This is a genomic window from Aequorivita marina, from assembly GCF_031631895.2.
GTDB classification, from domain to species: Bacteria; Bacteroidota; Bacteroidia; order Flavobacteriales; family Flavobacteriaceae; genus Aequorivita; species Aequorivita marina.
Genome location: NZ_JAVMBW020000002.1, coordinates 230,687 through 288,357, shown reverse-complemented (window position 1 = coordinate 288,357; position 57,671 = coordinate 230,687). Strand labels below are relative to the sequence as shown.

Genomic DNA, 57,671 nt, shown 5'->3' with positions numbered 1-57,671 from the left:
GTTCATTGCTATTCCTAACGGAATCATTCCTGCAAGTAGAAAAATAACCTGCCAATTTACGCGGTGATAGACATCGTTTAAATTTAAGCACCTTGTAAGTAGTAGTAAACACACTCCGGTAATTGCACTTATTAAAATGCTTAAAATTCCGCTAGCAGCTAGTCCAACCACCAAGAGAAGGATTCCGAAGGAAAGCCCTCTTTTTACAGTATTTACAGAGGGTTTGGTTTTATGTTCTTTTAGAATAGCAACGTTTTCCATTTCGTAGAGTTGGCTGATTTTGTTTTTTGGAATCTCTACAAGCAACCTATCTCCGGGTTTTAATGTAATTTCATTAATGTCTTTTCGAACCAAGCGTTCTTTTGTATTCCTTATATTTCTCCTCTTCTTAATAGCAATAGGAAACGCATTTTGAAATGTTTGTTTACGGAGTTGTTTTAAAGTTTTGCCAATCAAGATTGAACTGGGAAGAATTAGGATTTCAAAAAATTGCCAAACTTCAGACTTTTTTTCATCGACTTCCTTCGGCTCGTTAATTTCAGTGCCACTGCTATCTTGCTCTTTATGTACACTTAGGTCTGTGGCTTCCTTTAATCTAGAAATATTTTTAAGATCGCACATTAACACTAACTTATCCTTTTCTTTTAAGGTTATATATCTTCCAGGAGCATTCGTTACTTGTTTATTTCGGTTAAGTTTTATGATCGAAATTTCAGGATTTAGAAATAAAAATGTGTCTTCTATTTTTTTATCAATCAATTCAGAACCTTTATTAATTGTAACTGTGGTAATGTAGTTTTCCAGCTGATAGGCCTCTTGTAAATCTTCTTCTTTGGTGTCTTTTGGAAGCCAGCTAGACAATAATGTCATAACTATTATACCTACAATCAGAAATACGATTCCGAAAGCTGAAAATTCAAAAAAGTTGAATCTTTCTGCTCCCAGATCAAGAGCTACTGAGTTCACAATTAGGTTGGTTGAAGTACCCATTAAGGTACAGCTACCACCCAAAATACCAGCAAAGGAGATGGGTAATAATAATTTTGTTTGGGGAAGATTAAAGCGCCGAGATAATTCGGCAATAATTTTTATAAAAACAATAACGACGGCTGTAGTGTTTATAAATGCCGAAATACCGCCGGTAATAAACATAAATATAGGCAGTAATAAAAAGAGTGGAAGTATATGAAGGTTTTTTAAGAAGCGGGCCAGGGCAGCAATAACACCGTTGTCTTCTAGAGCCAAAGCGATAATCATTAAGGAAAGTACCGTAATGGTCGCAATGTTTGAAAACCCTGATATTGCTTCTTCTGGCTTAACCAAGCCTGTTAGTGCCAGTGTGGCAATAAGAAGCATTGCTATTTTATCTACCGAAAAAATTTCGAAGGCAAATAAAATAATAGTAATAAACAGAATAGAAAAAACGAGTATTATTTCTGTTGTCATTAGGACTATTGGTTATTTTATAAAGATAACCGCAGAAATAATACCCGTTATTAAAAATTTCTTAAAATATTAAAGGTTTTAATATTTTAAACATTTTTCTTTAGCCGAGATATTTTTTTAATATGTGGCTTTTAGAAGTTTGACGCAATCTGCGAATAGCTTTTTCACGAATTTGTCTTACGCGTTCACGGCTCAAATCAAAAGTATCTCCAATTTCCTGTAGCGTCATCGGTGGTTGTCCACAAAGGCCAAAATTAAGCTTAACAACATCTGCCTCACGTGGGGCCAATGTATCTAAGGCTCTATTGATCTCAATGCGCAAAGATTCATGCAATAAGCTTTTGTCTGGAGTTGGGCTTTCGCCAGAGCTCAACACATCATAAAGGTTATTGTCGTTTTCACCTTCTTGGAACGGCGCGTCCATAGAAAGACTTCGGGTTGAGTTCTTTAAAGAACTTTTTACTTTAGATTCACTAAAGTCCAACTCGTTGGCAATTTCGGCAGCCGTTGGTACTCTTTCGTACTTTTGCTCTAGGTGAATGGATGCTTTTTTAATTTTATTGATATCACCAATCTTGTTCAATGGAAGCCTTACAACTCGCGATTGCTCCGCGATAGCTTGTAAAATGGCCTGTCTAATCCACCAAACGGCGTAAGAAATAAATTTAAAACCTCTAGTTTCATCAAATCGCTTTGCAGCTTTTACCAAACCAACATTTCCCTCATTAATAAGGTCAGGAAGGCTCAAACCTTGATTCTGATACTGCTTTGCTACAGAAATCACAAATCGCAAGTTAGCACGACTCAGTTTATTGAGTGCTGCTTGATCCCCCTCACGAATTCGCTGGGCCAATTCCACTTCCTCTTCGGCAGTTATCAAGTCTATCTTGCTAACATCCTGTAAATAACTGTTTAAAGATTTGGTTTCCCTATTGGTTACCTGCTTCGTGATTTTAAGTTGTCTCATATATTCTTACATTTTTTTAATAACATGGCATAGTATGACATTTTATGCTAATTTCCAAATACTTAACACAAGTTGTTAATTTTTGGGGCGCTTTTCTATTTTTCCCACCATTATATGGAGAACATAAAAATCATACCTTAGCTTTACAAAAGTTTATTATAAACAATTTATTTTAGTATAACTATGAAAATTCAAAAATATTTCTCAATTCTGCTATTTTCGATGATAACGCTCGGTTTGTATGCACAAAAACCAACCGAAGTGCCAAAACCAAGTGAAGAGCCAATTGATTTATCAAACCCCGCAGACGTCATTATATATATTGTGTTACCGGTTTGCGCAATTTTACTTTTTCTAATTTATTGGAGAAGGAAAAACAAATCGAAAAAATAATAACCCTAATAAACTGCTTTTTGTATCGGCATTGAGATGCTAAAACCGGTTTGGTGTAGTTGTTGCTATATATTTTGAAAGTTAAAGTTATGTTGAGAAAGTTTCTTTTAATTGGTTTGATTGTACTTTCTGGAAAGGCGTTTGCACAAATTGAATTTCCAGATAATAACTCGGTGCGTTTTGATTCGCCTAATTCAACTGTTGATCCTAACAGTGGTTTTGACATTCCTCCTGTTAAAGCACCTTCCATATCGAATACGAAAAACCCCAATACGCCTAATAATTCCGATTTAGGAAAAGAAGCGGAAAAACAGATTGATATGCAAAATGGTGATGGGCTCATTGAATACACGGGCACCAACAAGGCGCCAAAATATTTTACCAAAGACAAGGAGGCTAAGCCAGAGTATGGAAAAGACCAATACCTGGGCGATTTTAAAACCAAGGCAAAATTCACAACTATAATGTATCGTGATCATGAGTATGTTGATGGCGACATGATTAGGGTATGGGTAAATGGAGAAATTCAAGTTCCCCGCGCTAGACTAGAAGGCAGTTTTAAAGGCTTTAACCTAAAACTTCAGGACGGTTTTAACAAAGTTGATTTTGAAGCCTTAAACCAAGGAACTTCAGGCCCCAATACCGCACAGGTTAATATCTATGATGAAATAGGGGAGCTTTTAGCCTCTTATGAATGGAACTTACTAATAGGTAACAAAGCAACTACAATAATTGTGAAACAATAGCTTTAGCGTTAAATATATCCTAATAACTTAATATTTAATGGTTTTGTGTGTTTTTTTTAAGAAACGTGCTGTAATTTTATGTAAAATTCAGTTTTATGAACGTTTCCCAACAAATTCTTCAAATTCTTAAAAATGTTGGTGTAACCCAAATCTGGGGTGTAACCGGCGATGCACTTAATACATTTACTGATGCCCTACGCGATGATGAAAACATCCGGTGGAATGCGGTACGGCATGAGGAAAACGCTGCCTTTGCCGCAGGAGCGGAAGCGCAAATGACTGGTAACCTCGCGGTATGTGCGGGAACGGTTGGTCCAGGAACACTTCACCTTATTAATGGCCTCTACAATGCAAAAAAAGAACGTGTCCCCGTGCTTGCCATTAGCGGGCAAGTGGCTCGGGTAAATATGGGCACCAATTATTTCCAGGAAGTAGGATTAACCAAAATATTTGACGATGTCTGTGCCTATCAAGCTGTAATTCGCTCTGCGGAAGAAGCGCCGCGTGTGGTGTTAAAAGCAATTCAGATTGCCTTGGAGCAACGTAGTGTGGTGCGCGTTGAAATTCCTGTTGATATTGCGGTTGAAGAAGCTTCGGGAGCCCATTATAAGCATCCAGTTTTTAAAGGTAATGCCGTCTTGGTTCCTTCAGACGAAGATGTTGACAAGATTGCCAAGGCGATTAATGATGCCGATAAAATTACCATTCTTGCGGGTGCAGGTTGTTATGATAGTAGGGAAGAGGTGTTGGCACTTTCAGAAAAAATAAAGGCGCCCATTGTCCACACGCTTCGGTCATCAGACATTATCCATAACGACGACAAAAATGTGGTAGGATTAACGGGTCTAATTGGAAATCCTTCGGGATATCATGCCGTTATGAATGCCGACTTATTATTGATGCTTGGTACTGACTTTCCGTATAGCAACTTCCTTCCAAATAATACTACAATTGTTCAAATAGATAAACGTATTGAAAATATTGGGAATCGTGTGAATGTAGCTATTGGAGTGCAAGGCGATTGTTTAGCAACACTACAGAAATTGGAACCGAAAATTCTTCCGAAGAAAAATGCTGAATTCTTAAACAATTTAGTTGAAAACTTTAAGAAATGGCAAGCACGGAAAAGAGATGACAATAGCTTGAAAATTGATGAAGAACCTTTACATCCACAACTTTTTATGAGTGCGATAGACAGAAAGGCCGCAGCGGATGCCTGTTTTACCGTAGATGTTGGTGAAAGTGCCATTTGGGTAGCGCATCACTTAACACTTAGCGGACAGCGACGGCTACTGGGGTCCTTTAATCACGGCTCTATGGCAGTTGGTTTTCCGGCGGCCATGGGTATCCAGTCCGTAAACCCCGGTAGAGAGGTTTGGGCTTTGGTGGGCGATGGGGCTTTTGGAATGTGCATGAACGATTTTATTACCGCCGTACGCTATAATTGGACAATAAAAATATTGGTATATAACAATAGTCAACTGGGTTTTGTAAAGATTGAAATGGAAGAAGCGGGATATGCAATGGCAGATGAAGCACTGGAACTTCAAAACCCAAATTTTGCCGAATATGCAAAACTATGCGGTGGTGACGGGGTGCGTGTTGAGCATGCCCAAGATATTGAAGCTGCTATAGAAAAAGCAATTGCTTCGCCTAAACCCTTTATAATTGATGCTGTAACCAACCCTGGAGAACTTTCGCTACCACCAAATATAACTTTGCAAGAGGCTTGGGGCTTTGGAAAATCAAAAGTGAAAGAGATTCTACTTGCCGTAACTGGAGAAAAAGAGCAAGAGCAAAATTTAATGGATGAGATCAAGGCATTTTTTCACAATCCGAAATAGAAAAACATAAAAGCGAACAAAATTATTTATCATGAAAGAAGCAATACGATTTACGTTCATTATATTGGTAGTAGTTCTAATTATAGTGGGCACCGTTATGTGGCCAGTTTACGGTTTTTCAATAATTGGAATTTCGATATTTGGAATAGGTATTTACGATCTCTTTCAAAAAGAACACGCTATTTTGCGAAATTTCCCAGTATTAGGTCACATGCGCTTTTTACTTGAATTGATTGCGCCCGAACTCCACCAATACTTTATAGAGTCTGACACAGACGGAGTGCCCATAGATAGAAATCACCGAACTTATGTTTATACCCGAGCTAAACTGGGAAAGGAAACCCACCCATTTGGAACGGAACTGGATGTAGAGGCCGACAATTATAAATGGATGAAACACAGCATTTATCCAGCCCCAATATTAAAGGATGCACCCAGAGAAGTGGTTGGTGGTACTAATTGCCAGCAACCGTACAGTGCGAGCATCTTCAATATTTCTGCCATGAGTTTTGGCGCCTTGAGTAAAAATGCCGTCATGGCGCTAAACCTAGGTGCTAAAGCAGGCGGTTTTTTTCATGATACCGGTGAAGGCGGAATTTCAGATTATCATTTAAAAGGTGGAGATTTGGTTTACGAAGTGGGAACCGGGTATTTTGGTTGTCGCACGGAAGACGGAAATTTTTCACCAGAGAAATTTATGGAAAAGGCAGCTATTCCGGCGGTAAAAATGATTGAGATAAAGATATCGCAAGGTGCCAAACCAGGGCATGGTGGTGTTCTCCCAGCAGCTAAAAACAATGCCGAAATTGCACGAATAAGGGGTGTGAAGCCGCATACCGATGTAATTTCACCTCCGGGACATACTGCGTTTCAAGATGCAGAAGGGCTCTTGCGTTTTATTGAACATATGCGCGAACTTAGCAATGGCAAACCCATTGGTTTTAAGCTCTGTATAGGTAGTAAGCAAGAGTTTATTGATATTTGCGAAAAGATGGTTGAAACTGGGATCAAGCCAGATTTTATAACTGTTGATGGAGCAGAGGGAGGTACTGGAGCAGCCCCCATAGACTTTACAAATTACGTTGGAATGCCCTGGGAGAAAGCATTGGTTTTTGTTGTTGATACCTTAAATGGGTACAACCTAAAAAAGGATATAAAGGTTATAACCGCAACAAAAATTATTACTGCATTTGATATTTTAAAAGCCCTATGCCTTGGAGCGGATATTTGCAATTCGGCTCGAGGTATGATGTTTGCCTTAGGCTGTATTCAAGCCTTGCGATGCGATACAAATGAATGTCCAACTGGGGTTACTACAAACAATCCTAGTTTAATGCGTGGCCTTGTTGTTTCGGAGAAATGGGAGCGTGTTAAAAATTATCATCAAAAAACCATTGAAGAATTTTTGGAACTTTTTGCTGCAACCGGATGTAGAAAACTTGCGGAGTTAAATAGAAACTATATCTTTAAGCAGGTGGAAGGGAAAACAATGTGTTATGAAGACATTTACCCAAGTATTCCTGCAGGAGAATTTCTTAAGAAGGAAAATTAAATTATAAACGTAAACAAACCAGTTAGCCATGAAAAAAGTAATGATTACATTAGATTATAGTCCTAATTCTGAAAAAGTGGTAAAAAAGGGGTATGAGCTCGCAACTTTAATGCAGGCCGAAGTAAGCCTATTTCACGTGTTGGCTGAAGTACGATATTACGGAATGCAGTACGAACCCTTTATGGGCTATGAGGGATATGCGTTTCCGGTAGATTATAAAATTCAGGAAGATATGGTAAAAATTGCGAAAGACTATCTTCAAAAAACCGCTGAACATCTTGGTGGAAATAATATTACCACGCATCTGGCCGAAGGCGATACAGCCCAAAAGATTCTAGAATATGCCGAAGAATGGGATGCCGACCTAATTGTAATGGGTACGCATAGTCACAGTACCTTAGAAAAAATATTTATGGGTACAGTTGCCTCCAGCGTTTTAGAAAAAACTGAAATACCTATTTATATGGTTCCTACCGGCAATTAAAACTATATTTTTATTTAGTGTTGCTTGGCGTATCTTCTATTCGTGGATTATCTGCTTCTAGATTTTCATTGTCTTCACCGCCTTGGCTAAAAAGTTGATTTTCCTCATCGCGATATCCAGTTTTAGATTTTTTGGCGTGTTGGCGTCCAGGAACATCCAAGTTTTTCCCTGTAAAATCTACCTTCTTTTTTCGGTCGTGTAATTGTTGATCGTCCCCACCATCGCCATGAATATTCTTTTGTTTAAGAATATCCTTGTCGTGCTTGGTTAAATCAGGATTGTAAGTTGGATTTTCTTCTTTGTTACTAGAAGATTTTGTCGTTTTATCTTGTGTGTCTTGTTTTAATTTTTTCATAATAACTTCTTTTTTTTAAGATAAATAAAACTGTCCATAAACTGTCCTAAAACTTTATTAAGGGTATTAAAAAGTTTTTAAAAAAAGAGTGTTGTTAAATGGCAATGTAGCCCCGTTTAAGTTCTTTACATTTGCCCGAAAGTCAATTTAAATAAAAGGATGTAATGGTCGATAGTATCTGGATTAAGGTGAAAAAGGAGCTGACTCACTTTCTAGTGGATTTTGGTCCAAATGTAATTTATGCACTTGTAGCTTTAGTACTTGGAATATTTTTGATTAAAATAATTATGCGCATTCTGCGTGGTATTCTCAAGAAATCACACGTTGAGCCATCCTTAGACACCTTTATTCAAAGTTTGGGTATTTTTATACTCTACGCATTACTTATTTTTGTTGTGGGCATCCTTCTTGGGATAGAAGCTTCTTCTTTTATGGCCATGTTTGGTGCAGCTGCACTCGCCATTGGATTCGCATTACAGGGCAGTTTGTCAAATTTTGCAGGTGGAGTCCTTATTCTTGCATTTAAACCTTTTAAGGTGAATGATTTGGTAGAGATTAATAACAAGCTAGGTTTTGTTCAAAAAATTGACATTTTATACACCCAGATAAAAACCTACGATGGCAGAATCATTACCATGCCCAATGGGAAAGTGGCAAATGATGACGTTGATAACCGTACAATGGAACCCTACCGCAGGGTTGAAATAGATCTTAATTTTTCCTTTGAAGAAGATTTTGACACTTTACGGGAAATTATTACTAATGCCTTGGAGGCGCATCCAAAGCTGGTTAAGACAAAGACTATCGATGTTTGGTTGGTTGAAATGGGAGACTTTGCTATGAAAGTATCAGCTAGATGCTGGTCAAAGTCTGAGGAATATTGGGACGTGTATTTTGATCAAATGGAAGCGGTAAAAAAAGCATTGGATAAAAATGATATTCACCTTGCTATTCCTAAACGAGCAATTTATCAAGAAGGACTTGCTCTGGAAAAGAAAGAAAATCCAGAAATTTCAGCTTAAAATTTGCATAAAATAGCTTTTGGAACTTTCTAGTTTAAGCCGGATAAACTGTATCTTTACGGCTTGAAAACTACACTTTAATTACAGTTATGGCACTAACCAACAATGATATAATGAAAAAACTTCGCGTAGCTCATAAATTACGCGATGACGATATTGTGAAAATTTGTGCCCTTGTGGACTTTGCAGTATCTAAAAGTGAACTGGGAGCCATATTCAGAAATGAAAACCATGAGAAATATATGGAGTGTGGCGATCAATTTCTTCGGAATTTCTTAAACGGGCTTGTTATTCACCTAAGAGGACCAATGCCAGAAAAGAAAAAACCGAAACCAAAACCGAAGCCTACCAAGAAATATAATCCGAATCCTAGAAAATAATAGATTCTCACTAGCAGCTTTCTGAAACTTGCTATAGCTGCTATTTTCGGTAGGATCTTGGAACTCTTTTCCATTATAAGGTCTATAAAGTTTCATTTAATTCCTGCAGATTTTAAGTACAGGATTCCCGATAAAAATTTAACATAGCATTAACCGCTAATGAAATATTAAATTATTGTAATATTGATGCTTTCAATATATCTTTGCATCTGTTTAGCGTTGAGCTTACTAGTGCTCTTGTCTATTACAGAATATTAAAAATAATTAATACATGATAAAATTAGGATGGATACAGTGAAAAAATCCGAAACAAATAAATTGAAAAGAACCCATCTTTACTATAAATATACTGGGTTTTATACTTTTGTGGGTCAAACACTTAAAAAGTCAATAGTTCCATTGCTGCTCATTGTGGCTGCTTTGGTTGTTGTTGACTTATACGTAGTGGATTTTAGTAATTTATTCACCTATATAACCGAAACCTACGCCCCGATTAATATTCTGTTGGTTTTCCTTTTATCTGAATCATTTTTGGGATTAGTTCCGCCGGAAATCTTTATTGCGTGGAGTAACAAAATGCCAGAACCTTTGGTTTACCTATCTGTTTTGGCCACCTTATCTTATATTGGTGGTATCGTTTCTTACTTTATTGGAAGATGGATATTTACAATTCCAAAAGTATTTGCATATATGGAAGGCAAAATGAAGAAACACCTTAAGCAAATTCGCAAATGGGGTGGCTTCTTGATAGTTGTAGGTGCACTCCTGCCAATTCCTTTTTCTATGACGAGTATGGCAGCTGGAATGATTCATTACAAATTTAGAAACTACTTATTATTTGGCTTGCTTCGCTTTGTACGATTTTACTTGTACGCCGTTGCCATTTTCAGTTTACTGTAGTACTTTTGATGTATCATAGCAATATTGTTATGAGGCTATATGCTTTTACGCATCAAAATACCATTCACCTTTCATGAAGAAAACAGAACCCTATGCTGCATTACGATTTAGGGAGTTCAATATCTTTCTTATGGTGCGCTTTGCAATGGTTTTTGCGTGGACCATGCAGTTTGTAGTGATAGAATGGGAGGTTTATAGCATCACTAAAAACCCACTTTCATTAGGTATAATTGGTTTAATGGAAGTTATACCAGCAGTCTCTATGGCTCTTTTTGCTGGTCATATTGTAGATCAGCGTGAAAAGCGATCGCTTTTATTTACGTGTATTTTGGGCTTTTCCGTTGTAAGCTTGGGCTTATTTCTTTTAACTTGGCCTAGAGTAGTGGACGGCATCGCCACAAACTCCATACTTTATACTATTTACTTTCTGGTTTTTTTAGGAGGAATTGTGCGTGCCTTTTTAGGCCCAACGATATTTTCGTTATTCTCTTTATTAGTCCCTAAGCGAATATACCCTAATGCAGCAACTTGGAGCAGTTCCGTCTGGCAGATGGGTGCAGTTGTGGGCCCTGCCGCTGGAGGTTTTCTTATTCATTGGATTGGCGTGCATTGGTCTATGTGTTTTGTGTTTGCATTTTCGTTAATGGCATTGATTCTGTTACTTCAAATACCGAAAAAACCAATTCTAAACCCAAATATTGGAGAACCAGTTTTAAAGAGCCTAAAGGAAGGGATTAAATTTGTTAAAAACACCAAGGTAATATTGGGGGCGCTTACCTTAGATATGTTTGCCGTACTTTTTGGCGGGGCGGTTGCACTATTGCCCATTTTTGCCCAAGATATATTGAAGGTAGGCCCTGAAGGCTTTGGGGTTTTACGTGCCGCGCCAGCAGTAGGAGCCCTGATTATTATGTTTACATCGGCCTATTTTCCGCTCAACAAGAATGCCGGCTATAAATTACTTACTGCCATTTTCGGATTTGGCGTTTGTATTATCGTCTTTGGTGTTTCAACTTGGTTTTGGGTTTCGGTAATTGCACTCTTCTTAAGTGGCGTTACAGATGGTATTTCGGTAATTATCCGTCAAACTATTTTACAGTTGCGCACCCCAGACCACATGCGAGGGCGAGTAGCTTCAGTAAACTCAATGTTCGTTGGATCCTCTAATGAGTTGGGAGCCTTTGAAAGCGGACTCACCGCCAAATTGATGGGGACGGTTACGGCAGTGGTTTTTGGAGGAGGAATGACTATACTTACCGTACTTGGAACCGGCGCTTTTTTCCCCCACCTGCGTAAATTAGATCTCCGGAAAGATCTTGAAAAACACGAGGAGGAGGTATAAAGCTACTATATTAACAGCATCCGCTTTTTGGCTCACAGCAAGAATCAGATTCAATATCAGCCAGATTTAGTTTTGGCTTTTCTTGTTTATCTCCTGGCTTTACGGCGTAAACTGTGATACTGAAAATTCCTGTGCCGCCATTATTAAAGGCTTGTGCTTCTGATTCTGAAAGGTATTTTTCAAGAATGTCGGCTGGAATGCTTATGGGCTTTTCTTTTTGAATTTTCACGCCTTGAAAACCAATTTCCGTGATAGAATTTAAGTATTCAGATCGCTGTATAGCTCCCGCAACACAACCCGCATACATTTCGGCATCATTTTTTAAAGCTTCAGGAAGGTCGCCCACTAAAACAATGTCAGAAATACTGAAATGCCCTCCTGGTTTTAATACACGGTAAATTTCGCTAATAACTTTTTGCTTGTTGGGAACAAGGTTTAGTACACAATTACTAACGATTACATCGGCCACATCGTTATTTATAGGCATGTTATCAATATCGCCTTCTCTAAACTCAACGTTGTTATACCCTAATTTTTCTGCATTGTTTCGGGCTTTTTCAATCATAATGGGCGTAAAGTCTATTCCTATTACTTTCCCTTCAACCCCAGTTTCATGACGTGCAACAAAGCAATCATTTCCTGCGCCCGAACCTAAATCAATTACAGTATCTCCTTTTTCAATTTTGGCGAAAGCAGTTGGCAGGCCACACCCCAGGCCCAAATCAGCATCTTCAATATATCCCTCTGTTTCAGAATAATCGTCCATCATTATATTGTACACTTTGTTTGAAGGTGTAGTAGCTCCGCAGCAAGAAGAAGCATTTTCTGCTTTGCCTTGTTCCGCTATTTTTGCATAACGCTGTTTTACGATGTCTTTTAACTCTTGTTCTTTATTCATGACTTCTGTTTTTTAACTGTATTATTTCATGTTTTTTAGCAACAATCCTGTTCTATAGTATCCTGATCTAAAAATTGAAAGAGCACCTGCTTCATTTTCCTCCAATTTGTTTTGTCAATACAATAGCAGACGCTTGTACCAGAAATATCTCCTTTTATAAGCCCTAAGCGCTTTAACTCCTTTAGATGTTGTGAAATAGTAGCTTGGGCAAGACCAATTTCATTTACTAAATCGCCACAAACACATGAGTTTATTTTAAACAAATGTTGTAAAATTGCTACTCTGGCCGGGTGGCCTAATACTTTTGCAAGTACTGCTATTTCGTTTTGTGTATCGCTAAATATTTCTGTTTTGGCTAATCCCATTTCCTGTTGATTGTTGTATTGCAATATTACGATTAATCAATTTCTTGAGAAAGAAAAACATCACTTTTTTGGTTAGCGTCAAATATTTTATTGTTTAGCGTTTCTGAATTTACGCTTTCTGGCCTTTTTAATAAGGCTGAACCTTAGGTCATCATAAAATAGACTAAGCAACAGCACTAAAGCTCCTATAATCAAGGTGTTAATTTCTAATTTTAGGCTGGCATAGCAGAATCCTCCTACTATTCCGCCCAAAAAGAAGAAGGAAATTATAAACCCTCTTAGTTTGATTTTAGCTTTATTCTCCTTTTTATCGGGATATGAATTTGGAAAAAACAAATGACTGATTTCAATACCCAAATCAGTGAAAAGTCCAGTTAAGTGGGTAGTTCGAACAATTTCATCAGATATTTTGGTCACAAAAGAGTTTTGCATGCCCATAGCAAACAGTAATAGGCAGGCTAGTGCGTTTGGGTATTGCATTTGGGTAAGTTGTGCCATAGTTGCCGCACCCATTAATATTACAGCTTCTGCTATGGTAGGAATGGCAAAAACATTCATTTTTTTACTTTCCCGAAATTTTTCAATAATAAAACTGGAGGAAAAGGAACCCAAAAGAAAGGATATGATATAAACCAAATACACGGTGCCTTTCCAAAACTCAAATTGCTCAACATCAAACATAAACTGCGCAAAATGACCCGTTACATTGGTGGTAAGTTGTTGAATGGCTAAAAACCCAGTGACGTTTACCAATCCGGCCACAAAAGATAGGACCGTCGCAATTTGCAGATTGTGCTTTAATGTCCGGCTTTTGCCTTGATGCCTAAACATTTTATGACTATTTACTTTTTGTAGGAATGCTTACAACCTTTCTGGATGCCTAGAATATGCAAATTTAAGCTTTTGCGAATGAAGAAGAACCCATACTAAGGTAACAATATGATGTAGCGAACAAGCTTATTCATTTTCCATGCTATTATCTTGCTTTTCGAAACATCAGAAGTAAAACTTAAAATCTATAGGTAGCATTAACACAGGTGTCAGTCTAGCAAATTATTGTTTAGTTCTGATTCCTGTGACTTCCAAGTGTTGCCATAGTTTTATCATAGCTTCAATAAGTCATGATTCTGAATTAAATATCTTTTAACAACACACTAAGTCCACTCCATTCGCTGGAGCCTGATTGCGTTCAGGATTGCCAAAAATGCAACTCCAACATCTGCAAAAACGGCTTCCCACATGGTTGCAATTCCGCCTGCACCTAAAATAAGAACAGCCAATTTTATCCCAAAAGCCAAGGCTATATTCTGCCAAACGATACGCCTAGTAGAACGGCCAATTTTTATGGCACGTGAAACTTTAGAGGGATGGTCTGTTTGGATAATCACATCGGCAGTTTCAATGGCAACATCACTTCCTAAGCCGCCCATAGCCATGCCGACATCACTGGCAGCTATAACAGGAGCATCGTTTATTCCGTCTCCAACAAAAGCGACTTTCGTGTTCGAACCACTTTTTAACTTTTCAACTTCATTTAATTTGTCTTCGGGTAAAAGACCACCTATCGCCTTATCTAGGTTTAATTGGGCGCCTACTTGTTCGGTAATAGAAGCTTTATCACCAGAAAGCATAACAATATTGTTTATTCCTGTTTTCCGAAGCGCTTCAACCGCATGATGAGCATCGTCCTTTAATTCGTCGGCAATAACTACAAAGCCTTTAAAAACTCCGTCTATCGCTAGCATCACAATAGATTCAACTATTGCTTCAGTTTCACTGGGAGTTACGATGCCATTTGCAGTCATTAAAGATTTGTTTCCGGCCAATACTGTTTTACCTTTTATGCTTCCTTTTAAGCCTTTTCCCGCAATTTCGCTAACTTCAGATGCTTGATAAGGAGCTTCATCAATTTGATATTCCATGATGGCTCGTGCAATTGGATGTGTAGATTGGGCTTCCAATGCCATGAGGTATTGCATCATTTCTTTTTCTGAAATAGCATAGGTTTTAATCTCTTTAATTTTAAAAACTCCTTTCGTTAGAGTTCCGGTTTTGTCCATAACAATCGTATTAACTTTGGTGATGGCGTCAAGAAAGGAAGCTCCTTTAAAGAGAATTCCGTTCCGCGAGGCAGCTCCAAGACCACCGAAATATCCCAATGGAATAGAAATTACTAAGGCACAAGGGCAGGAAATTACCAGAAATATTAAAGCTCTATACAGCCAATCTTGGAATACGTATTCAGCTACAAAAAAGTAGGGCAGTAGGGTAACGCTAATGGCGAGAAAAACTACAATCGGGGTATAAACCCTGGCGAACTTTCGAATGAAAAGCTCAGTCTTTGATTTTCTTTTGGTAGCATTTTCAACCAAGTGTAATATTCTAGATATAGAACTGTCTGTAAATACTTTAGTTGTTTTTACTTCAATTACTTCTTCAAGGTTTATACTACCAGCAAAAACAGGAGAGCCTCTTCTAACTGTATCGGGTTTACTTTCCCCGGTAAGGGCTGCTGTATTTAATGAAGCTTTGTTGGAAAGCAATTCGCCATCCAATGGAATTTTTTCCCCTACGCGCACTTGAATCCGTTCTCCTACCGCCACATCTTCGGGGTCAGTTACAACGAATTTATTATCGCGAAATACCTTGGCATTATTTGGACGAACATCCAATAAAGCTTTAATATTGCCTCGTGCTTTTTTAACTGCTGAATGTTGAAATAACTCACCAACGGTGTAAAATAGCATAACCGTTACGCCTTCTTCGTAATGACCAATGGCAAATGCTCCCACGGTAGCAATTGTCATTAGAAAAAACTCCGTAAAAACATCGCCTTTTATAATATTATTCCAACTTTGTTTTATCACCGGATAACCTACAGGAATATATGCGATTATATACCAAGCTAACCGAAATCCGTCTTGAAAGAAATTAGTTTTAAAATAATCCATTGCAATTCCAGCTACCAGCATAGCGAAACTGATAATTGCAGGTAGATATATTTTAAATTTGGATTTTGTACTTTTAATGCTGTTATCAGTATCCGTGCCACAGCAACTGCTAGTATTACAACAGCTATCCTCAGCATTTAAATTGCCAAGACTTACTTCTTCTTTTGTCATTGTATTTTTTTAATCATCCGCTTTAATCTAAAAACTAATCTTCGGTGGTATTGATTCCATTTTTTGAGTGCTTCATCTCTAGGAATGCTAACTTCTATTAAAAGTTTAGGAGCAATTTCCAATGCGCTTTCTCTTTCTTAAAGTATCAAGATTCTAAGATTCGTTTTAAGCTTCAGTCATAGCGGAATTTTTATAAAGTGCAAGGTATTTAAAATGTACGTGCAACAGAAGTGCATTATTCCACGCATTTGTCGCACAGGCCTTTAACTACCAGATTGGCATCTTCGGCAGTAAAACCTTCGGGAAGATTGATTTGGGGTATTTTATGATCGGTAAGGCAAATGGTTTCATCGCATTGATTGCAATAGAAGTGGAGGTGTAGATCTCTTTCCATTTCGCAATTGCAGTCTTCTTCGCATAAAGCATATTTTTTGGTGCCCGTACCGTCATCAATCTGATGGACAATTCCTTTTTCTTCAAAGGTTTTTAAAGTTCTGTAAAGCGTTGTCCTGTCAGATTTTGCAAAGTGGTTTTCTACATCTGTCAAGGCTTTCGCGGCATCGTGTTCTAATAAAAATTGATATACAAGCTTGCGCATGGCGGTGGGCCTAACATTTCTTTTTTGGAGTAAGGGTTCTATTTGCAACATGGTTTTTCTTTCAATACTTTTCATTGCATGTTTTTATGCTGAAGAGTGATAAATATAATATTTTTAATTGGTTTTATCTAAAAGGAAACAGGGTATTAATCAGCAAGAAATCGGTAATATTGTAATTAGATGAAAATAAGTAGTTAGATATCCAAGTTCATTTAAAAATGATTGAAGCTAGTTTTAAGTCATATTTAGTGTCAAATGCCGGTGTTTCTATTGAAGAGGCAAATAAACGCTATGATGCCCTTGAGAAAAAAGAGTTTAAAAGTGGGGCTGTTCTTTTAGAGAAAGGTGCTCCGTGTAGGCATTCATTTTTTGTAGAAAAAGGCTTGTTGCGTTCTTACATGCTTGCCGAAGATGGCAAGGAGCATATCATTCAATTTGCTCCTGAAAGCTGGTTTATTGTTGATAGAAGCAGCGTATATTTTAGCGAAACTTCCAAAAGTTATATTGAAGCAATTGAAGATAGTAAAGTTGTATTATTAAATGACGATTTTTTCAGCCAAGTAAGTGCGCTTTATCCAAAGTTTAGCCAATTTAACGACAGGTTGCTGCACAAGCACATCCTTCAAATGCAACAGCGGATAAACTTGTTGTTGGGGGCATCTGCTGAAACTCGTTACTTAAATTTTATTGAGTTGTATCCCGACCTTCTTTTACGGGTGCCACAATGGATGATTGCTTCTTATTTGGGAATTACTCCAGAAAGTTTAAGCCGAGTTCGCAAGGAGTTGGCTAATAAGAATTTCAGCTAAACTTGAAAGACATTCGTTTTCTTTAATATAATTCTTACCCTTTGTTGAAAATGGGAGGTGCTAGAAAATAACTTCTGAAAGAGTTTATTCCAAAGAATTAAGCTCTCCTATTTATCTATGAAAATTAATCAACTTTGTATTTATAATTCAATTGTTTTTAGTCAATAGCGTTCTAAACGTTCATAAGGCAACCCTTGAAAGCCTTTGTTTAGTGGGGTTTTAGAGATGATGTGAAGCTTGAGGGTCTGTAATTAAGAATTCCTGTTTTTTGGCCTATCCAAAATTTAGAGAAAATTTCGTAAGCCTAGCCCCGACAGCTGTACGGGGTTTTTGGTTCGTTCCGATAGCTATCGGAATCATCAATGAAATCATAGATTCACGAACTCCAATTTTATTATTTAAAAGAGTGAGTAAAAAAATGAACAGGTTAAATATTTAGGACAGAATTGGTTTTTAGTGTGCTTAAAAGCATTATACCTCCACAGACCATATTTTCACATAATAAAATAGGAAAAACACTGGAAAGAAAGGGGTTTTTGTTGATGGTCAGTGTTTTATGTGTTGATAGGTTTGTGTTGCTAACATTAATCTAACTATATTATGAAAACAAAAATTTTAAGTATTGTAAGCTCTATTTTGTTTCTTATCATTTTGCAAGGCTGTTGTACACCAAGTAATGTAATAGGGAGCGTGAACAACACACTGCGCCCACAGGAAACAAACAACTGGTGTTGGGCAGCAGTAACACAGATGGTTGCCCAAAATGAAGGTATAAGTGTAACACAATGCGATCTAGCAAACCATCGTTTCGGTAAAACAAATTGTTGTGATTTTGAAATTACTGACGAAAGTTGTCCAAAAACTAATGATTGTAACTCACCGGGATGGCCAGATCTAGATTATGTAGGACTTAAGTTTGAGGAATCTGAAACTGGCATAAGCTGGTCTAAGCTCAAGAAAAATATTTATTGTAGTAAAAATGTAATGGGTTATGCTTACGGAACCAGTGGTGTAGTAGGGCATGTGGTTGTTGTTAAGGGCTATATAACCGTTTCAGGCACCAACTATGTTGTTCTCAACGATCCTTGGGCTCCGTGTGCGGGGCAGGAGCGCATGATTACCTACGAAGAATATGCAGATCCATCAGGAACGGCTACCCATTGGAAAACATGGTACGATATCACCAAGAAATAATTTGTAACTTTAAAGTAACTAATCATGAAAAATTCAATTAAATATTTATCCATACTAGCCATTTTTGTTACATGCTTTATGAATGCACAAGAAAACAACATGCAAAAGGCAATAGAAAAGGGAAAATCTGATCTTACAGAACTTTTGATAAAAGCAGGAGACAATTTCAATTTCGGAGTAAAAGTTTCAGATGTTAAAAAATCTGAAGGAAAAACTGGAGTTCCGTATAAAGAAATAGACTTTAATAAATTACTTGATTACGACGGCCAAGAATTGGAGCAATTGCTTTCGTCTGTTCAAAAATTTGTTGTTCCACTTACTATTGACAACCAGGTGGTAACAACTATTAGTATAACGCAGAAAGAAAAAGGTACATATAAACCAACTGAATTAATAAATCAAAATTATCAAAACAACTTGAATTTGCTTCCCTCAGAGGCTAGTGAAAACAACTTTAAGGACCTTGTCATTATTTATGTTCCCAACTTGAACACGCTTGTATATTCGGCAGGTGATAAGGTTTACACTTCTTATAATAATCACAGTCTGAGCCAGGGAATAGAAGCTAAGGTACTTTTACAAAAATTGAAAGCCGATGCTAAAGAGTTTCAAGAAAAATATGGTGAATTGATTAAAAAAGGAAAATTGGTAAACTAATAAAAGTTTCAGAATCGGTTTTTAAAATTCTCTTGACGTAATGTTCAAGAGAATTTTTTTTTAATCAGATCTAATACTGTCATAGGATTACAAAATGGTTTGCTTATTTTTATTTTTGGACATATCAATTTTGGAGATTGAATAATCCTCAAAAAGAACAAGAATAGGGTAATGCGCTTAACTTTGAAGTGAGTGTTGGAAATAGCGTTGTTGAATCTATACTAAAACCCTATTAAGTATCATAGCTTTAGACGTTTATGATTTTGGAAATATTTAACTTCATTTTAGCCAACAAACCGACCATTTAAAACTACTTTACAGTATATTACTATGTAATTTCCTTACATTTGAGGTCTACCAAAATTTGCCTTGGAAAAGAAAGAAAAAAAGAAAAATAAGCCCAGAAAGTACAGGTTTTTACGAATCGCAGCTAGAATTATCGCGGTTTTTATAGTCCTGTTTTTCCTGTTAGTCCTTTTTGTTCGCAGCCCATGGGGCCAGGACATTATTGTGCAGCGTGCCGTTAAATATGTTTCTGGAAAAACCCATACCAAAGTTGAGATAGATAAGCTCTTTATAACTTTTGACGGTAATATCATGCTAAATGGTTTGTATTTGGAAGATAAAAAGGGTGATACTTTAGTCTATTCAAAATCCTTTGAAGCAGATGTACCTATTTTACCAATTATTCGCGGCAAGGGTATAGGTGTTGATAATCTAAATTGGGAAGGTTTGCGCGCAAATGTTATTCGAAAAGATTCTCTGAACGGATATAATTTTCAGTTTCTCATTGATGCCTTTTCTACTCCAGATACAACACAAGTTGCCGCTGATACTATTTCGGAACCCATGGATATTATCTTGGGCGATATTAACCTAAAAGATTTCAATATTGTTTTTGACGATGCCGTGCTAGGGATAGACAGTCAATTTAAAATTGGAGCGTTAGACCTTGAAATGAAGAAAACAGACCTGGAAAACATGGATTTCCGGGCTTCGGCGGCATCAATTGCAAATACTCATATAAAATATATTCAATCTCCCGTACCGCCAACGCCTTCTGAAGATTCGCCTTTACCGTTTTTGGAACTCGATGCGCTAAGTTTTAATAATGTTTTTGTTGATTATCAATCTTCTAGTGATGGGATTGCAGCAAATTTGGAGATTTCAGATTTCTTTATTGAACTTGAAAAAGCAGATCTTACCAACAATGATATTGCAATAGGTGATCTAAGGTTGAAGAATTCAATTGTAAATTTAAAAACTGAAACCAATACCGAGCCAAAAGAAGCGGTGGCACCAGGAGATGATACCGAAAAATTTGAGTGGCCTGATTTTAAGGTCTCCGTTTCAGATATCGATCTTGAAGGAAATAAAATTAGTTATTTTTCAGATAAGGCTAAAGTGAGACCAAATGAATTTAACGCCAATGCCATTGTTCTTCAAGATTTAAAATTAAAGGCTAATTCAATTTATCTAAAGGATAAAAAAGCAGGCTTACAGCTAGGTAGCCTAACTTTTAAAGAAGCATCAGGCTTAAATCTAAAAGATTTGGCTTTAAACCTAAATGTAACGGATAAAGCTATTCAAATAACTAATTTAAACCTCGCGCTTAACAGTAATAAGTTAAAGGGGAAAGTACGTTTTGATTATCCAAGTCTTGCCACCTTGATTGAAACACCAGAAAAGTCAAAATTTGAATTAAACGTTCCGTCCTTTCAGGCCGATTTAAATGATGTTTATCGGTTTCAACCAACGCTTAAGGAGAATGAATATTTAAACACGCTTAGCAAAAAACACCTAACCGGAAATATGAATGCTTCAGGATATCTGTCGGCAATTCAAATACCTGCTTTAAATGTTGCCTGGGGAAATAGTACAAATATTTATGCCAGTGGCTATATTGAAAACGCCACAGATCCCGACAACTTAAAATTTGATATTCCAAATTTTTCAGCAGACACTAAAAGAAGCGACCTTATTCAATTTGTAAGTGAAGCTGATCTGGGCGTGAGTTTGCCCGAAGATGTTTCATTAACTGGAGATGCCGAAGGCAACCTTGAAAATGTGGAGGCAAAGGCTCAATTAAATACTTCGCAAGGTATCGCTACTATTGACGGACACTTTAAAAATGACACCCAGATATCTTTTGACGCCGACCTTGAAGTGAAAGCGTATAAACTAAACGAACTTCTTAAAAATGATCAGCTCGGAACACTTAGCCTTAACATAAAAACCAATGGTTCGGGCAGCGACATCAATAGTTTAGATGCAGTTTTAGATGCTAACATTTCTAGTTTTCAATTTGATGGTTACGCAATTGAAGATTTAGTAATTAACGGAAACATTAAAAATGGAGTAGGAGACATCACTTCAAAATATCAAGACAAGAACATAAATTTAGATCTTGGGGTAGATGTGGCTTTAGACTCCGTAATGACCCAGGCTAGTGCGCACCTCAATATTATTGGCGCCAATCTACAAGGTTTAGGGTTAATGGAGCGCGATGTGCGAACTGCTTTTAAACTCGATGCCGATTTTGAAGCGGGAAAAGAAGGCTTTGATGTTATTTCAACCATTGGTGATGGCGTAGTGGTTAGTGACGACAAAACGTATTTACTGGGCGATGTATTTGCAACAGCACATGTAAGAAGCGATACTACTTCCATTTGGTTGGACAATAAGATGATTGAGCTGAGTTTAGAAAGTAATAGTGATCCTGAAACTTTTGCAACTTCCATTCAGCGTCATATTTCTAGTTATTTCTCAAGAAAAACAGAATTTTCAGATACGCTTCAGAATCCCGTTAAACTATTTATTAAAGGCAAAATTGTAGAGGCACCTGTTCTTAATGATGTGTTTTTAGTAAATGTTAAAAAGCTAGATACTGTTAAAATTGCAGTAAATTTTAATGAGGCAGCTCGAAAGTTCAAAGCCGATATTCAGGCACCACATATCAACTATGGCGGAAACAAGCTTGATAGTCTTGCTTTTACGATGGATACTGATAAAGAACAGTTTGTTTTCGATTTAGGCTTTAAGAATATAGAGGGCGGTCCTTTACATATTCCTAGAACAAAAATAACGGGCAGCCAAAAGAACAATGAGTTGAGCTTAAACTTCAACTCGGTTTACAAGGATAGTACCTTAATTAATATTCAATCACAAATTACGGGTACTTCAGAAGAACTTCGATTTCATGTAATGCCAGAAGATTTAATCTTAAATAGAAATGCGTGGGAAACACCAGAGAATAACGAAGTGTTGATTTCAAAGCACAAGCTTATTTTTAATGATTTTAGGTTTACGCGAAACAATGAATCGGTAGAAATTACAGATAAATTGCCCGAGGTGTCAAAAAATAACTTTGCTTTTGAGTTTAAGAACTTTAAGCTGAAGGAAATTTTAAACTATTTAAACCCCGAAGAGGAATTGGCAAAAGGCGATTTAAACGGAAACTTGGTTGTCGTAGAGCCTTATGGTAATTCAGGACTGTTGGCAGATCTTTCTATTCAAGAGTTTATTTTGTTAGATGTAGATTTAGGAACTTTAAGTGTTGATGCTGAATCTTTAGGCGGCAATAGCTATGATTTTAATTTAGCTTTAAAAGAAGGGGAGGTAGATTTGGATGTAACTGGCGATTATATTGCCTCGGAAACTAAAGCCAAAATTGATTTAAACCTCGATATTAATGAATTTAAGATGCATGCCTTACAAGGTTTTTCCTTTGGTGAAATAAAGGATACAGATGGTAGTTTTTCTGGTGAATTCAATGTTACCGGTAGTCCGTCAAGCCCAAAATACAAAGGAAGCTTAGATTTTAACGATGCAGAATTTACGGTTACAAAATTAAATGCTCCTTTTACATTGACAAATGAAACCCTGAAAATTGACAATAAGGGCTTGTATATGGACGGGTTTACGGTTAGAGACGAAAATAAAAACAAACTGGTCTTAACAGGACAAGTGGGTACCGAAAGTTTTGTAAATCCGACTTTTGATATAAATGTAAATGCAGAAAACTTTCAGGTACTCAACGCAACTAAAGAAGATAATGATATGCTTTACGGCAAAGCCTCATTTGATGCCGATGCCAAGTTGACTGGCGATCTTCAAATTCCAAAATTAGATACGAGAATAACTGTAAATGATGATACAGATGTAACCTACGTTTTACCCTCCTCTTCAGTATCCATAGAAGAAAGAGATGGAGTGGTTATTTTTGTTAATCGGGAAAACCCGGAATCAATTTTAACAAAAACTACGGAAAAAAGCGAAACTTTGTCTGGAATTGATGTAGATGCTTTTCTGAAAATAGGAGAAAATGCAAAGATCACTGTTATATTAGATCAGGAAACCGGCGACAATTTTAAGGTGTTTGGAGATGGAGAATTTGATTTTACCATAAACCCCAACGGTCAAATGAACCTAAGTGGAGTCTATGACATTGCCGGCGGTCATTACGAGATGAACCTCTACAATTTAGTTAGTCGTAAGTTTGATTTGGCCAAGGGTAGTAGAGTAAGTTGGTCTGGAGATCCTTTTGATGCAGAATTAGACGTAAAAGCCCAGTATAAGGTTGAAGCTTCGGCTTCGGCATTAATGGCACCAGTTAGTTCTGGGTCAGATCCTTCGGTAAAGAGCAAATACAGACAAGTTTTACCCTTTTATGTGTATTTAAATGTAGATGGAGAGCTTACCCAACCGGTAATCTCTTTTGATTTGGATATGCCAAAAGATGAGCAAGGTGCTATTGGCGGACAAGTTTATGGCAGGTTACAACAAGTAAATCAACAAGAGGGAGAGTTAAACAGACAAGTTTTTTCACTTTTGGTTTTAAATCGATTTTATCCTGAACCCGGCAGTGACGGAAGCCGCGGTGGTTTTGCGACAGTAGCGCGCGATAACCTTAACGATGCCCTTTCAGACCAACTGAACACATTTTCAGACAAACTATTGGGCAATACTGGCGTAGAGTTAGATTTTGGCCTTGATAGTTACACTGATTATCAAGGAGAAACGCCCCAAGAACGCACGCAACTTGATATTGCTGCCCAAAAGAAGTTGTTTAACGACCGTCTGATAGTGCGCGTAGGTAGTGAGGTTGATCTGCAAGGAAGTAGCCCTAACAATGAACCAACCCCGCTAATTGGAAACGTGAGCTTAGAATATTTACTTACCTCAAATGGTCGTTATAGGTTAAAGGGTTTTAGAAGGAACGAGTTTGAAAATGTTATTGATGGGCAGACTATTGTAAGCGGAATTGCCTTGATATTTACCCAGGAATTCAACAAATTTGATGAGTTATGGCAAGCTATTCTTCGGGGAGAAACTAAAGCTGAAAAAGAAGCTCGAAAAGCTTCGGAAGAAAAATTGAAAAGACAAAAAGAAGAGCAGGAGGCGGAATATAAACGGGAGCAAATGGAAAAGGTGAAAAAAGAAGATACCGTAGAATTCAAAAATGAATCAGAAGACTAAACATCAATTTTGAAACAAGTGCTAGTACTGATTTCAAAAATATAAAGCAATATTTATTCAAGTGAAATTTACATATAAAATAGGGCTCGTTTTAATTGCAATTGCCTTGGTGCTGCAATCCTGCTCCGTAGTGAAGTACATCCCAAAAGGGGAGCGACTTTATACAGGAGCTCGTGTTGAAATTGAATCTGATTCTGTAATTAATAATAGTGATGGGTTAAAATCTGTTCTCGAGGAAGCTTTGCGGCCAAAGCCCAACAAGAAAATTCTTGGTATGCGCTTAGGGCTTTATTATTACTACAAAATGCAGAAAGAGCATCCAGGCTTTATCAATAAGTTTCTTTATAAACAATTAGGAGAACAGCCCGTTTATCAAAGTGACGTAAACCTTTACGATGTAGAAGAGATATTGATAAATAGAATGGAAAATAGAGGTTTTTTCTACAGTGAAGCTATTTCAGAATTTGAGGAAAAAGAAAAAGAAGCCGCTGCTAAATACGTTGTTAAGGCAAGTTCACCATATACAATGGTAGGGTATCAGTTAGATAGTTTGCCGCAACCCATACATCCAGAAGTTAAAAACAGCGTTAAAGAATCGGAACTATCAAAAGGAATGCGCTTTGATCTTGCCAATATGAAGATGGAACGCGAGCGAATAGACAGCGACTTAAAGCAAAAAGGCTATTACAACTTTAATTCTGGTTTTCTTATTTTTGAAGCAGATACGAATCAATATAACAAAAAACGATTTGATTTATTTCTTCGATTAAAAAAGGAAACGCCGAAAAAATCTATTGTTCCCTATAAAATTTCCAAGGTGAATGTTTATGCAAATTATGATGTCCAAGATTCAACGGTAAATGATGTTTCCCGGTTTAACCAAAAAAACTTTATCAACAGTGAGAATTTTTTCAAGCCCAAATATTTAGATCCATTTATTACCTTAGAAGAAGGACAGTACTATAATCCGCAGACCTCTAAAAATTCGGCAAGACGGCTTTCCTCGATTGGTTCCTACAAATTTGTAAATATTCAATACACCGAAAAAGATTCGTTGCTCACTGACAGTTTAGGGATTTTGGAGGCTAACATATATCTTTCTCCATTAAACAAGCGATCCCTACGTGCCGAACTGCAAGCAGTATCAAAATCAAATAACTTTGCGGGCCCGGGAATTGCGCTCACTTACAGCAATCGCAACTTATTTCAAGGCGGCGAAACTTTAAATACAACGGCTAAATTTGGCTATGAATTTCAAGCAGGTGGTGGCGGAAATAGCGGGAAATCCAGTATTGAACTAGGGCTTAAAAATGAACTTATTTTTCCGCGTGTTATTTTTCCAATAAAAATAGACAATGACTTTTTTAAATATGCAATCCCCAAAACCAAGACCAGTATAAGCATAGATTATTTAGCGCGAACCAAATTGTATGCCTTGCTTTCAGGTACCGCGCAGTTTGGATATATCTGGCAGGCAAATAAGTATGTTACCCATGAGGTTATTCCTATTTCCATCAATTATACTAAACTGTCAAACACCACAAAGGAGTTTGACTCTATCTTGCAACAGAATCCGTTCTTAAAACGCAGCTTTGAGCAAAAGTTTATTTCAGGGCTCAACTATTCCTATACCTACAACGGAATGGTAGATACAAAAAGTAAACACCAGTTTTATATAAATTCCACATTAGACGTTGCTGGGAATAGTATCAGTCTATTTGGAAAGGAAGATGATATGGGCAAAAAGAAGTTTTTGGGTTTAGAGTATGCCCAATACGCCAAAGCAGATGTAGATCTTAGGTATCATTTTAACTTTGGGAAAGAACAAGTTATTGCTACACGACTTTTTGGAGGTTATGGACATCCGTACGGAAACTCGGAAGTTATGCCCTATATAAAACAATATTATTCAGGTGGTCCCTATAGTGTGAGAGCCTTTAGAATACGTTCTTTGGGCCCAGGAACCTACAGCGATGAAGATAATAGACAAAGTGATTATTTTGATTTAACAGGGAATATTCGTTTAGAAGCTAACATTGAATATCGATTTCCTATTTTTTCCTATTTTAAAGGAGCAGTTTTTGTAGATGCCGGTAATATTTGGAATTCAAAACCCAATGAAGCTTTTGAAGGAAAAGATAAGTTTACTTCTAATTTTATAAATGAATTGGGAATGGGTGCCGGTGTTGGGCTTCGTGTAGATGTGCAGGGCTTTGTACTTCGTTTTGACTTTGCAGCGCCATTTCACGACCCTTCAAAATCGAAGACCTATAAATTTGACGTTAATGAGACGGTTTTCAATTTCGGAATTGGGTATCCATTTTAAGTTAAACCTGCTCTATTTAAAAATACTTAACAGCGAAAGTGATGGGCACGCTCCTCGCTATTGTGATAACCCTACACTGAAAACTGATTAAAGGGAGTAGATTCTCGCTTACTCAATATCCAAAGTTTTAGGTTTGGATACCTTTTTGAAGATGGTTTATCTATAGCTTTAACAATACTTTATACAGCTTAAAATTGCCAGTGATTAACTTTGAAGATTTTTGGATATAAAAACAATAAACAATATGAAATTAGATAAAATGACTATTGGTGGGGGTTGCTTTTGGTGTACGGAAGCAGTTTTTGATCAAGTAAAAGGGGTTGAAAAAGTAGTGTCTGGATATTCTGGAGGATCAGTGCCAGGAATACCAACATATCGTGAAGTCTGTAGTGGACTAACTGGTCATGCCGAAGTAATTCAAGTTTCTTTTAACCCAGACGTGGTTTCTTTTGAAGATTTACTCATTATTTTTATGACTAGCCACGACCCAACTACCTTAAACCGTCAAGGTGCAGACCAAGGAACGCAATACCGTTCAGTTGTTTTTTATCATAATGAACAGCAAAAACAAGTTGCCGAAGCCGTTATTAATGAAATGAAACCCTATTATGAAAACCCAATTGTAACCGAAATAAGTGCATTGGAAAAATTTCATCCGGCAGAAGCCAACCATCAAGATTATTACACCAATAACAAAACGCAAGGCTATTGTACTGCCGTTATTTCGCCCAAACTTGCCAGACTTAGACAAATGCATGCAGATAAGTTGAAATAGATGTAAATCTATTTATGAATAAAGGCTTTTTTCTATAGCATTAATAATTCACGCTCATTTTGGTTAAAGCTGAGCCAAAGCGAAGTTCAGTTAAAATAAATCTTCGAATCTTGTTAGCTAGCGAGACAGGCTAACATTTTAATGTTTATTTATCTCTGATATCACTATAAACGTGTGTCATTCAGTCAAAACTACAAATTTCACCTAGCGGGTTTGCAAGAATAATTAATATTGATTTAACCTAATTTTATGTTGTTAAATATGGAAATTAATGTATATTTGAGCCTTAAGGGCAGAGGAAGATTAAAACCCCCTAAGGTAAACCAATAAAACTAATAGTAATATATAACTAAGAAAAAGGTCATCTGCTCAACGTGGATGGCTTTTTTTATCTAAAAATCAAAATGGCAAAATCGCAACAGACGTACAGTAAAAAAGAAAAAGAGAAAGCTAAACAGAAGAAAAAAGAGGAGAAGCAAAAGAAGAAAGAAGCTCGTAAGGCCGAAAAATCTTCAGGTATTGATTTCGTATATGTAGATCATAACGGGAATCTAACAGATACACCACCAGATCCTTCTTTAAAACCAGAAATTGAAGCCGAGGATATCGTTCTTGGTATTCCACCGAAAGAGGAGGGGGAACGCGAAGAGTTCGATCCCGTACGAAAAGGAAAAGTTTCCTTTTATGATTCGTCAAAAGGTTTCGGGTTTATTATTGATGATGAGAACAACGAAAAATATTTCACACACGTAAGTGGGTTTATTGACGAGATAACAGAAAACGACAATGTTTCCTTTGAACTTGAAAAAGGACAACGCGGAATGAATGCAGTAAAGGTTACTAAAATTTAAACCTGCATTTCAATATATTCTTAAATAAAAAATCCCGTTTTTAACGGGATTTTTTTTGTTCTGTTTTTCAGCAAAATTTAGCTGATAATATCGTTAGCTTCCTCCTTTAAATCTTTAGACTCTTTCTTAGCGGTATTCTTAAGCTGGTCGTATTTTTCTGAGATAGTATCCTGCACTTCTCCAGCTTTTTCTTTTATTTTACTTCCTGTTTCATTTGCTTTATCCTTAAGTCTTTGCTTTTCTTCAGGAGACATTTTCTTGTACTTCCAAAATGCAAGCGCCCCAGCACCAGCTGCAACACCTAGCATTGCTAATAATCCTTTCTTGTTATTGTTCATGTTGTTTTTTTTTAGTTTAAACGAAGATACGGCTTTGGGTACTGCTCCTATAATTAAAAACTGACTTTAATATTTATTTAATACAAAAGATTGATATTTACAAATGTATTCATAATGTTTTTGCTAATATCAAGGCTATTAAGCGCTATTTTTCGTTAATGCTAAAGATTTAAAGTTAGAGATAATATGGTAAAACCACCAGAAAGCAAATTTTTCTAAAATGTATATTTTGTATGTATCGGTGTATCTTTACAAACTAGTATTTAGAATTTAAATAAAAATTAAAATTGATCCACGGTATATTCTTTTAGACACACCTCTTCTCTCTTCCGAAGGAGTGAAAATCAAAAACCATTTATGAGCGATAAAAACAATGTACAGCCAAATAATCCTTTACACGGTGTAAAACTTGCTGATATAGTAGAATTTCTAGTGGCCCATTACGGATGGGAAACATTAGGTGAAAAAATAAAAATCAACTCTTTTAATAGCAATCCCTCTATTAAATCCAGTCTTAAGTTTCTTCGAAGGACACCTTGGGCACGTGAAAAAGTGGAGCAATTATATTTAAAGACCAAGTCTAAATAAATTTTATGATATTCTTTCGGAATTATCCTTCATTTATTTTTTAAAGACCTACAAAAGGGCGTAGTTTTGCAAAACTGTATAAATGAGGATTTCAATGAGTGATATTCAAGACGCAATTCAAGAAAAGAAAACTGATAAGGAGCTGTATAGCTATCAAAAAGGAGCAATTGACAAAATTTTTGACAAATTTGAAACTGCCCCCGATGATCATCATTTGCTATATCAACTACCTACGGGTGGCGGAAAAACGGTAATTTTTTCTGAAATAGTTCGTCAGTATTTAAAAAACCACAATAAAAAGGTGCTCGTAATGACGCATCGTGTTGAACTTTGTAAACAAACTTCACAAATGTTGACCAGCTTTGGAGTTATAAACAAAGTAGTTAATAGTACTGCAAATCTTTCAGATCAAGCTAAATACAGCTGTTTTGTTGCAATGGTGGAAACACTGAATAACCGACTAAACGATAACAAGCTTGATATTTCGGATATTGGGCTGGTTATTATTGATGAGGCACATTACAACTCGTTCACCAAGCTATTCAAGTTTTTTGAAAAGTCGTTTATTCTTGGCGTTACAGCAACACCGCTAAGCTCGAACAGGAACCTTCCTATGAAGGATAATTATGACGAGCTTATAGTTGGTGAAAGTATTCAGTCCTTAATAGATAATGAGTTTTTGGCCCAAATTGATGTGTTTCAGTATAATATGGGGCTTACTTCTTTGGAAATTGGCTCAAATGGCGATTACACGGTAAAATCTTCTGACGATCTGTATTCTGCAGAAGGAATGTTAGATCAATTATATCAGGCTTACCTAACCCATTCCAAGGGTAAAAAAACCCTTATTTTTAATAATGGTATTAATACATCTATACAGGTCTATTTTCATTTAAAAGCTGAAGGATTACCAGTAATGCACTTGGATAATACAGCAACCAAGAAGCAGCGAAAGGAAATTTTAACTTGGTTTAGAGAAACTCCTGACGCTATCTTAACATCGGTAAGTATTTTGACAACTGGTTTTGATGAGCCTACCATAGACACAATAATTCTGAATAGGGCAACACGTTCGCTTACGTTGTATTTTCAGATGATTGGGCGTGGCTCGCGTATATTAAATAACAAATCGAGGTTTTCGGTAATCGATTTAGGAAATAACTATCAGCGTTTTGGCCCTTGGCAGGCCGATTTAGATTGGCAGGCAATTTTTACCTCTCCAGATTTTTATATGGATCGTTTGGTGAGTGATGAGGAGTTGGAGAGCAATTTTAAATATGAAATGCCAGAGGAGCTTCGGGCCGAATTTGCAAACAGTAAAGAAGTATATTTCGACATTAAAAAAACATACATTGACGCTACCTATAAAGGAGAGTCTAGCAAAGTTGTTTTAGAGCGTTCTATTGAGCAGCACGCCAAAATGTGTATTGAAAATAGTGAAGACGTTTATGACGCATTAGGCTTGGCAAAAATGCTTGGGGATGATATTGATCATCGTATAGACAAATACTCCAAGTGCATTAGCAAAAGTACGCACAACTTTATTACGTGGTTAAAGAATGATTATCGCCTAAAACTGCGAAGCTACCTACGCGATAATTTTGATACTGTTTTTGAAGAGATTCACGGCCACCCGCCGGAAGATTAAGCATGAAATTCAAAGGTTTAGTTGTTGGCTAGAAAATCTCATGAAGCAATTTAAGCTTTTAACGTTTTGCACAAACAAGACTGTTTAACAATGGCATTGAACTGCTAGCGTGTCTAGTTTGTGAAAAGCTCATTGTTTATTAGTCGTGTCCGACTAAGATATAAGACCGCTGCGCTGAAAGACATAAGACGTAAGACTTGCTTTTTAATAGATTGAAAACTAGATAAAATTGATTAAACATACTTTTTAATCGATAAATTTTGATGCTAAGTATAATAGCATGCTGTCATTAAATAAAAATATTCTAATTGCCTATTACCTTTGACCCAACAAATTTTCTCACTCTTTTAATCGGACACTAATGATTGTTTATATTTTTAGCTAACTGCTTGTTTACAATAGCGTACCTTAATTTTCGATTTCGTTGTTGGAAAATTTTTTCCACCGCGCGCAAGATAAATCAAGCCAAGCTCAATTATTTTAGCGGGCTTGGATAATCTATTATTATCCAAGCCTGCCCAACCACTCATTTAGGTGGGTTTTAGGATAATTATTTGATGATACCATCGCAAAACTTTTCTCCTTTAATTAAAAATAGCTTTAAGTTCCATCTTGGTCATTGTTTCGGTAGAATTAATAAAAATTCTAATAACCCAATGGATTCTTACCTCGTTCTACTTAAAATAACATAAAATAGCAAAGGTTTTCTTTCGGTATTTGTCTATCTTTATAAATGAGGATTGGTTTCTAAAAAATTGACCTATAGGTAATAAGACCGTTTTTCAAAGCCAGATTTTATTCCTCGTTTAACTTCCCCAAAGATTAGTACTGACTATTAACTATTAATTTTTAATATAAACTGGCTTCTTCAAGCCCGGCTTTGTATCAATATTAATTAAAAACCAATGTTATGAGCACGCTATATCTTGGTAGCTGTGATAAAGGTAGTGTACCTAAAGATCGTAAAAAATTCCTTAAACCATTTCATAAAGATGGCCTTACCACTAGTGTTGTTTCTTTTCGTGATGACGATAGAACAACTTGGCGTTCCTTTAGGGAGGGAAATACAGATGAAGTAGCGCAATTACAGCAATTTCTATATGAAGCAGGTTTTATGCCTAGAGGTGTTATTGACGGTATATTTGATTATGTTACTCAAGCAGCTGCGCGTTTATTTCAGGAGTATGTGCGTACTTTAGATCCCCAAGGAGATAAAACAATGGTGCCTGATGGTATTGTGGGAAAAGGAACCATGCAGCACATAAATCGATGGAAAAATCAAGGGAAAGTGGCAGAATGGGGCAAAGCAGTATCTGCACCATCTAAAGAATACAGTGATTGGATTAAGCTACTTAAGAAAGCGAAAGTATATTATCAAGCTAATCCTGGACCAATTATGAAGGCTGTTAATACCTTACCCAATACATATTCAACGATAAAAGCAAGGAATTGGAATTTTGAGCCCGATGAAATTCATCTTATCGGTATTAGGCGTAACCAAGATAAAACTGAAGCCAATAAACGTGCTAATGACGATTTATTTGTATTGCTAATTGGCGGGATGGTTTTTAAGTTTTGGGGTTCTACTGACCCTAGCAAAAATATGGTAGGAACAAGAAGGAATGCGCCGTTCTTGGTAGAAGGACAACACAAATATAGATTTGGTTGGCATAAGATTAGTGTGGAGAAAAAAATATATCGTGCACTAAAACCTTATAACTCAAGAGGTGTAATTGTGCTACGGGATTTAGACAGAGACAATGCGCTTTCGCCCAATGATCTTTTTGTAAAGGGAAATAATAGTCTTGAAGTTAATAATAGCATCAATATTCATTGGTCGGGGATAGGTACCTCTAACTGGTCGGCTGGATGTCAGGTTATCGTCGGTAAAAACTATATAAATAATCGCAATAACTTGGTAGATTGTTCAAAGTTTACCTCTACAGCTTATAGTCAACTTAACAGCCGGTCAAAAAAGACAAAGGGAGCCTATAATGTTCTGGCAGACCTAGTTGTTTGCTACTCCAAGCCTGGCGTAAACCATGTTTTATACACATTAGGCCGTGAAGAGTCACTTGATCTTGACGCCAATTTTGGGTTTAATTATGCAATAAATGCGTTGCTGAAAATGAACCCGAATGCTATTTAATTCTCACGCTTTTTCCCAAGTACTTTTAGAGCGCAAAAAAAGCAGTCTCAACTGTTGTAGCTATTGTTCTAACAAGGTTAAAACGTATAATTTTACTTAAACAATCAGCCATAGAAAGGCGTGATAGGTTTTAGCGAAAAATAATCTAGTGTAGAGACTATTTGAATCAATACAAATATAAAATCGTATTATTCAAGCTTGAAACACTACTTTTGCAGGAAATATAATTAGGATGGAATCATTTAGCGAATTTAACATTTCCAAACAACTGCAGTACGCCATTACCGATCTAGGTTTTGAACAACCTACACCCATTCAGGAAAAGTCCTTTTCTGTAATCATGTCAGGAACCGATATGGTTGGAATAGCACAGACGGGTACGGGTAAGACCTTTGCGTATATGCTTCCTATATTACAGGGTTTAAAATTTTCAAAAGAAATACATCCACGGGTAATGGTGTTGGTGCCCACGCGCGAATTGGTTTTACAAGTTGTGGAGGAGATTGAAAAGTTTGGAAAATATTCCTCTGTACGAGTTTTAGGAATTTATGGAGGTGCCAATATTAATAAGCAAAAAGCAGCTGTAGCCCAAGGAACCGATATAATTGTTGCAACTCCAGGGCGGCTATACGATTTGATTATTAGCCGCGCCATTCAGCTAAAATCCATTAAAAAAATGGTAATTGATGAAGTAGATGTAATGCTAGACCTTGGGTTTCGTTTTCAGCTAACAAATATCTTGGAGTTGCTACCCAATAAGCGACAAAACATAATGTTCTCTGCAACGATGACAGACGATGTAAATGTATTTATTCACGATTTTTTTCTAAAGCCCACTACTGTTTCTGTAGCGGTAAGCGGAACACCCTTAGATAATATTTCGCAATTTGCTTATTCAGTTCCAAATTTTTATACCAAGGCAAATTTGTTGCAACATCTGCTTCAAAATAAAAGTGATTTCAAAAAAGTTCTAGTTTTTGTTCCGAATAAAAAAAGTGCCGATTTACTATTTGATCTTTTGGAGGAAGGCTTCGGAAGTGAAGTGGCCGTAATCCACAGCAATAAAACACAAAACTATAGAATTCGTTCCATTGAAGACTTTAACAGTGAGAAAACCAGGATTCTAGTAACTACTGATGTTATGGCGCGCGGTCTAGATTTGGATCAAATTAGCCACGTAGTCAATTTTGACACCCCATCTTTTCCCGAAAACTATATGCACCGCATTGGGCGAACGGGACGGGCGGAGCAGGAGGGAACCGCTATTTTATTTTATACCGAAAAAGAAAAAGAAGCGAAAGCAGCTATTGAAGCCTTGATGGATATGAGCATTAAGGAAGTAGAACTGCCTGAGGAGGTGGAAGTTTCAAAACAATTAACCTATGAAGAACGGCCTCAAGTAGTTGAAATAAACAACCCCAAGAAAGTGGAAGAAGTGGGGCCTTCTTTCCATGAGAAAAAAGAAAAGAACAAAAAAGTAAACCTTGGGGGTTCCTATAAACGAAACATAAAAAAGAAATATAAAAAGCCGAAAACGCGTGGTGATAAAAACTATAATAAACGCAAAAAGCGGTAAATTGGTTTAACGGTCATAGACAATTTCTACAAATACAGCGTTGGCTTGTAAACTAACACTTTTGATAAGATAGATGTTGCCAGTTTTAGTGCTATATCCAGATTTATGGTTTACCGCTAAATCGTTATAGATATAGCGGTTTTTTGTAGCTTGAACAATATCATTAATTTTTGGTATATCATTTCGTGTAAACTCACTATCTTTTCGGTAAAGTATATGGAACACTGGGTCGGGAATTTTATTGTTTGCGGCTCTTCCACAATAAAGGAAACCACTTTTCCCTATCTCCTTTATCTTTTTATGAGCATCATCATTATGGGTGCCTAATATTGAATCATTTTTAATATAGCCTAAATACGAAGCTAAGTTGTTTTTTATCTTTGCCGTATTCCATGCATTTTCATCAAGATTTGAATTCGCTATTTTAGCTTTTAGAGTTTCTATTGTTGAACGGGCGGTTGCCGTATCTTTTGCAAACCTTGAAAATTGAAGAATGTTATTTAAAGAGTCTTTTTCGATAGCAGCTAAATTCAAATATTTTTGATATCCTTTTACGGTATTAGCTGTCTTAGCTACTTGCCAAGCTTCTTGAAGATTTATAGAGTCAAGAAAGTTTTGTGCAATTTCAGCATATTCTCCTTTAGGATGAGACTCTAAATAGGTTGCAAACCCTGCCACGTTATTTTTAGATTTAGCTGTATTCCAATCCATTTGATCTATACTTGGCTTAAGGAGAAAGTAACTAAAGAGTCCAAAAAATGCAAGGGCAATCACGGTATATAAGCTTCCTTTTTTAACGCGTTTAACTCTCCGTTCATTTCGTTTTTTTTTGTTGTAAACTTTAGCGCTATCGGAAAGGTATTTCATCCCTTCCTCAAAATTATCGTTGTAACGGGAAGCCCATAGTTTGTTGGGCCTAAATTTTTTGTACCATTCGTGGGCAATTTCAAATTCCCTACCTGATAATAAATCCTTTCGGTTTTCTTTATTGGCAATATATGCATCGCAAAGGCGAATATATTGAATTGCAGCTTCACTTTCCTCATCTACCCATGCGTTCAGAGTCTTCCAATGCCTTATTAAACTTTCATGAGAGATGTCAATAAGCTCGTCATTTGAGTCGCCTATTTTATCAACCACCAAAAATGAACGGTTATTTTTTATGAATGTATTTATTACATGCTGCAGCTTTTCTTTACTTGCCCCAGTCAGTTCTTTTAAATCGCTTAGTCTTGCCGGTCTTCGTGTTTTTCTGCCATTTTCGTCGATGGTTGTCAAAGCTTGGAATAAAGCTTTTGCCAAGGGCAGCTCATCACTTTTTAACTCTTTCAATGCCTCATCAGCATGCGTAGATAGGGCATTTTCAATTCCGCCTATTTGTTTGTAGTCATTTAGGTCGAGTTCTCCATTTTTATCTACGTTGTTTTCATATTCCCAGATTCGCATTAAAGCGTGTTGTACTAAAGGAAGTTCGTCTTTCACTTCTCCCAGATCGTTTACTAGACGGGAGGTTAGCGCTGGATTAAAGTTCCCGCCATATAGTTTTGCGGGTCCTTCAATGACTTTTTTTAGGTTGAGTCTGTTTAGCCTCGGAACAAGGTATTGGCTTCTGTTTAAAGCTTCTGGTAAACCAAAAAATTGAGCACAGTCTCCAATAAAATCAGAGCGCATTGTCAAGACTACGTAAAGGGGAATGCGAGTTTGCTCTGAAAGCTTTAAAATTGTGTTTACAAAGTCGATTGCTTCAGTTCTATAGGAAACATCACGTTGTTTTAGAGAAAAACGAAAGAGTTCCTCAAATTGATCTACAAGTAAAAAGAAATTAGCATTTTTATTTTTCCGAAGTGGCTCTAGCACATTTAAAACTGCAGAAACCCCTTCTTTTTTAATTTGCGTAATAAAACTAGTTATTTCTGAATTTTCTATAGTTGGATCAATTTGATGCAAAATAGTTTTAGCCAGATTAAACATCGGGTTTTGACCGGGTTTCATAATGGCAATCATCCAATGGCTACTGTTTTCTACTAAAAAACCACCTTTTAAAGCAGGGATTAATCCCGCTCTAATCAAGGAAGATTTTCCACTGCCCGAACTACCAACTACTGCCGAAAAACGATTGGAGTGCAAGCGTTGCAATAACTCCAGAGTTTGTTCGTCACGACCAAAAAACAATAAGTTTTCGTCATCGCGAAATGGCCGAAGTCCAACATAGGGGTTAAAGGTTTTTTCGCTCATAGCCTTAAAGCGTTTAGGTCCTTAATAAATGCTTCTATTATCGTTTGGTCAAGAGCATTATTATGGCTGTTATCCACCAATTTAACCATTGGGTTTTGAGCGACTTTAATAGCATTTACATCTTTTTCTGGAGGGGCGGCATAGATGAAGATGTCTTGCCCGTAACGGTCGTAATCCATCAGTTTTTTGAGGGTGTTCTTAACACGAATATCTACCCAGTCTTTATGGGTTTTGTCTCCATATAAAAAGATGAATTTTTTAGCCTCCCCAATGTTTGCGTATAAAGATTTAATGTTTTCCTGTGGATCACCATCTTCAGGATTGAAGATTAAATCTACATTGTAATCACTTAATATTTTTTTTAGGTTGAAAGCTTGTTTGAAATCATCGGTATGAGTATCCAGTAACACTTTTATGGGGCCTCCATCAGGAGTTTTACCCTCCAAGGTTTTCTGCAGCTGAAGTTCTTGTATCTGCTTTGCATAGTCATCAATTAACATGGCCAATTCGCCTTCGTTACCCCTTACAAATTCATACTTCTTAGAAGAAAGGCTTGCGTCTTCTAAGTGCTTAACAAATTGTCGATACCCATCATTTTCAGTCCTATTTAAGTCGGCGTCTCTTGAAATCCATATTAATTGTGGAATTTCGGATTCTAAAACTAATTCGGTTTGTCTTTGAATATAGCGGTCTTCCGTTTCACCTGGTATTTTTCTACCTGGGAAATCTCCTAAAATATTAACTGCGAATTGCGATTTGGAAATGGCATCTTTTGTTTTGTTTTCATGTGCTTCAAAATTGCCAACAGATGCATCTCCCGTTATAATATGATATCCTTTTTCCTTTAAATTAGCAATAACCCCATCACGTCTGTCATAAAGTGAATCATTTACCTCTGACATAAATATGGTAAAACCCTTCTTTTCTTCTTTTTCCGCATTCTCAGCTACGGGGGGTGCGTCTTCTATTTCTAGTAGTTCTTTTGAGAAGTCGTCAAAAATACGTACCAAGGCATTGCGCAGTTGTATCATTTGCTCGCCAAATTCTGGGCTGGTGTTTTTTAAAGGGTCGCCGTATTCATTATCATCAAAAAACGGAAAACCACTTGTGCCGCTCAATTTATCAAGCCACTCGGTATGAGGAATGTTAGACATAAATACTGGGATAATTCGCGAACGATTTCCCACGGTCGCCCCAACTTTTTCATTTGCTATCTTTTGGTAAAAGTGCTCAAGTTCTTTTTTGCAATATTCAGATTGTGGATATAGCCTAGAATAGAGGCATATCATAATAGCAGATTTGTCTATTGCCTCTGCTATAGAATTGTCGAATATTTCACTACGGTCAAGATTTTTTGAATCCCACCAAATTTTGATATTTCTAGAGTGTTTGTTGAGCTTGGTGTCTAAATATTTATAAAATTGATCAATCCATCCGTCTTCCTGAAAAGTCTCAGATTCATTATCAGCGTGAACATAGCTGATAAAAATGTCATATTTATATCCAGGAATTAATGCCATAGTATATCTTTATTAAACAATAAAAGTGAGCCTTTTACAAGTGAGGAAAAAAATATCTCTACTAATTTACGAATTATAACCTAAGACTGCTATGTAATTTCATAAAAAATAGAGATTAGTTACTTAGGCATCAGGTTATTGTGCGATATTTTCCAATTGAGAAGTTCAGAGTCTAAAACATCCAAATTCTTTATTGGTGAGGAATTACCATACTTAGGGAAAACTATTATATTCGCAGCCACAAAATAAGTGGTAAGTGGCGTCCGGAAAGGTGGATTCATTACAAAATAATTAAAAGCAATATCAATATTAAATCGGTGTTTGTTCTAAAACTAGTCGTGTCCGACTAAGATATAAGACCGCTGCGCTTAAAGACATAAGACGTAAGACTTGCTTTTTAATAGATTGAAAACTAGATAAAATTGATTTAACATACTTTTTAATCGATAAATTTTGAGGCTAAGTATAATAGCATGCTGTCATTAAATAAAAATATTCTAATGACCTATTATCTTTGACCCAACAAATTTTCTCACTCTTTTAATCGGACACTAATGTTCTAAAACCATAAACTAAAACTCCTGCAGTAGCAAATTGAAAACAGAAACCAGAAATTTAGCCCTAATCATTCTTGCTTTTTTTCCCATCTACGTTATTTGGGGATCTACTTATATGCTCAACAAAAAAGGTTATTGAACCATCCAGTACTGAAAAAAATGGGTATGTATATCAATTTGACTATCAAAATTTAACGCCTGGATTGTATTTTCTACAAATAATAAATGAACAAAAGACGGAAGTAGTTAAGATACTGATAGAATAAATTTTAGGGGTATTTTATAACCTGGACACCATAAAAGCAGCTGGTTAAACTAGAATCTACTTTTAAATAAAACGAAGTAATTATTTAATGTTTTTATTATAAACTCCCCTTGGCCAAAACAGCCTAAAAACTGTTTTGGCTTTTTATATTTATTAGCACTTTAGCTGATACATACTAACCTATACATTAAGCTGAGAAAGGAAGATATCGTATTTCGTAAAACAACTTTTTAAAAAGTACTATCTTTGGATATTTCACAATAACCGCAGTGCATGAAAATTCTTCATACCTCCGACTGGCATATCGGGAAACAACTTCATAAATATGACCTTAGCCCAGATCTCGCCTTGTTTTTTGACTGGCTTATAGCTTATATTAAAACTGAAAACATTGACGTTTTACTGGTTTCGGGAGATGTTTTTGATCAAGCAAACCCTTCGCAAGCTGCTTATAAACAATACTACGATGTATTAAAACAGCTTATCCATCTAGATTGCAAAATTATCCTTACAGGGGGTAACCACGATTCGCCAGCGGTATTAAATGCCCCAGCCCAATTGCTAAAAGCTTTCAATATAAGTGTTATTGGTGGCGCTACTGATGCCATTTCTGAAATGTTCGTGCCAGTAGAAAAAAACAATGAAAAATTGGTAGTTGGCGCTATCCCCTTTTTAAAAGATCGTGATATACGGAAATCCGTTGCAGGAGAAAGCTACACCACTAAAATTGAACAAATAAAATCGGGGTTACAAACGTATTTTTCCAATGTAAATAACCATTATACCGAACATTATGCCGATACAGTTTTCATTTTAATGGGCCATCTTTATGTTCGAGGCAGTGCGGTTTCAGAAAGCGAGCGCGACATCCAAATAGGCAATCAAGCTGGGATGGAGGCTGATATGTTTGGAGAAGTTCCAGATTATGTTGCGCTGGGCCATATTCATAAGCCGCAGGTAATTTCACGTAAGCAAAACATTTATTATTGCGGTTCACCAATTCCGCTTAGTTTTTCTGAAAAGGAAGATTGCAAGCAAGTTAATGTAATACATCTTGATAACAATAAAATAACCAAGGTGGAAATTGTTTCAATTCCGAAGCATAGAAATTTAGTCACTTTTGAAGGCAGTTTACAAGAAGTAACACAAAAGTTAGATACTTATTCCGAAGAAACCACGCTTACGTCTCTCGCTGAGATTATCGTTAATGAAGAAAGTGAAAGTTTAGAAAGAAGGCAGGCTTTTGAAAATCTTGTCAATTCGCAGTCCAATGCAAATATTGAGGTTGTAAAGTCTCGACTTAATTTTGCTAACAAGATTCGCGGTGCCAGTGACGCTTTTGATGTGGGTACTGATGTTGCCGATGTAACCCCCATGCAAATGTTTGAAAAGAAACTGGAATTGCAAAGTGGCTTAGAAAACACCGAAGACTTGAAAAATGCTTTCCGAGAAATTTTAGAAGAATTGAATTTATAGGTTATGAAAATTCTAAAAATAAGATTTGAAAATATACACTCCCTTAAAGGAGAACACGAAGTAGATTTTGCCGATGGTATTTTAGCAGACGCCGGACTTTTCGCCATTACCGGCCCCACAGGTTCGGGAAAGTCAACCTTGTTAGATGTTATTACTTTGGCGCTTTACAACCGAATTGCCCGGGTAGATAAAAACGTTAGTAACGCTATCCTGGAAGATGACGGCGGAATTATGACCCGTAATATGACCAGTTGCTATGCCGAAGTGGAATACCGCGTAAACGGCAAAAATTATCGCAGTCATTGGTCTATAGCCCGTAACAGAAACAACAATCTCAACGCCCGAAAACAGGAACTGGTAGTGGTAGCCACCGGTGAAATTCTAGAATCTGGCACCAAGACACCCGATAAAAACCAAGAAGTAATTGGTCTTAGTTATAGTCAATTTGTAAAGGCTATGGTCTTGTCTCAAGGCGAATTCAGTAAGTTGCTGCAAGCTCCTAGAAACGAACGTAATAAATTGTTGGAAGACATCACTGGTGCAAAATCTTACCGGGAAATAGGAAGAGCAGTTTATTTACGATTTAAAGGAATTGAGAAACAAATAGAGCTAAAAGAAGCCAGTCTTGAAGGAATAGAATTGTTGTCTGAAGAAGCTATTTCCGAAAAGAAAGAAACGCTTAAAACATTAACCAAAAACAAACCCGAGACTGAAAAAGCTTTTCAAACTGCTTCTGAAAAGATTAAAGTGCGACAAGAATTACAGCAACGTCAAACAGAGGAAAAGCAATTAAAAACCACAAAGGAAGCATTAGAAAAGGATCTCACAGATTTTAAGCCATATAAAAGAGAATTAGAACAACACGAAAAACTTTCTAAGTACAATGTAAACCTGAGAGATTACGACCTTGCAATTAAAGAGGTTGGTCAATATGATACGGAGTATAATTCGCTTATAAAATCTAAGGATGAAGCACAGAAATTACAGCAATCATATTTAGGTGCTGTGGCTAAGCTTCTTAAAGAAAATGTTACCATAAAAACCGCTAATGAAAAGCTTGATGCTTTCCGAAGTAAAATCACAACACTTCAAGCTGAGGAAAAAAAGAAGCAGAGTGAGGCTTCGCTCTTTCAAGGTCAAGTTAGTAAAGAAGTTGGAAAAATAAATCAGTTGGGATACAATTTATCCATAGCAGAACACCCCAAACAATTTAAAACTCAGGTGCAATCGTTTACTAATAGCTTAGTGGACACAATAGAAAATTCTGGTGCCGATTCTTTTGAGCAATTGAATTCGCAGTTAGAAGTCGTTCGCAATTCAAATGAAATAGCGGCTCAATTACTCACTAAAAAAGAACAATTGGTCAAAAATCAGGCACAGCTTAAAACGTATCAAGACAAACTTCAAGCAGAGAAAAAAAGTTTGGAAGAGGATACCAAAGCCATAGCCGATTTAGATAAAAAAGTTTCAACTTTGAAAAAGGAAGTAGAAACTTTAGAGAAAACCTTAGAACAGCAGCGTAAACATCTGCGTTTAGAGGAGTATCGCCTGCAATTGGAACCGGAACAGCCTTGTCCGTTATGCGGGTCTAAGCACCATCCATACGCTACGGAAGAACCGTATTTTGATGCAAAGGAGGAACTTTTAAAGGAGAAAAAAGAATCGCTTGATAGGAGTGCAAAGCATCTAATTACTTTAAACCAAAAAAATAAGTTTCAAGTAAAGGAAATTGACAGTTCAAGCGCCAATATTGAATCGCTTAGAGCAGAAGAAAGTCAAACTTTAGATCTACTAAAGGCGCTTGCTAACGAGCTGAAGTGGGATCACACAGAAGATTTAGAAAGCTTAAAAACACACCGAATTGCCCTAAACCAGCAGATTTTAAACTTAGAAAAGTCTAAACAAGCGTTCCAGGCAGATTCAATTTTAAAAGATTTGAATGAAAGTTTAAAGCAATGGGAAAATGCAATGGACGCTTTTAATAGTTTAAACAAAGAACGCGTTGCGCTTTACGATGGGCAGGACATTAACGAAAAAACCAACGTTTTATCGTCTAGGCTTACACGTTCAGTTGCAAACCTTTCCTCCTTAGCCAAGCAACAGGAAAACATTGAAGAAAAACTAAAAGAAGCAAAGTCAGTAAAGACTAAAAAGGAAGAAAATTTAAAAGAGATTCTTATAAAAGAGAAATTTGAAAACCTTCAAGGTTTGCGCAAGGCGATTATCTCAGAGGGCCGCGCTGGTAAAATTCGTAAACGTGAAAACGAACTCAAAGAGCGCAAAACAAGGCTTTCAGAAAAGGAAACGGTCTTAGAAAAAACATTAAAGCAATTGACCGAAAAAGATGATGGTCTAGTTTCGTTTGAAGTATTGACTTCATCGGCTGAAGAAACCAAAAAGAAATGGCTTGAGCTTTTGGAGAATATCACCATAATTAATGAAAGATTAGAGGCTGATACTAAATTACGGGAACGTCAGCAAGTAGTTATAAACCAGTTAAGCCTTTTGAAAAAAGACCGTGCCTTGTGGAAATCAATGAACGATTTAATTGGCGATGCTACCGGAAACAAGTTTTCAAACTTCGTGCAAGATCTTACTTTGGAGCAGTTAATAGGGTTTGCTAATAAACGGCTTTCAGAGTTTAGCGATCGGTATCTATTGGATATTCCCACCGCAGATGAAGCGGAAAAGAGCGACACCTTAAAAATATTTGATAAATATATGGGGAATGCCCGCCGATCTGTTCGTACTTTATCTGGCGGTGAAACCTTTTTAGTGAGTTTGGCAATGGCCTTTGCATTGTCTGATATCGCTGCTAAAAATGTAAAAATTAAATCTTTATTTATAGACGAAGGTTTTGGTACTTTAGATCCAGAAACCTTGGATCAAGCTATAACTATCCTCGAAAAAATGCAAAATGAAGGCGATAAGTCTGTTGGCGTGATCTCGCACGTAAGCGCATTAAAAGAACGAATTACCACGCAGGTTAAGTTGGAGAAGGGGAGTTTGGGTTATTCCACTTTAGCAGTAGTGAATTAAGTTTTTCGCTCCGGTTTTATTTTATTTTGGAAGCACCTAAGTACTGTGTTTTTTCACCTTGTTAAAAATCTGTCTTCTGAAATGATTTTATAATAACCAGCCCACAAACTACAGCAACTGCGGCCAATATTACAGCCAAAACGATGTTGCTATAAATAAAATTCCCAATGGCAAACAGGGTGCAATAAACACCAACTACACCCGCAAAAAAACCTAGGATCTTCATCCCAAAACCTTTAAATTTAGATTCGTTGCCAAATATTAAACTGTTGAAACTGTTTAGGGTGTCAGCGTCTGATGGTTTGGTTAAATATGTAACGAGCACCCAGCCAATTGTAGTTACGACAACGCCAACTACCAATTGCCAGTGTCCAGCCAATTCAAACATTGGGGTTTCCATTTTTCCGTTTATAAAAAAGAATGCAGCTATTATAAATGATATTACCATCGCGGCAATTTCACTATATGGGTTTATTCTGCTCCAGAACCAACGTAAAATAAAGAGTAAACCCGTTCCTGCACCAATTGAAAGCAGTAAGTTAAAACCATCGCGCGCCTCTTCCAAAACAAGGGCTAACAATCCTGCAAGAATCATCATTACAACTGTTGAAATTCTTCCAACTGCAACTTGTTCTTTTCCACTAGCTTTTTTCCTAAGAAAACGCACATAAAAATCGTTCACTACGTAAGAACTTCCCCAGTTTAAGTGTGTTGAAATTGTACTCATAAACGCAGCAATTAGTGAAGTAATAACGATCCCTAGTAATCCAGCTGGCAAAAAGGTAAGCATTGCTGGATAGGATAAATCATTTTTCACAAATGACGGGTCTAAATTTGGAAAAGCAGCTTGTAAACTCGCAATATTTGGAAAAATAACTATTGAAGCAAGACCAATAATAATCCATGGCCAAGGTCTAAGTGCATAATGAGCAATATTGAAGAATAGCGTGGCCCAAGTAGCGTGTTTTTCATCTTTAGCAGCAAGCATACGCTGGGCAATATAACCACCACCGCCAGGCTCAGCCCCGGGATACCAAACACTCCACCATTGAACAGCCAACGGAATTATAAGTAGTGGAATTAATAATTCAGGTTTTGAAAAATCGGGAAGCATCGCTGTTTTAGCAGCCACAGCTGGAGTTGAGAGAAGTTTATCGATTCCTCCAATTTCGGGCATATTTACAATGTAAATAGTCGCCCAGATACTTCCCACCATAGCAATGATAAACTGAACAAAATCCGTTAGCAAGACACCTTTTAAACCTCCAAACGCTGAATAGATAACGACTACTGGAGCAGCAATCAGCAGAACTTCGTAAGATGACAAACCAAACATAACGTGGCCAATTTTAATCGCGGCCAAGCAAACATTCGCCATAATGACGATATTGAAGAAAACACCGAGATAAATTGCTCTAAACCCTCTTAAGAAAGCGGCGCTCTTACCGCTGTAGCGCAATTCGTAAAACTCTAAATCTGTAGTAATTCCACTTTTCCGCCAGAGTTTGGCGTAGAAAAATACGGTTAGCATCCCTGTTAATAAAAAACTCCACCATATCCAGTTTCCAAAAACTCCGTCTTCACGGATAACACCTGCAACGAAGTTAGGCGTGTCGGCTGCAAATGTCGTGGCTACCATACTTACACCAAGAAGCCACCAAGGCATATTTCTATCAGATAAGAAAAAAGATTTTGAATCTTTTCCTGATTTTTTTGCTACAACTAAGCCTATAGCAATAAAAACAATAAAGAATGAAATTATAATTACCCAGTCAAGAGTTTCTAAATGCATAAATATAGTTTTGTTCGGTGGGTTTCTAAAACGGGGTAAAGTACTTATTTAAATAGATATTTTATATGTATCCGTATTTAAATGTCCACAAGGTTTTAAACAATTTTGAAATTATAAATTTGTCAATAACTATCGCATTTTAGAAAATAATAGTGCATTCACTGCGAATTAGGGCAATATGGATTAATTTTTATGAATTTAGCAATTCTCCAAATAAACCATAGGCCCTTTTTTCCTACCTTTAAAAAATAAACCCTACGTATGGCGGCAAAAAGAAACCGAAAAACCATTAGAATTAAACCAAACAAGGCCCGAAACCTTTCTCCAGGTACTGTTAAATACACAGGTAAGAAAATATCTAGTAAAACCTTACTTGACATTATTGATTATTCAAAAGATAGTTTTAGTCGTTTTAAGACGCATGATATTGATGCTGTTTTTAAATATGAAGACGCCTCCCATATAACTTGGATTAATGTAAACGGTTTAAACAATGCCGATGATATTGTAAACTTGGGGAATCACTTTGAACTCCATCCACTTATTCAAGAAGATATTGTAACTACCAATCAGCGTCCAAAAATAGATGAGTATGATGATTATCTTTTTATAGTTTTCAAGATGCTTCATTACAATGAAAATGAGCAACTTGTCCAAGAGCATGTTAGTTTGGTAATGGGAAAGGATTATGTGGTAACTTTCCAAGAATCTGAAGGAGATGTTCTCGATGATCTTCGCAACAGATTGGAGCAAGCAAGGGGACGAATTCGCAGTTCGGGAGCAGACTATTTGATGTTTGCGATTCTCGATGCAATCGTTGATAATTATTTTACCGTTGTGGAATTTTTAAGCAATAAGGTAGAACTGTTGGAGGACAGACTTTTTGATGACAATGAAGATTCAAATATTACCCAAGAAATTCAAGACTTAAAGAAAGAAATACTCAAAATACGCCGTGCCGTACTGCCATTGCGTGAAGTTATCAATAGACTTGATAAAATAGAAAACCCATTGATAGAACAGCGAACTAATAAATATATTCGCGATCTATACGATCATATTATACAAGTAAATGAGAGTGTTGAAATTTACCGCGATATGATTTGGGGCTTAATGGATATGTACATGACAACCATTAGCAACAAGATGAACGAAGTAATGAAAGTGCTTACCATTATGGCTTCTATTTTTATTCCCTTAACTTTTCTAGCAGGAATCTATGGAATGAATTTTGAAAATATGCCGGAGCTTCACTATAGGTATAGTTATTATATTTTGCTAGGAGTAATGGTTTTGGTGTTTTTCGGAATGATTTGGTACTTTAAAAAGAAGAAGTGGTTGTAGTTTTTTATACCTCTTAACGCGTTTGGGGGTTTCGATACTAATTTCAATTTTATTAATATGAGGCTAAATTCATTAAAATTGTATTAACTAATCTACTTTTGCGGAATGAAAAACTTGTTATGTCTCATACTAATATTTATGATGGGGAGTGTGTTTGCCCAAAAATCCACCGAAGAAGTTGTCGGTATTTATAAGGAGAAGAGCAATGATCCTGTGGGTGGAGCCACCATTATTTTTTCACCAGATAACACGTATTTTATATTTCATTTTGGAGGAGTGCAAAAAGGAACTTGGAGATTGAAGAATCAAACACTTACTATGAAGCGAAGCAACGAACCAAAATTTGCGCTCTACGGTAGAAATTTGAACAATATAGATTTTGGAGCCCGTCTTAGTTTTTCAACAGAAGCGCGAAATGGCGTAGCGGTACGATTAAGTTCAAGTAGTAAAAACAATTTTACACCCGTTTTTAATGAAAATGCCAATTGCTTTAGCCCTCCTTATATTTATAGTCAAAAGGAAAAACTAGATGAGTTTTATGCAGCAAAGACTATAGGTTTCCCTTCAAACTCAGATTCAGGCGAAAAACTTAATGCCGCGGTATATTATTTTAATATTACGGAAGCTTATAACGACTTTATCTTGATAAACCTACCGTCTCAATACACCGAAGCATGGAGTTCTAAAGCAAGATATAAAGACGGAATGCTATACCTGAAATCCGGTGGTGAAGGTTTAGAAAGAAGACCTTTAGAAACGCTGAGTGAAGAGGATGCTGCTTTTATCGCCCATTATTCGAATAAAAGTCTGCTTCCAAATGAACTTGAATCGGGAGGTGAGTTTTTCCCTTACGTAGAAAACCCTACCCAGGAGGAACTAAAAAATTATACGCGTATTGAAACATCAGAAATTTTGAGAGATTCTATCGTAATTGAAGAAAATTCTTTTTTTACAGCAACCTGTGAAGAAGATTAATAGTAAGCAGCAGTAGATATTTACTGCTTTTTTTCAACTTCTTTAAAGATAGGAAGCGAATCGTTTTGAAAACCTTTGAATTTCAACCATTCGTCCCCGATTAAAAAATACAATTCGCCAAAATTCTTTCTATCGATTAACTCTTGCAACTTTTCATTTTCAATTAAATAATTTCGAAAACGACCGATATATGCTTCGCCTACATTCAAATTGTTTTGCATATATTCTGTGAAATGGTCTTCAAGAAAAATTATATTTCTTTCCTTTTTTTCGATTTCAATATATTTTTTTAGTCTTTTGGTTCTACCGCTAATTGCGTTTATAATAGGATCTACCTGCAAAGAACCGCCTAAAAGTGATAGGAGGTGTATGGGTTTAAAATCGCCAGCCGTATAAAGCCGTCTTTCGTTTTGAGTGAGCGGTTTTATCTCCTTTTGAATAATCCCCAGGGTAACAGCGTTAAATTTCGATTTTGATAGTACAACTACCTCATCCAATTTGTTTACATGCTCAAGTATTGAAGGTTTTAGTGTATATGAAGGCACTTGTTTTAAAGAATCTTGCAACTTTTCGTTTAATAGGAAAATAGCTGAACTTTGAATATCTAAAGTTGAATCAGAGGCTATTGGGTTGTTTTTAAGGTTTTTATGTTGCGAAAATGAATTTAAACTGCATAGAATTGATAAAAACGTAACTAAGTACCTCATTTATTATTGCCATTGACAAAGGTTTCAAAAATAGCGTAGTTCGGTTTTTGTCTAAGTTAAATATTGTATAAAACTGGCTTTTTATTTCCGTGATACCATCCAGATGAAGGATGGGGATCACTCGCATCCCTTTATTTTTACCCCAATAAAACAACAAGAACGGTCTATCTGCAATCACGGAAAAATCACCTAACATGATGTATTTCAGCTAATTTTGGCTATTTTTAACAGTCATGAATGTGTTTTGATGTTCAGAATCAAGATTAACATTCAATTAATTCTTCATTGTAAACCATAATATAATGCGACTAATAAAACCGAAGTCTCAAGGAAAAGCAGTTGGAATGCTTCAGGAGTTGTTACAAGAACAAGGCTATAAGGTGTCTGTATCAAAATATTTCAACATGGAAACGACAGAAGCGGTTAAAGATTTTCAACAAAAGGCTGGATTGGATGTTGATGCTGTTGTTTATAATAAAACCTGGGCTAGCCTAATAAATACGCCACCAGTTGAAACTTCCGACCAATCTACACTTAAAAAGGGAGACAAGGGCCGTACCGTGCGAAAGCTTCAGCAATTGCTTAATCGGGTGGGGTTTCAGTTAGTGCTAGACGGTGATTTTGGTCCGGCAACCGAGCACGCCGTTAAAGAATTTCAAATTAATAATAGCTTAAGCAGTACCGGATTGGCTAATACCGAAACTTGGAATGCACTAAGTAGTTCTATTGTACAAAAAACGGTTGATCAACAGCCTTTGTTAAGGCCTGGTATGCGTGGGGCAAACGTACAGAAGCTGCAGGAATTACTTAACACCAAGGGGTATAATCTTTATTTAGACGGCGATTTTGGTCCAATTACTGAACGTGCCGTTAAAGACTTTCAAGGAAAAAACGCATTGATTTCAGATGGAATTGTCGCAACGGCAACGTGGTTTAAATTAATGCAGGATGTTCTGTTAAACGCAATAAACAAAACAAATAGATCGCTTAAAGAGGAAGATGTAAAATCCTTTTCAGAAAATAACAATATTGAAATTGCGGCTGTTAAGGCAGTTCTCGATGTAGAGAGTAGGGGAGCTGGATTTTTGGATAATGGGCAGCCAATTATTTTATTTGAAGGACATATATTCTGGAAACAACTCAAGCAAAATGGATATGATTGCGAACGTTTACAACCTAGTAATGAAGATGTGTTGTATCCAAGCTGGACAAAAATACATTATAAAGGGGGAGCCAAGGAATGGGTTCGACTTAAAAAAGCTATTGCCATCAATTCAAAGGCTGATCTTACCGAAGCTGCTTATTGTTCAGCTTCGTATGGTTTATTTCAGATTATGGGTTTTAACTATCGATCCTTGGGGTATTACGATATTTTAGAATTTGTTTGCGATATGAAGAAAGATGAAAACCGGCAATTGGCTGCTTTTGGAAAATTTCTAAAGGTAAACAACCTATTCTCATATTTAAGAAACCATGATTGGGCAGCATTTGCAAGACGGTATAACGGTCCAGGATATAGAGCGAATCGCTATGACGAAAAGTTGAAAAATGCTTACCATAAGTATGCTTAGTGTTTTTTTGCATTCCATAGATTGAATGGTGTAATTAAGCGATAATATTATTTTTAAAACTCAATTCATTTAATTTTTAGTACATTTATCATTAGTGTCCGATTAAAAGAGTGAGAGAATTCATTGAGTCACAGATAATAGGCAATTAGAATATTTTTTATTTAATGACAGCATGCTATTATACTTAGCATCAAAATTTATCAATTAAAAAGTATGTTTAATCAATTTTATCTAGTTTTCAATCTATTAAAAAGCAGGTCTTACGTCTTTCAGCGCAGCGGTCTTATATCTTAGTCGGACACGACTATATTTTTATATTCAGTTGTTTAGCAATGATGAAACCTAACTTGTGGTTTTATATATATTTAGTTGTGTCCGATTTAAATGTTTAAAAAATCAAATACCTGTGCGCTATTAGGCTCTTGTAGCTTTATTGTTAATTTACATCATTCTATAGAAATCACAACTAGGGTTTAATAAAAAAGAGTTGTGCTTATTCAACCTAGCCTGATCATCAATTTATTAGGAAGTAAGTCTTACGCTTGCTTGCCAATGCACAACAGGCAAATTTTACGTTTTTTAGTGATGTTAAGTCTTAGTCGGACACGACTATTATGTATAATGAAAACTACTGTGAAATGATCCTTTTTATTTAAAACAGTATTTGTAAAATGCTGGATTAAGCGGTAGCACTGAAATTTATAAGTCTATAAACATGACAAAATCTACATACCCGCTATTGAACATGCACTTTGTTGTTGAATTTAAAAACAAGCAATTCTTCAATGATAGAAGTTTTCAGTCTGTAAGTGGGCTTAAAGCTAGAGTTTGTGAAAATGACGACTCAAATGAATCGGATGTCCATTTTGAAAATATAATATTAAGGCGTGGTTACCAGCCGGATTCCGAGATAGTTGTATGGTGCATGGATGCAATCAATAACAAGAAAAAGAAACCATTAGACCTTGTTGTTAAGCTTTTAAATGAAGAACACGAAATGATTAGTGGTTGGTATATTGAAAGCGCAGTACCAGTTGCTTGGGGTGTGGACGAATTACACGCTCAAGAAACCAAAGTATTAATTGAGACTATAGAGCTTTCATACCAGCGTTTTCAGGTTTTGAATAAGAAGGGAAAAGCAATTGAGCAAATAAAAACCTCCAAAAAAAAAGATAATTGTATAAATTTTAAAAACTAAAATTATGGCAGCAATAGGAGATTATCCATTAACAAACTTTCACTTTGTCGTTGAATGGGGGGCAGATTTCAGAATTGGTTTTACCGAAATACACGGACTCGATTTTGAAACAGAAGTAATAGAATATCGAGAGGGTAGCAGTAAAAATTATAATGCTAGCAAGCAACCAGGTAGAACCAAGTACTCAGATGTAACTTTAAAAAGAGGTGTTTTTCAAGGCGATTTCGATTTCTTTAAGGAATGGCAAAAAACATACTTTTTTCAGGAAGGAAATAATACTGGTTCTAAGTATCGTCGAGATATAGCAATTAGACTATTAGATGAGAAACACGAACCGGTAATTACTTGGCTTCTCAAAAAAGCTTGGCCGCGTAAAGTACAATCTACCGTTCTAAAAGCTGATTCCAACGAAATTGCTATTGAAACCATGATATTGGTACACGAAGGGCTAACCATTCTGGAAGCAAATTAGTTTTATAAATAGGTTAAGTTTGCTTTAATCTTTTCATCCTTTCTACATTTAGGACGATCATCCTCATTTTGTGCTACACAATAACATGCTTTAAACCGATCTTCCTGAGCTCCATCTTTATGAATATTCTTACTTTTGCGCTATCATGCTTCGTTTAGTTAGCAATACTCTAAATAAGTAGTTGATAAAAAGTGATTTATTTATTCTAGGATTCTAATTCATCCGCATAAACTTCAATTGTATATGATTAATAAGAGGCTACAACAGCTGCGTCAAGAAATGACTAATAACAACTTAGACGCATTTATAATTCCGTCAACAGATCCGCATCAGTCAGAGTATGTAGCCGAACATTGGAAGCTAAGGGAGTATTTTTCAGGGTTTACCGGCTCGGCTGGAGTGTTGGTATTAAACCAAGATGAAACAGCACTTTGGACGGATTCCCGTTATTTTATACAGTTTGAAGACGAATGTGAGGCCTTTGATATCAACTTGCATAAACAATCTATCCCGCATGCACCTGAGCATGTAAAATGGTTGTGCGATAGCCTAGCGGAAGGCGCAGTTATTGGAATGGATTTTTTACAGTTTTCCAAATCACAAATGGATTATCTTAAGGCAGTGGCAAAGCCTAAAAAAATTCACCTTAAAAACACACCAGATTTGGTCTCTAAAATTTGGGCGGAAAGACCAGCTTTACCCAGTTTTCCCATAGATATCCATCCGCTAGATTACAGTGGAGAAACAACTGCTTCTAAACTTCAAAAAGTTCAGAATAGAATAGAAACTACACAGGCCGACTATTATTTGTTTTCCAGTTTAGATGAAATTGCCTGGTTGTTTAACATCCGTTCCAAAGATGTTGATTTTACCCCGCTAGTTACTGCTTATGCCTTGGTAGGGCTTGAAAACACCGTTTTGTTTTGTGACAGAAATAGATTTTCTCCTTCGGCAATTGGTGCTTTATCTAAAATCAATATTGAAATTATTGATTACAAGTTGGCAATTCAAGCGTTAAAGAAACTCGATGTCAATAAAAAAATCATTACCGATGTTTCGTCCTTAAACTATGCTGTTTTTAATGTGGTTCAAAGTGAATTTATATACCAGAACTCCATCGCAAAAGAATTGAAAGCCATTAAAAATGAAACAGAAATTAACGGTGCTAAAAACTGTATGGTAAAAGATGGAGTTGCACTTACAAAGTTTTTTATTTGGCTGGAAAAAGAGCTTACATCCCGAGCTATTTCAGAATATGAAATTGGTAAAAAGTTAGAAAGTTTTCGAAAACAACAAGATTTATACATAGGCGAATCGTTTGCGGCAATTGTCGGCTATAAAGGTAACGGAGCCATTATTCATTACACGGCGTCGCAAGAGACAGCGGCAATGGTAAAAAATGAAGACATTCTGTTGGTTGATAGTGGCGCACAATATAAAGATGGTACTACCGATATTACCCGAACCGTCTGGCTAGGAGGTACACCAACGCAGGAATTAAAAACGGCCTACACTTCAGTTTTAAAAGGCTATATAAGCCTTGAGCAATTACAGTTTCCCGAAGGTACTGTTGGAATGCAAATTGATGGTTTTGCAAGGTTTCACTTATGGAAAGAAGGCTTAAACTACCCGCATGGTACTGGTCATGGTATCGGAAGTTTTGGCATGGTACACGAGCCAGAACAAGGTTTTGCTACAAGCATGACCACCAGTAACGGCAGTGCGGTGCATTTAAAAAATCAGCTGTCAACCATTGAGCCGGGGTGTTATAAAAAAGGTGTTTATGGCATTCGTATTGAAAATGTAGTGTTATCCATAGAGAAGGAAGAAACGGATTTTGGAAAATTCCTGGGCTTTACGCCAATCACATTGTTTCCTATTGATAGGCAACTTATAGACAAAGCACTGCTATCAGACGCAGAAAAACAATGGTTTAATGAATATCATAAAATGGTTTATGAAAACCTCTCCCCAATGTTGGGTACCGATGAAAAAGAATGGCTAGAAGAAATGTGTAAACCCTTATAATGCAGGTCAAAACAGCATAAAACACGCATTTACCCTGATCATTTCTATTTCGGTTTTTAATTTAAATTTCTATTTCAAAAGGATGCACCGCTCACTATTCCAGCCAGCTGTCTATAATACTATAAATCTCCTGCTGCTTTTTAGGCTTAAAACTATGTATGCGGGTTTTATGATCTCCTTTGGGTTTTACGAATTTATATAGTTCACGATTATTTGCATTTTCGGCTAACTCAACAGCTGTAGCACTCCACGCATCGTATTCGCCATAAATAAAAAGCATTTTTTCTGCATCTGAATCTAAAAAGGCCTGAATGCGTTGCATGGGTTTTAAGTTGTATGTTTTCGTAATACCTTCTGGAAATGCCCAATCAAAAGTGTATAATTTATCTGTGTGAAGGTACTTTTCAAATGGCATGGTTTCATAGCCGTAAATACCTTGTTCGGTTAGAGCAGCCCAAAAATAAGGCTGTAGATTCGCTACCGCTTTTTCTTCAAAAAAACCATAGCCAACAACATCAAATAGATGCTTATAAATTTCTGATACAGATGCCGATTTTGACGGAATTTCCTCTGGTTCTGTTCCCCATTGCCAATATGCAAAAGCGTATTCCAAGATTGAATATTCAAGCGCTTTTTCAACACCAAACTCCCATGACATTTCTTTTTCGTCAGCTTTGGTTTTTAATATTTTTAAGAGACCGGCTTTATTTTCAAAACACAACTCCTGAAACGCCTTGACTTTTGCTCGCTCCGCTTCGGTTCCCACTGTTTTTAAGAATTCAAAAATTCTATCATCTTCCCTTTTTAAGTTTAACGGACCTACGTAGCAAACGCAGCCATCTACATTCTCCGGAAAATAACTGCGATGGGCCATAACCGTTTGGCAACCTTTTGAAATTCCCGTAGAGATAAATTTTGCATCTGGGTATAACGTCTTTTTAATTGCAGTGATTATAACAGCTTGATCTTTAGCTGCGTTTTTTACCGTAAGGGTATTCCAATCTATATTTTCCGGTCGTGAATTATTGAAATATCGGTGCTCAATTGCTATTTGGTTTGCATTATAATGACTGGCCAATTCGCCTGCCTTTTCAGAATTTATGCCGTAGCCACTAAGTTCAACAATCACAGGTTGAGTAGAATTTTCAAAGCCTAGGAACACACATTGTTTAAAGGTGCCTTTTGTTGAGTCGGTGTAATCAATGGGCTGTTCAAACCACAGCTCATAGTTTTCATCAAAATGACTTACCGTTGCTTTTTTTTCAATGCTGACAATATTTTCAATACCTGCCAGTTTTTCGAAATTTGAGCTTTTTATTGTAGGTTTCTCAACAACCGATGCGCTTTTACAGCCAACAACAAGCAGTATGGAGAGTAAGAGGTAGTAGCGGCGAATTGATTTCATAATATTAATTTTTATACTTTAAAAACCAGTGGCTGGCAAGTTATTCTATAATTTCGCAATCGATACTTAATTTTCGCAAAGCCCTAAGTGCTGAGCCTGAATTTTTATCTTCAACTTCAATGTCCACAGCGTCTCCTTCCAAAAGTACCTGGGTAAGCTCATGACTTAAGGATTGGTCTATTCCTACTGCAATCTCGGTGATAGTTTCGGCAATCGCTCTTTTATCTGGTCGTTGGGCATTACAAGACAATAAGTTTAGTTTCATAACATGTATTTATTATAGATTCTCATTAATGTCCTACTAATACTTAAGACTTAAATGCTATATAATTGATAAACCTGTAGTTGAATTATAAAAATATAAAAATCTTTAATCAGACCCTATAAAGGCTTATATTTAATTTTAGACGCTTTCAGTCTAAAGTGTCAAAGGCCTCGATTCACGTTTCAAATCTAATTTCTTATTCAAACGTAAACCGTTGCTCGGCTGTTGACGATGCATTGAGCAATTGATGAAATGTTTTTATAGCATTAAAATCTCGCGTAATGGCGTTAGAAACTGCTAATCCAGAAATTCCTGTATTTAAAATAGCTGTAACATCTTTTGTCGTGATACCTCCAAAACCGATAATAGGCGTGCCGGTTTTTAATACATCAGAAATAGCCGTATAACCTTTTAAACCTAAAGCAGTAGGCAGGTTTCCATCAGTTTCAATTTCTCGAAAAGGACCCAAACTAATAAAGTTTACCTGTTTATCTAGTAGTTGCTCGCAATCTTGTAATGTGTTTGCTACGCCACCAATAATTTGCCAACTATGTAGCTGTTTTCTAACAGTATTAGCACAGGGGCCAGCTTTCTCTATATGTACACCATCTGCCTTAACGGCTTTGGCTATTTTAAAATCATTGCGAATTAATAACCTAGTTTGAAAATGTGCGGTAATCTCCCGAGCCTCATGAGCTAGTTTTAATAACATTTTTTCTGAAGAACCATTGAAGCCCAATTGCACCAATTCAGCTCCAGAAGTGCATGCTTTCTGGATGTGCTCTAAATGTTCTTTCGGCGAGTCGCCCTGCGATATATAATGTAATTTAGGTATCATAATAAAAGAGTTTCAAGTTACAGGTTGCGGTTACAGGTTGCAATCTCACCATTATATCTTAACAACTTTTGCAAATTCCATAAAATGCGACTCGAATCGTTTTAACATGGGGTGCATTTTTTCTGAATACAGCACATATTGGCACCTGGGAATGCTTTGGGTTATAGACATTATAGCGGAATAGGTTGATTTTTGACTTAGAAATTCGGCGTCATCTATACTGAATATCCTTAAATCGGTAACACTAACTCCATTGGTTAAAAACAATTTGTTAATCGATTTTGGCGTGGAAATAAGGATGTCAACTCCCATAGCAATTTCAGATTTTTGCACATCGTTATGAAGTGCTTCATATCCCACATAAACCCGTAAGGAGCTGTTTTTGGTATAAGCTAGAAACGCATCGTACAAGGCTAAGGCTGTATCTTTATTTTCTACAAGAACTACAGCTCTAGGAGCGTTGCCCATTGCTCTATATTTTAATTTTTGTAAGGTTGTTAGGATAAGAGCAGTAGTTTTTCCGCTTCCTTTTGGCGCTATACAATATACATTGGATCCACTTTTTATAACCGGAATACTTTTGGTTTGTAATGGGGTAGGGGTTGTAATTTCAAACTGTGTTAGTTTTTCTTGTATTTCGGGATGTAACTTTTTAAAAGGCATGAAAGGTATGGCGTTGAATTATTGAGCAGACTAATTTATCTAAACAAATATACTATCTAAAGACCATTTAATTAGCCATTGCTACTTTTTCTATAGTTGTATTTGGTTATAATTTTCTTGAAGGTGATTTTCGCTCACAAAATTATTAGGGTGCCAGGCTTAATTTTCTAGCCCCGATTGCAATGGAAATCCCGCAATAAAACGATAGCGGAATGAGGAGTTGTAGTGGAAAGCGGGAAATACCCTGTATTAGAAGCTCTAAGCTGGGCGCTCTAACAATTCAACTTTTTATCATAATCTGTAAAACGTTTTTAAATAATAACCCTTGAAATTACTAGTTGTAGGGGAAACAAGGCGAAGTATGTTTGTAAAAGTGAACACGAGTTAAGAAGCAGGTTTAATTGAACAATATTTTATATATTTATGTAATAGCTTATTAGTTAGTAGGTAGCACGCATTTCTCTTTGGAAATATTGAAAATGGCATTTCATATATCACTGACTGAAACTAACTAAAAT

45 protein-coding genes (1 of these 45 cut by a window edge) are annotated in these 57,671 nt (G+C 36.5%); 28 read left to right on the top strand and 17 right to left on the bottom strand.

Annotated features, from left to right (window positions below; translation table 11 throughout):
* On the bottom strand, positions 1 to 1,446 hold the 5' portion of the coding sequence (locus QPK98_RS05275; protein ID WP_310992013.1) for a sodium:proton antiporter. The gene continues 375 nt to the left of window position 1, outside the view; the window shows 1,446 of its 1,821 coding nt (coding positions 1–1,446); the start codon lies at positions 1,444 to 1,446; its stop codon lies beyond the left edge, outside the window.
* A 100-nt stretch (positions 1,447 to 1,546) separates the two neighbouring features.
* Positions 1,547 to 2,413 carry a sigma-70 family RNA polymerase sigma factor gene (locus tag QPK98_RS05270; RefSeq protein WP_310992012.1) on the bottom strand — a complete coding sequence of 289 codons (867 nt, stop codon included), beginning with the start codon at positions 2,411 to 2,413 and terminating at the stop codon, positions 1,547 to 1,549.
* Positions 2,414 to 2,895: 482 nt separating this feature from the next.
* Here QPK98_RS05270 and QPK98_RS05265 point away from each other — a divergent pair, with 482 nt between their 5' ends.
* From QPK98_RS05265 to QPK98_RS05250, 4 genes are all read left to right on the top strand, one after another.
* The gene (locus QPK98_RS05265; RefSeq protein WP_310992011.1) at positions 2,896 to 3,552 is read left to right on the top strand and encodes a hypothetical protein; all 657 of its coding nucleotides are present in this window, start codon (positions 2,896 to 2,898) and stop codon (positions 3,550 to 3,552) included.
* Positions 3,553 to 3,647: 95 nt separating this feature from the next.
* Complete coding sequence (locus QPK98_RS05260; protein WP_310992010.1) at positions 3,648 to 5,396, top strand: thiamine pyrophosphate-dependent enzyme; 1,749 nt, start codon at positions 3,648 to 3,650, stop codon at positions 5,394 to 5,396.
* Between the two features lie 31 nt (positions 5,397 to 5,427).
* A complete protein-coding gene (locus QPK98_RS05255) occupies positions 5,428 to 6,948 on the top strand; it encodes an FMN-binding glutamate synthase family protein (protein ID WP_310992009.1) in 1,521 nt (506 codons plus the stop codon).
* A gap of 28 nt (positions 6,949 to 6,976) precedes the next feature.
* Complete coding sequence (locus tag QPK98_RS05250; protein ID WP_310992008.1) at positions 6,977 to 7,432, top strand: universal stress protein; 456 nt, start codon at positions 6,977 to 6,979, stop codon at positions 7,430 to 7,432.
* Positions 7,433 to 7,442: 10 nt separating this feature from the next.
* Here QPK98_RS05250 and QPK98_RS05245 read toward each other — a convergent pair whose 3' ends face one another.
* Complete coding sequence (locus QPK98_RS05245) at positions 7,443 to 7,787, bottom strand: hypothetical protein (RefSeq protein WP_310992007.1); 345 nt, start codon at positions 7,785 to 7,787, stop codon at positions 7,443 to 7,445.
* Between the two features lie 164 nt (positions 7,788 to 7,951).
* Here QPK98_RS05245 and QPK98_RS05240 point away from each other — a divergent pair, with 164 nt between their 5' ends.
* The 4 genes from QPK98_RS05240 to QPK98_RS05225 all read left to right on the top strand — a co-directional run bounded on the left by QPK98_RS05240 (position 7,952) and on the right by QPK98_RS05225 (position 11,431).
* Positions 7,952 to 8,809, top strand: coding sequence for a mechanosensitive ion channel family protein (locus QPK98_RS05240; RefSeq protein WP_310992006.1), 858 nt, complete (start codon positions 7,952 to 7,954; stop codon positions 8,807 to 8,809).
* An 89-nt stretch (positions 8,810 to 8,898) separates the two neighbouring features.
* A complete protein-coding gene (locus QPK98_RS05235; RefSeq protein WP_310992005.1) occupies positions 8,899 to 9,189 on the top strand; it encodes a DUF1456 family protein in 291 nt (96 codons plus the stop codon).
* 285 nt (positions 9,190 to 9,474) lie between these two features.
* Entirely contained in the window at positions 9,475 to 10,089 is a 615-nt protein-coding gene (locus tag QPK98_RS05230) for a YqaA family protein (RefSeq protein ID WP_310992004.1), read from the top strand.
* A gap of 73 nt (positions 10,090 to 10,162) precedes the next feature.
* Positions 10,163 to 11,431 carry an MFS transporter gene (locus QPK98_RS05225; protein WP_310992003.1) on the top strand — a complete coding sequence of 423 codons (1,269 nt, stop codon included), beginning with the start codon at positions 10,163 to 10,165 and terminating at the stop codon, positions 11,429 to 11,431.
* 10 nt (positions 11,432 to 11,441) lie between these two features.
* Here QPK98_RS05225 and QPK98_RS05220 read toward each other — a convergent pair whose 3' ends face one another.
* From QPK98_RS05220 to QPK98_RS05200, 5 genes are all read right to left on the bottom strand, one after another.
* Positions 11,442 to 12,329, bottom strand: coding sequence for an arsenite methyltransferase (locus QPK98_RS05220; protein WP_310992002.1), 888 nt, complete (start codon positions 12,327 to 12,329; stop codon positions 11,442 to 11,444).
* A gap of 35 nt (positions 12,330 to 12,364) precedes the next feature.
* Positions 12,365 to 12,694, bottom strand: a complete 330-nt coding sequence (locus QPK98_RS05215) for an ArsR/SmtB family transcription factor (protein WP_310992001.1) — start codon at positions 12,692 to 12,694, stop codon at positions 12,365 to 12,367.
* Positions 12,695 to 12,781: 87 nt separating this feature from the next.
* A complete protein-coding gene (locus tag QPK98_RS05210) occupies positions 12,782 to 13,525 on the bottom strand; it encodes a YoaK family protein (RefSeq protein WP_310992000.1) in 744 nt (247 codons plus the stop codon).
* Positions 13,526 to 13,848: 323 nt separating this feature from the next.
* Positions 13,849 to 15,816 carry a heavy metal translocating P-type ATPase gene (locus QPK98_RS05205; protein WP_310991999.1) on the bottom strand — a complete coding sequence of 656 codons (1,968 nt, stop codon included), beginning with the start codon at positions 15,814 to 15,816 and terminating at the stop codon, positions 13,849 to 13,851.
* Between the two features lie 235 nt (positions 15,817 to 16,051).
* Positions 16,052 to 16,465 (bottom strand): Fur family transcriptional regulator, encoded by a 414-nt coding sequence (locus QPK98_RS05200; protein ID WP_310992120.1) that lies wholly within the window; start codon positions 16,463 to 16,465, stop codon positions 16,052 to 16,054.
* A gap of 167 nt (positions 16,466 to 16,632) precedes the next feature.
* Here QPK98_RS05200 and QPK98_RS05195 point away from each other — a divergent pair, with 167 nt between their 5' ends.
* The 7 genes from QPK98_RS05195 (at position 16,633) to QPK98_RS05165 (ending at position 28,504) form a co-directional block, all read left to right on the top strand.
* Positions 16,633 to 17,223, top strand: coding sequence for a Crp/Fnr family transcriptional regulator (locus QPK98_RS05195; protein WP_310991998.1), 591 nt, complete (start codon positions 16,633 to 16,635; stop codon positions 17,221 to 17,223).
* 690 nt (positions 17,224 to 17,913) lie between these two features.
* The gene (locus QPK98_RS05190; RefSeq protein WP_310991997.1) at positions 17,914 to 18,417 is read left to right on the top strand and encodes a C39 family peptidase; all 504 of its coding nucleotides are present in this window, start codon (positions 17,914 to 17,916) and stop codon (positions 18,415 to 18,417) included.
* 24 nt (positions 18,418 to 18,441) lie between these two features.
* Positions 18,442 to 19,074, top strand: a complete 633-nt coding sequence (locus tag QPK98_RS05185; RefSeq protein ID WP_310991996.1) for a hypothetical protein — start codon at positions 18,442 to 18,444, stop codon at positions 19,072 to 19,074.
* 369 nt (positions 19,075 to 19,443) lie between these two features.
* Complete coding sequence (locus QPK98_RS05180) at positions 19,444 to 24,552, top strand: translocation/assembly module TamB domain-containing protein (RefSeq protein ID WP_310991995.1); 5,109 nt, start codon at positions 19,444 to 19,446, stop codon at positions 24,550 to 24,552.
* A gap of 61 nt (positions 24,553 to 24,613) precedes the next feature.
* A complete protein-coding gene (gene tamL, locus QPK98_RS05175) occupies positions 24,614 to 26,878 on the top strand; it encodes a translocation and assembly module lipoprotein TamL (protein WP_310991994.1) in 2,265 nt (754 codons plus the stop codon).
* 244 nt (positions 26,879 to 27,122) lie between these two features.
* Positions 27,123 to 27,653: a peptide-methionine (S)-S-oxide reductase MsrA gene (gene msrA, locus QPK98_RS05170; protein ID WP_310991993.1), complete on the top strand. Its 531-nt coding sequence runs from the start codon at positions 27,123 to 27,125 to the stop codon at positions 27,651 to 27,653.
* A gap of 404 nt (positions 27,654 to 28,057) precedes the next feature.
* Positions 28,058 to 28,504, top strand: coding sequence for a cold-shock protein (locus QPK98_RS05165; protein ID WP_310991992.1), 447 nt, complete (start codon positions 28,058 to 28,060; stop codon positions 28,502 to 28,504).
* 77 nt (positions 28,505 to 28,581) lie between these two features.
* Here the strand turns inward: QPK98_RS05165 and QPK98_RS05160 are convergent, their stop codons facing one another.
* On the bottom strand, positions 28,582 to 28,842 hold the full coding sequence (locus QPK98_RS05160) for a YtxH domain-containing protein (protein ID WP_310991991.1): 261 nt from the start codon (positions 28,840 to 28,842) through the stop codon (positions 28,582 to 28,584).
* Positions 28,843 to 29,199: 357 nt separating this feature from the next.
* Between QPK98_RS05160 and QPK98_RS05155 the strand changes: the two genes are divergently transcribed.
* From QPK98_RS05155 to QPK98_RS05140, 4 genes are all read left to right on the top strand, one after another.
* On the top strand, positions 29,200 to 29,430 hold the full coding sequence (locus tag QPK98_RS05155) for a VF530 family protein (protein ID WP_310991990.1): 231 nt from the start codon (positions 29,200 to 29,202) through the stop codon (positions 29,428 to 29,430).
* Between the two features lie 94 nt (positions 29,431 to 29,524).
* Entirely contained in the window at positions 29,525 to 31,078 is a 1,554-nt protein-coding gene (locus QPK98_RS05150) for a DEAD/DEAH box helicase (protein WP_310991989.1), read from the top strand.
* A 910-nt stretch (positions 31,079 to 31,988) separates the two neighbouring features.
* On the top strand, positions 31,989 to 33,227 hold the full coding sequence (locus QPK98_RS05145; RefSeq protein WP_310991988.1) for a peptidoglycan-binding domain-containing protein: 1,239 nt from the start codon (positions 31,989 to 31,991) through the stop codon (positions 33,225 to 33,227).
* A 232-nt stretch (positions 33,228 to 33,459) separates the two neighbouring features.
* Positions 33,460 to 34,803 (top strand): DEAD/DEAH box helicase, encoded by a 1,344-nt coding sequence (locus tag QPK98_RS05140; protein ID WP_310991987.1) that lies wholly within the window; start codon positions 33,460 to 33,462, stop codon positions 34,801 to 34,803.
* A gap of 6 nt (positions 34,804 to 34,809) precedes the next feature.
* On the opposite strand, the gene QPK98_RS05135 is transcribed toward QPK98_RS05140, so the two are convergent.
* Both QPK98_RS05135 and QPK98_RS05130 read right to left on the bottom strand, forming a co-directional pair.
* A complete protein-coding gene (locus tag QPK98_RS05135) occupies positions 34,810 to 37,038 on the bottom strand; it encodes an nSTAND1 domain-containing NTPase (protein ID WP_310991986.1) in 2,229 nt (742 codons plus the stop codon).
* The gene (locus QPK98_RS05130; protein ID WP_310991985.1) at positions 37,035 to 38,558 is read right to left on the bottom strand and encodes a toll/interleukin-1 receptor domain-containing protein; all 1,524 of its coding nucleotides are present in this window, start codon (positions 38,556 to 38,558) and stop codon (positions 37,035 to 37,037) included. Before QPK98_RS05130 ends, QPK98_RS05135 begins: the two co-directional genes overlap by 4 nt.
* A gap of 670 nt (positions 38,559 to 39,228) precedes the next feature.
* On the opposite strand from QPK98_RS05130, the gene QPK98_RS15765 reads away from it, so the two are divergent.
* The 3 genes from QPK98_RS15765 to QPK98_RS05120 all read left to right on the top strand — a co-directional run bounded on the left by QPK98_RS15765 (position 39,229) and on the right by QPK98_RS05120 (position 43,895).
* A complete protein-coding gene (locus QPK98_RS15765; RefSeq protein ID WP_494337530.1) occupies positions 39,229 to 39,381 on the top strand; it encodes a T9SS type A sorting domain-containing protein in 153 nt (50 codons plus the stop codon).
* Between the two features lie 272 nt (positions 39,382 to 39,653).
* Entirely contained in the window at positions 39,654 to 40,856 is a 1,203-nt protein-coding gene (locus tag QPK98_RS05125) for an exonuclease SbcCD subunit D (protein ID WP_310991984.1), read from the top strand.
* Positions 40,857 to 40,859: 3 nt separating this feature from the next.
* Positions 40,860 to 43,895: an AAA family ATPase gene (locus QPK98_RS05120; RefSeq protein ID WP_310991983.1), complete on the top strand. Its 3,036-nt coding sequence runs from the start codon at positions 40,860 to 40,862 to the stop codon at positions 43,893 to 43,895.
* Positions 43,896 to 43,956: 61 nt separating this feature from the next.
* Here QPK98_RS05120 and QPK98_RS05115 read toward each other — a convergent pair whose 3' ends face one another.
* Positions 43,957 to 45,687, bottom strand: a complete 1,731-nt coding sequence (locus tag QPK98_RS05115; protein WP_310991982.1) for a sodium:solute symporter family protein — start codon at positions 45,685 to 45,687, stop codon at positions 43,957 to 43,959.
* A gap of 261 nt (positions 45,688 to 45,948) precedes the next feature.
* On the opposite strand from QPK98_RS05115, the gene corA reads away from it, so the two are divergent.
* Positions 45,949 to 47,031: a magnesium/cobalt transporter CorA gene (corA, locus tag QPK98_RS05110; RefSeq protein ID WP_310991981.1), complete on the top strand. Its 1,083-nt coding sequence runs from the start codon at positions 45,949 to 45,951 to the stop codon at positions 47,029 to 47,031.
* Between the two features lie 105 nt (positions 47,032 to 47,136).
* Positions 47,137 to 48,006: a hypothetical protein gene (locus QPK98_RS05105; RefSeq protein ID WP_310991980.1), complete on the top strand. Its 870-nt coding sequence runs from the start codon at positions 47,137 to 47,139 to the stop codon at positions 48,004 to 48,006.
* 20 nt (positions 48,007 to 48,026) lie between these two features.
* On the opposite strand, the gene QPK98_RS05100 is transcribed toward QPK98_RS05105, so the two are convergent.
* Entirely contained in the window at positions 48,027 to 48,713 is a 687-nt protein-coding gene (locus QPK98_RS05100; RefSeq protein WP_310991979.1) for a hypothetical protein, read from the bottom strand.
* Between the two features lie 302 nt (positions 48,714 to 49,015).
* On the opposite strand from QPK98_RS05100, the gene QPK98_RS05095 reads away from it, so the two are divergent.
* From QPK98_RS05095 to QPK98_RS05080, 4 genes are all read left to right on the top strand, one after another.
* The gene (locus tag QPK98_RS05095; protein WP_310991978.1) at positions 49,016 to 50,284 is read left to right on the top strand and encodes an N-acetylmuramidase domain-containing protein; all 1,269 of its coding nucleotides are present in this window, start codon (positions 49,016 to 49,018) and stop codon (positions 50,282 to 50,284) included.
* A gap of 715 nt (positions 50,285 to 50,999) precedes the next feature.
* Positions 51,000 to 51,482 carry a phage tail protein gene (locus tag QPK98_RS05090; RefSeq protein WP_310991977.1) on the top strand — a complete coding sequence of 161 codons (483 nt, stop codon included), beginning with the start codon at positions 51,000 to 51,002 and terminating at the stop codon, positions 51,480 to 51,482.
* 4 nt (positions 51,483 to 51,486) lie between these two features.
* A complete protein-coding gene (locus QPK98_RS05085; protein ID WP_310991976.1) occupies positions 51,487 to 51,954 on the top strand; it encodes a phage tail protein in 468 nt (155 codons plus the stop codon).
* Positions 51,955 to 52,197: 243 nt separating this feature from the next.
* A complete protein-coding gene (locus QPK98_RS05080) occupies positions 52,198 to 53,982 on the top strand; it encodes an aminopeptidase P family protein (RefSeq protein WP_310991975.1) in 1,785 nt (594 codons plus the stop codon).
* Between the two features lie 94 nt (positions 53,983 to 54,076).
* Here QPK98_RS05080 and QPK98_RS05075 read toward each other — a convergent pair whose 3' ends face one another.
* The 4 genes from QPK98_RS05075 to QPK98_RS05060 all read right to left on the bottom strand — a co-directional run bounded on the left by QPK98_RS05075 (position 54,077) and on the right by QPK98_RS05060 (position 57,153).
* Complete coding sequence (locus QPK98_RS05075) at positions 54,077 to 55,387, bottom strand: S28 family serine protease (RefSeq protein WP_310991974.1); 1,311 nt, start codon at positions 55,385 to 55,387, stop codon at positions 54,077 to 54,079.
* Positions 55,388 to 55,427: 40 nt separating this feature from the next.
* The gene (locus QPK98_RS05070) at positions 55,428 to 55,652 is read right to left on the bottom strand and encodes a hypothetical protein (RefSeq protein ID WP_310991973.1); all 225 of its coding nucleotides are present in this window, start codon (positions 55,650 to 55,652) and stop codon (positions 55,428 to 55,430) included.
* 196 nt (positions 55,653 to 55,848) lie between these two features.
* Positions 55,849 to 56,490 (bottom strand): thiamine phosphate synthase, encoded by a 642-nt coding sequence (locus QPK98_RS05065; RefSeq protein ID WP_310991972.1) that lies wholly within the window; start codon positions 56,488 to 56,490, stop codon positions 55,849 to 55,851.
* 51 nt (positions 56,491 to 56,541) lie between these two features.
* Positions 56,542 to 57,153, bottom strand: a complete 612-nt coding sequence (locus QPK98_RS05060; RefSeq protein WP_310991971.1) for a DEAD/DEAH box helicase — start codon at positions 57,151 to 57,153, stop codon at positions 56,542 to 56,544.
* Positions 57,154 to 57,671: the final 518 nt, after the last annotated feature.

Excerpts from the sequence above, each read along its gene's own strand:
- QPK98_RS05270 (WP_310992012.1), bottom strand. The coding sequence starts at position 2,413 with ATGAGACAACTTAAAATCACGAAGCAGGTAACCAATAGGGAAACCAAA.
- QPK98_RS05265 (WP_310992011.1), top strand. The coding sequence starts at position 2,896 with ATGTTGAGAAAGTTTCTTTTAATTGGTTTGATTGTACTTTCTGGAAAG.
- QPK98_RS05260 (WP_310992010.1), top strand. The coding sequence starts at position 3,648 with ATGAACGTTTCCCAACAAATTCTTCAAATTCTTAAAAATGTTGGTGTA.
- QPK98_RS05255 (WP_310992009.1), top strand. The coding sequence starts at position 5,428 with ATGAAAGAAGCAATACGATTTACGTTCATTATATTGGTAGTAGTTCTA.
- QPK98_RS05250 (WP_310992008.1), top strand. The coding sequence starts at position 6,977 with ATGAAAAAAGTAATGATTACATTAGATTATAGTCCTAATTCTGAAAAA.
- QPK98_RS05245 (WP_310992007.1), bottom strand. The coding sequence starts at position 7,787 with ATGAAAAAATTAAAACAAGACACACAAGATAAAACGACAAAATCTTCT.
- QPK98_RS05240 (WP_310992006.1), top strand. The coding sequence starts at position 7,952 with ATGGTCGATAGTATCTGGATTAAGGTGAAAAAGGAGCTGACTCACTTT.
- QPK98_RS05235 (WP_310992005.1), top strand. The coding sequence starts at position 8,899 with ATGGCACTAACCAACAATGATATAATGAAAAAACTTCGCGTAGCTCAT.
- QPK98_RS05230 (WP_310992004.1), top strand. The coding sequence starts at position 9,475 with ATGGATACAGTGAAAAAATCCGAAACAAATAAATTGAAAAGAACCCAT.
- QPK98_RS05225 (WP_310992003.1), top strand. The coding sequence starts at position 10,163 with ATGAAGAAAACAGAACCCTATGCTGCATTACGATTTAGGGAGTTCAAT.
- QPK98_RS05220 (WP_310992002.1), bottom strand. The coding sequence starts at position 12,329 with ATGAATAAAGAACAAGAGTTAAAAGACATCGTAAAACAGCGTTATGCA.
- QPK98_RS05215 (WP_310992001.1), bottom strand. The coding sequence starts at position 12,694 with ATGGGATTAGCCAAAACAGAAATATTTAGCGATACACAAAACGAAATA.
- QPK98_RS05210 (WP_310992000.1), bottom strand. The coding sequence starts at position 13,525 with ATGTTTAGGCATCAAGGCAAAAGCCGGACATTAAAGCACAATCTGCAA.
- QPK98_RS05205 (WP_310991999.1), bottom strand. The coding sequence starts at position 15,816 with ATGACAAAAGAAGAAGTAAGTCTTGGCAATTTAAATGCTGAGGATAGC.
- QPK98_RS05200 (WP_310992120.1), bottom strand. The coding sequence starts at position 16,465 with ATGTTGCAAATAGAACCCTTACTCCAAAAAAGAAATGTTAGGCCCACC.
- QPK98_RS05195 (WP_310991998.1), top strand. The coding sequence starts at position 16,633 with ATGATTGAAGCTAGTTTTAAGTCATATTTAGTGTCAAATGCCGGTGTT.
- QPK98_RS05185 (WP_310991996.1), top strand. The coding sequence starts at position 18,442 with ATGAAAAATTCAATTAAATATTTATCCATACTAGCCATTTTTGTTACA.
- msrA (WP_310991993.1), top strand. The coding sequence starts at position 27,123 with ATGAAATTAGATAAAATGACTATTGGTGGGGGTTGCTTTTGGTGTACG.
- QPK98_RS05165 (WP_310991992.1), top strand. The coding sequence starts at position 28,058 with ATGGCAAAATCGCAACAGACGTACAGTAAAAAAGAAAAAGAGAAAGCT.
- QPK98_RS05160 (WP_310991991.1), bottom strand. The coding sequence starts at position 28,842 with ATGAACAATAACAAGAAAGGATTATTAGCAATGCTAGGTGTTGCAGCT.
- QPK98_RS05155 (WP_310991990.1), top strand. The coding sequence starts at position 29,200 with ATGAGCGATAAAAACAATGTACAGCCAAATAATCCTTTACACGGTGTA.
- QPK98_RS05150 (WP_310991989.1), top strand. The coding sequence starts at position 29,525 with ATGAGTGATATTCAAGACGCAATTCAAGAAAAGAAAACTGATAAGGAG.
- QPK98_RS05145 (WP_310991988.1), top strand. The coding sequence starts at position 31,989 with ATGAGCACGCTATATCTTGGTAGCTGTGATAAAGGTAGTGTACCTAAA.
- QPK98_RS05140 (WP_310991987.1), top strand. The coding sequence starts at position 33,460 with ATGGAATCATTTAGCGAATTTAACATTTCCAAACAACTGCAGTACGCC.
- QPK98_RS05135 (WP_310991986.1), bottom strand. The coding sequence starts at position 37,038 with ATGAGCGAAAAAACCTTTAACCCCTATGTTGGACTTCGGCCATTTCGC.
- QPK98_RS05130 (WP_310991985.1), bottom strand. The coding sequence starts at position 38,558 with ATGGCATTAATTCCTGGATATAAATATGACATTTTTATCAGCTATGTT.
- QPK98_RS05125 (WP_310991984.1), top strand. The coding sequence starts at position 39,654 with ATGAAAATTCTTCATACCTCCGACTGGCATATCGGGAAACAACTTCAT.
- QPK98_RS05120 (WP_310991983.1), top strand. The coding sequence starts at position 40,860 with ATGAAAATTCTAAAAATAAGATTTGAAAATATACACTCCCTTAAAGGA.
- QPK98_RS05115 (WP_310991982.1), bottom strand. The coding sequence starts at position 45,687 with ATGCATTTAGAAACTCTTGACTGGGTAATTATAATTTCATTCTTTATT.
- corA (WP_310991981.1), top strand. The coding sequence starts at position 45,949 with ATGGCGGCAAAAAGAAACCGAAAAACCATTAGAATTAAACCAAACAAG.
- QPK98_RS05105 (WP_310991980.1), top strand. The coding sequence starts at position 47,137 with ATGAAAAACTTGTTATGTCTCATACTAATATTTATGATGGGGAGTGTG.
- QPK98_RS05100 (WP_310991979.1), bottom strand. The coding sequence starts at position 48,713 with ATGAGGTACTTAGTTACGTTTTTATCAATTCTATGCAGTTTAAATTCA.
- QPK98_RS05095 (WP_310991978.1), top strand. The coding sequence starts at position 49,016 with ATGCGACTAATAAAACCGAAGTCTCAAGGAAAAGCAGTTGGAATGCTT.
- QPK98_RS05090 (WP_310991977.1), top strand. The coding sequence starts at position 51,000 with ATGACAAAATCTACATACCCGCTATTGAACATGCACTTTGTTGTTGAA.
- QPK98_RS05085 (WP_310991976.1), top strand. The coding sequence starts at position 51,487 with ATGGCAGCAATAGGAGATTATCCATTAACAAACTTTCACTTTGTCGTT.
- QPK98_RS05080 (WP_310991975.1), top strand. The coding sequence starts at position 52,198 with ATGATTAATAAGAGGCTACAACAGCTGCGTCAAGAAATGACTAATAAC.
- QPK98_RS05075 (WP_310991974.1), bottom strand. The coding sequence starts at position 55,387 with ATGAAATCAATTCGCCGCTACTACCTCTTACTCTCCATACTGCTTGTT.
- QPK98_RS05070 (WP_310991973.1), bottom strand. The coding sequence starts at position 55,652 with ATGAAACTAAACTTATTGTCTTGTAATGCCCAACGACCAGATAAAAGA.
- QPK98_RS05065 (WP_310991972.1), bottom strand. The coding sequence starts at position 56,490 with ATGATACCTAAATTACATTATATATCGCAGGGCGACTCGCCGAAAGAA.
- QPK98_RS05060 (WP_310991971.1), bottom strand. The coding sequence starts at position 57,153 with ATGCCTTTTAAAAAGTTACATCCCGAAATACAAGAAAAACTAACACAG.